Annotated in this window: 51 protein-coding genes and 1 rRNA gene (1 of these 52 only partly in view); 12 read left to right on the top strand and 40 right to left on the bottom strand. The window is 73.4% G+C overall.

The window, feature by feature from the left end:
- Together ACZ7RU_RS00260 and ACZ7RU_RS00255 are read right to left on the bottom strand one after the other, a co-directional pair.
- Positions 1 to 454, bottom strand: partial view of a ribose-5-phosphate isomerase gene (locus tag ACZ7RU_RS00260; protein ID WP_470338721.1) — the 5' portion only. It extends 32 nt beyond the left edge of the window; the window shows 454 of its 486 coding nt (coding positions 1-454); the start codon lies at positions 452 to 454; its stop codon lies off the left edge, out of view.
- A 97-nt stretch (positions 455 to 551) separates the two neighbouring features.
- Positions 552 to 1151, bottom strand: coding sequence for a biotin transporter BioY (locus ACZ7RU_RS00255; protein WP_470338720.1), 600 nt, complete (start codon positions 1149 to 1151; stop codon positions 552 to 554).
- A gap of 266 nt (positions 1152 to 1417) precedes the next feature.
- Here ACZ7RU_RS00255 and ACZ7RU_RS00250 point away from each other — a divergent pair, with 266 nt between their 5' ends.
- Positions 1418 to 2842, top strand: a complete 1425-nt coding sequence (locus tag ACZ7RU_RS00250) for an amino acid permease (RefSeq protein WP_470338719.1) — start codon at positions 1418 to 1420, stop codon at positions 2840 to 2842.
- A gap of 76 nt (positions 2843 to 2918) precedes the next feature.
- On the opposite strand, the gene ACZ7RU_RS00245 is transcribed toward ACZ7RU_RS00250, so the two are convergent.
- Entirely contained in the window at positions 2919 to 3551 is a 633-nt protein-coding gene (locus tag ACZ7RU_RS00245) for a mycothiol-dependent nitroreductase Rv2466c family protein (protein ID WP_470338718.1), read from the bottom strand.
- A 223-nt stretch (positions 3552 to 3774) separates the two neighbouring features.
- On the opposite strand from ACZ7RU_RS00245, the gene pepN reads away from it, so the two are divergent.
- Positions 3775 to 6339, top strand: a complete 2565-nt coding sequence (gene pepN / locus ACZ7RU_RS00240; protein ID WP_470338717.1) for an aminopeptidase N — start codon at positions 3775 to 3777, stop codon at positions 6337 to 6339.
- 142 nt (positions 6340 to 6481) lie between these two features.
- On the opposite strand, the gene ACZ7RU_RS00235 is transcribed toward pepN, so the two are convergent.
- The 14 genes from ACZ7RU_RS00235 to ACZ7RU_RS00170 all read right to left on the bottom strand — a co-directional run bounded on the left by ACZ7RU_RS00235 (position 6482) and on the right by ACZ7RU_RS00170 (position 19706).
- A complete protein-coding gene (locus ACZ7RU_RS00235; RefSeq protein ID WP_387748166.1) occupies positions 6482 to 6781 on the bottom strand; it encodes a putative quinol monooxygenase in 300 nt (99 codons plus the stop codon).
- On the bottom strand, positions 6781 to 7746 hold the full coding sequence (locus tag ACZ7RU_RS00230; RefSeq protein WP_470338716.1) for an NAD-dependent epimerase/dehydratase family protein: 966 nt from the start codon (positions 7744 to 7746) through the stop codon (positions 6781 to 6783). Before ACZ7RU_RS00230 ends, ACZ7RU_RS00235 begins: the two co-directional genes overlap by 1 nt.
- A gap of 67 nt (positions 7747 to 7813) precedes the next feature.
- Positions 7814 to 9067 (bottom strand): MFS transporter, encoded by a 1254-nt coding sequence (locus ACZ7RU_RS00225; protein ID WP_470338715.1) that lies wholly within the window; start codon positions 9065 to 9067, stop codon positions 7814 to 7816.
- Complete coding sequence (locus ACZ7RU_RS00220; protein WP_470338714.1) at positions 9064 to 10413, bottom strand: amidohydrolase family protein; 1350 nt, start codon at positions 10411 to 10413, stop codon at positions 9064 to 9066. Before ACZ7RU_RS00220 ends, ACZ7RU_RS00225 begins: the two co-directional genes overlap by 4 nt.
- Positions 10410 to 11663 (bottom strand): ATP-grasp domain-containing protein, encoded by a 1254-nt coding sequence (locus ACZ7RU_RS00215; RefSeq protein WP_470338713.1) that lies wholly within the window; start codon positions 11661 to 11663, stop codon positions 10410 to 10412. Before ACZ7RU_RS00215 ends, ACZ7RU_RS00220 begins: the two co-directional genes overlap by 4 nt.
- Positions 11664 to 11751: 88 nt before the next feature.
- On the bottom strand, positions 11752 to 12702 hold the full coding sequence (locus ACZ7RU_RS00210; RefSeq protein ID WP_470338712.1) for a transketolase family protein: 951 nt from the start codon (positions 12700 to 12702) through the stop codon (positions 11752 to 11754).
- Positions 12699 to 13517, bottom strand: coding sequence for a transketolase (locus ACZ7RU_RS00205; RefSeq protein WP_470338711.1), 819 nt, complete (start codon positions 13515 to 13517; stop codon positions 12699 to 12701). The genes ACZ7RU_RS00210 and ACZ7RU_RS00205 overlap by 4 nt, the downstream gene beginning before the upstream one ends.
- Positions 13514 to 15367 (bottom strand): M20/M25/M40 family metallo-hydrolase, encoded by a 1854-nt coding sequence (locus tag ACZ7RU_RS00200; protein WP_470338710.1) that lies wholly within the window; start codon positions 15365 to 15367, stop codon positions 13514 to 13516. Before ACZ7RU_RS00200 ends, ACZ7RU_RS00205 begins: the two co-directional genes overlap by 4 nt.
- Positions 15364 to 16416, bottom strand: coding sequence for an N-acetyl-gamma-glutamyl-phosphate reductase (gene argC, locus ACZ7RU_RS00195; protein WP_470338709.1), 1053 nt, complete (start codon positions 16414 to 16416; stop codon positions 15364 to 15366). The genes ACZ7RU_RS00200 and argC overlap by 4 nt, the downstream gene beginning before the upstream one ends.
- Positions 16409 to 17728 carry a DegT/DnrJ/EryC1/StrS aminotransferase family protein gene (locus ACZ7RU_RS00190; RefSeq protein ID WP_470338708.1) on the bottom strand — a complete coding sequence of 440 codons (1320 nt, stop codon included), beginning with the start codon at positions 17726 to 17728 and terminating at the stop codon, positions 16409 to 16411. The genes argC and ACZ7RU_RS00190 overlap by 8 nt, the downstream gene beginning before the upstream one ends.
- Positions 17728 to 18357, bottom strand: a complete 630-nt coding sequence (locus tag ACZ7RU_RS00185; RefSeq protein WP_470338707.1) for a degT/DnrJ/EryC1/StrS aminotransferase — start codon at positions 18355 to 18357, stop codon at positions 17728 to 17730. Before ACZ7RU_RS00185 ends, ACZ7RU_RS00190 begins: the two co-directional genes overlap by 1 nt.
- Positions 18358 to 18371: 14 nt before the next feature.
- On the bottom strand, positions 18372 to 19241 hold the full coding sequence (locus tag ACZ7RU_RS00180) for a RimK family alpha-L-glutamate ligase (protein ID WP_470338706.1): 870 nt from the start codon (positions 19239 to 19241) through the stop codon (positions 18372 to 18374).
- Entirely contained in the window at positions 19238 to 19426 is a 189-nt protein-coding gene (locus ACZ7RU_RS00175; RefSeq protein ID WP_049648974.1) for a lysine biosynthesis protein LysW, read from the bottom strand. Before ACZ7RU_RS00175 ends, ACZ7RU_RS00180 begins: the two co-directional genes overlap by 4 nt.
- A 115-nt stretch (positions 19427 to 19541) precedes the next feature.
- A complete protein-coding gene (locus tag ACZ7RU_RS00170) occupies positions 19542 to 19706 on the bottom strand; it encodes a hypothetical protein (protein WP_470338705.1) in 165 nt (54 codons plus the stop codon).
- Positions 19707 to 19842: 136 nt separating this feature from the next.
- Here ACZ7RU_RS00170 and ACZ7RU_RS00165 point away from each other — a divergent pair, with 136 nt between their 5' ends.
- Positions 19843 to 20880, top strand: a complete 1038-nt coding sequence (locus tag ACZ7RU_RS00165) for a LuxR C-terminal-related transcriptional regulator (protein ID WP_470338704.1) — start codon at positions 19843 to 19845, stop codon at positions 20878 to 20880.
- Positions 20881 to 21009: 129 nt separating this feature from the next.
- Here ACZ7RU_RS00165 and ACZ7RU_RS00160 read toward each other — a convergent pair whose 3' ends face one another.
- The 4 genes from ACZ7RU_RS00160 to ACZ7RU_RS00145 form a co-directional block, all read right to left on the bottom strand.
- The gene (locus tag ACZ7RU_RS00160) at positions 21010 to 22317 is read right to left on the bottom strand and encodes a glycoside hydrolase family 18 protein (RefSeq protein ID WP_470338703.1); all 1308 of its coding nucleotides are present in this window, start codon (positions 22315 to 22317) and stop codon (positions 21010 to 21012) included.
- A gap of 165 nt (positions 22318 to 22482) precedes the next feature.
- Positions 22483 to 25128: an aconitate hydratase AcnA gene (acnA, locus tag ACZ7RU_RS00155; protein ID WP_470338702.1), complete on the bottom strand. Its 2646-nt coding sequence runs from the start codon at positions 25126 to 25128 to the stop codon at positions 22483 to 22485.
- A gap of 183 nt (positions 25129 to 25311) precedes the next feature.
- Positions 25312 to 25467, bottom strand: coding sequence for a hypothetical protein (locus tag ACZ7RU_RS00150; RefSeq protein ID WP_387748134.1), 156 nt, complete (start codon positions 25465 to 25467; stop codon positions 25312 to 25314).
- Positions 25464 to 26543: a hypothetical protein gene (locus tag ACZ7RU_RS00145; protein WP_470338701.1), complete on the bottom strand. Its 1080-nt coding sequence runs from the start codon at positions 26541 to 26543 to the stop codon at positions 25464 to 25466. Before ACZ7RU_RS00145 ends, ACZ7RU_RS00150 begins: the two co-directional genes overlap by 4 nt.
- 30 nt (positions 26544 to 26573) lie before the next feature.
- Here ACZ7RU_RS00145 and ACZ7RU_RS00140 point away from each other — a divergent pair, with 30 nt between their 5' ends.
- The 3 genes from ACZ7RU_RS00140 (at position 26574) to ACZ7RU_RS00130 (ending at position 28082) form a co-directional block, all read left to right on the top strand.
- On the top strand, positions 26574 to 26933 hold the full coding sequence (locus ACZ7RU_RS00140) for a hypothetical protein (RefSeq protein WP_470338700.1): 360 nt from the start codon (positions 26574 to 26576) through the stop codon (positions 26931 to 26933).
- Between the two features lie 121 nt (positions 26934 to 27054).
- Entirely contained in the window at positions 27055 to 27465 is a 411-nt protein-coding gene (locus ACZ7RU_RS00135; RefSeq protein ID WP_470338699.1) for a type II toxin-antitoxin system VapC family toxin, read from the top strand.
- 83 nt (positions 27466 to 27548) lie between these two features.
- Positions 27549 to 28082 carry a superoxide dismutase family protein gene (locus ACZ7RU_RS00130; protein WP_470338698.1) on the top strand — a complete coding sequence of 178 codons (534 nt, stop codon included), beginning with the start codon at positions 27549 to 27551 and terminating at the stop codon, positions 28080 to 28082.
- Between the two features lie 73 nt (positions 28083 to 28155).
- Here the strand turns inward: ACZ7RU_RS00130 and argF are convergent, their stop codons facing one another.
- From argF to ACZ7RU_RS00115, 3 genes are all read right to left on the bottom strand, one after another.
- Positions 28156 to 29157 carry an ornithine carbamoyltransferase gene (argF, locus tag ACZ7RU_RS00125; protein WP_470338697.1) on the bottom strand — a complete coding sequence of 334 codons (1002 nt, stop codon included), beginning with the start codon at positions 29155 to 29157 and terminating at the stop codon, positions 28156 to 28158.
- A 121-nt stretch (positions 29158 to 29278) separates the two neighbouring features.
- Positions 29279 to 31981: a polynucleotide kinase-phosphatase gene (locus ACZ7RU_RS00120; protein ID WP_470338696.1), complete on the bottom strand. Its 2703-nt coding sequence runs from the start codon at positions 31979 to 31981 to the stop codon at positions 29279 to 29281.
- On the bottom strand, positions 31978 to 33579 hold the full coding sequence (locus tag ACZ7RU_RS00115) for a 3' terminal RNA ribose 2'-O-methyltransferase Hen1 (protein WP_470338695.1): 1602 nt from the start codon (positions 33577 to 33579) through the stop codon (positions 31978 to 31980). The genes ACZ7RU_RS00120 and ACZ7RU_RS00115 overlap by 4 nt, the downstream gene beginning before the upstream one ends.
- A gap of 141 nt (positions 33580 to 33720) precedes the next feature.
- On the opposite strand from ACZ7RU_RS00115, the gene dapD reads away from it, so the two are divergent.
- On the top strand, positions 33721 to 34725 hold the full coding sequence (gene dapD / locus ACZ7RU_RS00110; protein WP_387748118.1) for a 2,3,4,5-tetrahydropyridine-2,6-dicarboxylate N-succinyltransferase: 1005 nt from the start codon (positions 33721 to 33723) through the stop codon (positions 34723 to 34725).
- A 153-nt stretch (positions 34726 to 34878) separates the two neighbouring features.
- Here dapD and helR read toward each other — a convergent pair whose 3' ends face one another.
- Positions 34879 to 37032: an RNA polymerase recycling motor ATPase HelR gene (gene helR, locus ACZ7RU_RS00105; protein ID WP_470338694.1), complete on the bottom strand. Its 2154-nt coding sequence runs from the start codon at positions 37030 to 37032 to the stop codon at positions 34879 to 34881.
- Positions 37033 to 37444: 412 nt separating this feature from the next.
- On the opposite strand from helR, the gene ACZ7RU_RS00100 reads away from it, so the two are divergent.
- The gene (locus tag ACZ7RU_RS00100; RefSeq protein ID WP_470338693.1) at positions 37445 to 37681 is read left to right on the top strand and encodes a hypothetical protein; all 237 of its coding nucleotides are present in this window, start codon (positions 37445 to 37447) and stop codon (positions 37679 to 37681) included.
- Here ACZ7RU_RS00100 and ACZ7RU_RS00095 read toward each other — a convergent pair.
- The 6 genes from ACZ7RU_RS00095 to ACZ7RU_RS00070 form a co-directional block, all read right to left on the bottom strand.
- On the bottom strand, positions 37627 to 38391 hold the full coding sequence (locus ACZ7RU_RS00095; RefSeq protein ID WP_470338692.1) for a DUF6099 family protein: 765 nt from the start codon (positions 38389 to 38391) through the stop codon (positions 37627 to 37629). The genes ACZ7RU_RS00100 and ACZ7RU_RS00095 overlap by 55 nt on opposite strands.
- 166 nt (positions 38392 to 38557) lie before the next feature.
- Positions 38558 to 38977: a nucleotide pyrophosphohydrolase gene (locus ACZ7RU_RS00090; protein ID WP_470339292.1), complete on the bottom strand. Its 420-nt coding sequence runs from the start codon at positions 38975 to 38977 to the stop codon at positions 38558 to 38560.
- Positions 38978 to 38985: 8 nt separating this feature from the next.
- Positions 38986 to 40491 (bottom strand): AAA family ATPase, encoded by a 1506-nt coding sequence (locus ACZ7RU_RS00085; protein WP_470338691.1) that lies wholly within the window; start codon positions 40489 to 40491, stop codon positions 38986 to 38988.
- A gap of 70 nt (positions 40492 to 40561) precedes the next feature.
- Complete coding sequence (locus tag ACZ7RU_RS00080) at positions 40562 to 41464, bottom strand: putative RNA methyltransferase (RefSeq protein WP_470338690.1); 903 nt, start codon at positions 41462 to 41464, stop codon at positions 40562 to 40564.
- Positions 41465 to 41574: 110 nt separating this feature from the next.
- On the bottom strand, positions 41575 to 42465 hold the full coding sequence (locus ACZ7RU_RS00075; RefSeq protein WP_470338689.1) for an ATP-grasp domain-containing protein: 891 nt from the start codon (positions 42463 to 42465) through the stop codon (positions 41575 to 41577).
- Positions 42462 to 43409: an ATP-grasp domain-containing protein gene (locus tag ACZ7RU_RS00070; protein WP_470338688.1), complete on the bottom strand. Its 948-nt coding sequence runs from the start codon at positions 43407 to 43409 to the stop codon at positions 42462 to 42464. The genes ACZ7RU_RS00075 and ACZ7RU_RS00070 overlap by 4 nt, the downstream gene beginning before the upstream one ends.
- Positions 43410 to 43617: 208 nt before the next feature.
- On the opposite strand from ACZ7RU_RS00070, the gene ACZ7RU_RS00065 reads away from it, so the two are divergent.
- The gene (locus tag ACZ7RU_RS00065) at positions 43618 to 44484 is read left to right on the top strand and encodes a GNAT family N-acetyltransferase (RefSeq protein ID WP_470338687.1); all 867 of its coding nucleotides are present in this window, start codon (positions 43618 to 43620) and stop codon (positions 44482 to 44484) included.
- A 39-nt stretch (positions 44485 to 44523) separates the two neighbouring features.
- On the opposite strand, the gene ACZ7RU_RS00060 is transcribed toward ACZ7RU_RS00065, so the two are convergent.
- Both ACZ7RU_RS00060 and ACZ7RU_RS00055 read right to left on the bottom strand, forming a co-directional pair.
- A complete protein-coding gene (locus ACZ7RU_RS00060) occupies positions 44524 to 44952 on the bottom strand; it encodes a fic family toxin-antitoxin system, toxin component (protein ID WP_470338686.1) in 429 nt (142 codons plus the stop codon).
- Positions 44949 to 45185: a toxin-antitoxin system HicB family antitoxin gene (locus tag ACZ7RU_RS00055; RefSeq protein WP_049659744.1), complete on the bottom strand. Its 237-nt coding sequence runs from the start codon at positions 45183 to 45185 to the stop codon at positions 44949 to 44951. Before ACZ7RU_RS00055 ends, ACZ7RU_RS00060 begins: the two co-directional genes overlap by 4 nt.
- Before the next feature lie 239 nt (positions 45186 to 45424).
- Here ACZ7RU_RS00055 and ACZ7RU_RS00050 point away from each other — a divergent pair, with 239 nt between their 5' ends.
- A complete protein-coding gene (locus tag ACZ7RU_RS00050) occupies positions 45425 to 45619 on the top strand; it encodes a hypothetical protein (protein WP_470338685.1) in 195 nt (64 codons plus the stop codon).
- 144 nt (positions 45620 to 45763) lie between these two features.
- Here the strand turns inward: ACZ7RU_RS00050 and ACZ7RU_RS00045 are convergent, their stop codons facing one another.
- Both ACZ7RU_RS00045 and ACZ7RU_RS00040 read right to left on the bottom strand, forming a co-directional pair.
- Complete coding sequence (locus ACZ7RU_RS00045; protein ID WP_470339291.1) at positions 45764 to 47059, bottom strand: class I SAM-dependent RNA methyltransferase; 1296 nt, start codon at positions 47057 to 47059, stop codon at positions 45764 to 45766.
- Between the two features lie 404 nt (positions 47060 to 47463).
- Positions 47464 to 49539: an APC family permease gene (locus tag ACZ7RU_RS00040; protein WP_470338684.1), complete on the bottom strand. Its 2076-nt coding sequence runs from the start codon at positions 49537 to 49539 to the stop codon at positions 47464 to 47466.
- Positions 49540 to 49787: 248 nt separating this feature from the next.
- On the opposite strand from ACZ7RU_RS00040, the gene ACZ7RU_RS00035 reads away from it, so the two are divergent.
- Complete coding sequence (locus tag ACZ7RU_RS00035) at positions 49788 to 50456, top strand: potassium channel family protein (RefSeq protein WP_470338683.1); 669 nt, start codon at positions 49788 to 49790, stop codon at positions 50454 to 50456.
- On the top strand, positions 50456 to 51127 hold the full coding sequence (locus ACZ7RU_RS00030) for a potassium channel family protein (RefSeq protein WP_470338682.1): 672 nt from the start codon (positions 50456 to 50458) through the stop codon (positions 51125 to 51127). Before ACZ7RU_RS00035 ends, ACZ7RU_RS00030 begins: the two co-directional genes overlap by 1 nt.
- An 80-nt stretch (positions 51128 to 51207) precedes the next feature.
- Here the strand turns inward: ACZ7RU_RS00030 and ACZ7RU_RS00025 are convergent, their stop codons facing one another.
- The 5 genes from ACZ7RU_RS00025 to rrf all read right to left on the bottom strand — a co-directional run.
- Positions 51208 to 51936 carry a DUF3159 domain-containing protein gene (locus ACZ7RU_RS00025; RefSeq protein WP_470338681.1) on the bottom strand — a complete coding sequence of 243 codons (729 nt, stop codon included), beginning with the start codon at positions 51934 to 51936 and terminating at the stop codon, positions 51208 to 51210.
- Complete coding sequence (locus tag ACZ7RU_RS00020) at positions 51933 to 52340, bottom strand: OB-fold nucleic acid binding domain-containing protein (protein ID WP_470338680.1); 408 nt, start codon at positions 52338 to 52340, stop codon at positions 51933 to 51935. Before ACZ7RU_RS00020 ends, ACZ7RU_RS00025 begins: the two co-directional genes overlap by 4 nt.
- 65 nt (positions 52341 to 52405) lie before the next feature.
- Positions 52406 to 53086, bottom strand: coding sequence for a response regulator (locus ACZ7RU_RS00015; protein WP_049657530.1), 681 nt, complete (start codon positions 53084 to 53086; stop codon positions 52406 to 52408).
- A 113-nt stretch (positions 53087 to 53199) separates the two neighbouring features.
- The gene (locus ACZ7RU_RS00010; RefSeq protein ID WP_470338679.1) at positions 53200 to 55791 is read right to left on the bottom strand and encodes a DUF4118 domain-containing protein; all 2592 of its coding nucleotides are present in this window, start codon (positions 55789 to 55791) and stop codon (positions 53200 to 53202) included.
- A gap of 253 nt (positions 55792 to 56044) precedes the next feature.
- Positions 56045 to 56112: ribosomal RNA gene (gene rrf / locus ACZ7RU_RS00005) — 5S ribosomal RNA — on the bottom strand; the annotation flags it as partial.

The following is a 56112-nucleotide window of genomic DNA, read 5'->3' as shown; positions in this document are numbered from 1 at the left end:
GGAGTTCGCCGGTGGTCTCGTACTCGCTCAGCATCTCGATCCGGCGGGTGTGCCGGGCCTCGCCGCTGTACGGGGTGCTGAGGAAGACCTCGACGAACCGGGTGGCCTCCTCCAGCGAGTGCATGCGCCCGCCGATGGAGATCACGTTGGCGTTGTTGTGCTGACGGCCGAGTTCGGCGGTCTGCGCGCTCCAGGCCAGCGCGGCCCGGACGCCCTTGACCTTGTTGGCGGCGATCGCCTCGCCGTTGCCCGAGCCGCCGATCACGATGCCCAGGGCGTCCTCGTCGGCGGCGGTGCGCTCGGCGGCGCGCAGGCAGAACGGCGGGTAGTCGTCCTCGGCGTCGTAGATGTGCGGCCCGCAGTCGACCGGCTCGTGGCCGGCCCCCTTGAGCCACTCCACGAGGTGGTTCTTCAGTTCGTATCCGGCATGGTCGGAGCCCAGGTACACGCGCATGCCATGAGTGTGGCATGCGCGTGCGCCCGGGCCCGACAACGGGGGCGCCGCGGGGCCCGCTCGGCCCGCTCGGCCCGGCCGGTCGGCGCCGGGCGGGTCAGCGCCGGCCGAGCAGCTTCCACGCCAGCGGCAGGGCGCCGGCGGCGAAGGCGGCCTTGAGGGCGTCGCCGACCAGGTACGGGTAGAGGCCGAGCTCGGCGGCGCGGGCGAGCGACACGTGCAGCGACACGGCCAGGTACGGGACGCCGACCGCGTAGATGGCGAGGCTGCCGAGGACCATGGCGACGGCGGTGTCGACCGGGCTGCGGTCGGCGCCGCGGCGGGCCAGCGCGCCGGTCACGGCGGCGGCGAGGACGAAGCCGAGCACGTAGCCGAACGAGGCCGTCGCCCAGCCCGAGGTGCCCCCGGCGAACCAGGGCAGGCCCGCCATGCCGGCCAGCAGGTACAGCGCGAGCGAGGCGACGCCGCGGCGGGCGCCGAGCGCGGTGCCGACCAGCAGGGCGGCGAAGGTCTGGCCGGTGACCGGCACCGGCGAGCCGGGGACGTTCACCGACAGCTGGGCGGCCACGCCGGTCAGCGCGGCGCCGCCGGCCACCAGGGCCAGGTCGCGGACCTGGGTGCCGAGGCGCGTGGAGGCGGCGGGCAGCAGGTCGGCGAGGACGGCGCGGCGCGGTATCGAAGTGGTGGCAGTGGCCATCGGGGCTCCTCCGTGAGAGTCCAGGTGAGTGAACACCTGTGAACCTACGCGGTGATCCACTGGCCGAACGGCACGGTTTCGGACAAAGCCCCGCCCTCGGGTGTTGTCGGAACCGAACCGGAACGACTCCTGGTCACAGCATGATCACGGTAGGTTTCGGCATGGTCCGCATGGTGGGCCCGATTCGAACATTCTTGGCATGGACAAGGGTGCCGCCGGATATTGGACAGCTCATGTCGCATACCGCACAGTCTGGAACCACCCCTATGGCCCCCACTTCCGCCCCACCGGCGACCGGGACCCCCGACGGCACCCAGCCGGCCGCCGCCCCGGCGTCGGGTGGCCAGCAGCTCTCCCACGGGCTGAAGCAGCGCCACCTGTCCATGATCGCCCTCGGCGGCGTGATCGGCGCCGGCCTCTTCGTCGGCTCCGGCGCCGGCATCGCGGCCGCCGGCCCGGCGATCATCCTGGCGTTCGTGCTCTCCGGCCTCCTGGTCATGCTGATCATGCGGATGCTCGGTGAGATGTCCGCCGCCCGCCCCGCCTCCGGATCGTTCTCGGTGCACGCCGAGAAGGAGATCGGCCCGTGGGCCGGGATCACGGCCGGCTGGATGTACTGGGTGATGCTCTGCTGCGGCGTCGCCGCCGAGGCCACCGCCGCCGGGAAGATCGTCAACGGCTGGATACCCGGCGTCTCCGCCTGGATCTGGGTCGGCCTGTTCATGGTCTTCTTCTGCGCCAGCAACCTCACCGCGGTGAAGAACTTCGGCGAGTTCGAGTTCTGGTTCGCCGCGATCAAGGTCGCCGCGATCGTCACCTTCCTGGTCCTCGGCGGGCTCGGCATCGCCGGCGTGCTCGGCCCCGGCGCCCCCGGCACCGCGAACCTCACCGGCCAGGGCGGCTTCCTGCCCAACGGCGTCGACGGGCTGATCATCGGCCTGCTCGCCTCGGTCTTCGCGTACGGCGGTCTGGAGACCGTGACCATCGCCGCCGCCGAGTCCGACGACCCCCAGAAGAACGTCGCCAACGCCGTGCGCACCGCGGTGTGGCGGATCGCGATCTTCTACATCGGCTCGATGGCCCTGGTGGTCACCCTGGTCTCCTGGAAGGACCCGGCGGTCGTCTCCGACGGCCCGTACGTCACCGTACTGAGCCACCTCGGGGTGCCCGCCGCCGGAACGATCATGCAGGTGGTGGTGCTGGTCGCGCTGCTGTCCGCGATGAACGCCAACATCTACGGCGCCTCCCGGATGGCGTACTCGCTGGTCGGCCGCGGCCAGGGCCCCAAGGCGCTGGCCAAGGTCAGCGGCGGGGTGCCGCGCAGAGCCGTGCTGATCTCCTGTCTGTTCGGCTTCGGCGCCGTGCTGGCCGCCAAGTTCTGGCCGGAGACCGTGTTCACCTGGCTGATGAACACCACCGGCGTGGCGATCCTGGTGGTCTGGCTGTTCATCTGCGTGGTCCAGCTGCGGATGCGCCGCCGGCTGGAGCGCGAGGCTCCCGAGCTGCTCACCGTGAAGATGTGGGGCTTCCCGTACCTGACCTGGATCGCGATGGCCGCGGTGGCCGGCGTCCTCGCCCTGATGACCACCACCGAGGGCAACCGCGAGCAGCTGTACGCGGCCGGCGTGCTGGTCGCGGCACTCACCGTCGCCGGGCTGCTCAAGCAGCGCCGGGACGCCGCCCCGCGCTGACCTCCGGTCCGCACGCACGCACGGCGAGGGCCCGGTACCGATGGGGTACCGGGCCCTGCCGCGTTCCGTGCCGGGACTACTCGAAGGACGGGCCGGCCGTGCGGGTGCGCTTGATCTCGTAGAAGCCCGGGGTGGAGGCCACCAGCAGGGTGCCGTCCCACAGCCGGGCCGCGGCCTCGCCCTTCGGGGCGGGGGTGACCACCGGACCGAAGAAGGCCACCCGCTCGCCGTCCGCGCCCTCGACCGCGATCACCGGGGTGCCGACGTCCTCGCCGACCAGGGTGATGCCCTCCTTGTGCGAGGCGCGCAGGGCCTCGTCGTACGCGTCCGTGCCGGCCGCGTCGGCCAGCTCGGCGGGCAGGCCCGCGGCCACCAGGGCGGCCGTGACGGTCTCCCGGTTCTGCGGCAGGCCCTGGTTGTGGAAGCGCACGCCCAGCTCGGTGTAGAGCCGGCCGAGCACCTCCGGCCCGTGCTGCTCTGCGGCGGCGACGCAGACCCGCACCGCGCCCCAGGCCTTCTCCAGGAAGTCCCGGTAGTCCTGCGGGAGGTCCCGGTGCTCGTTGAGCACCGACAGGCTCATCACGTGCCAGCGCACGTCGACCGGGCGCAGCTGCTGGACCTCGATCAGCCAGCGGGACGTCATCCACGCCCACGGGCAGGCCGGGTCGAACCAGAAGTCGGCGGTCTTGCGCTCAGCGGCAGTCGTCACTGCGGGTGTCCTTCGTGAGGTGGTCCGAGGCAGGGAGGAGTTCCCTCCCGGGGACGCCAACACCCGCCCGGCGCCGCTGATTCCGGTACGGACGCGGCCGCCTGTGCAATGGTACTGGCGGTACGGGGCGTGAAAGGATGACCCCGCGCGGAGCACACCCCCGCGCCGAGACCGCACCACCCACAGGCGCACCACCGTGCGAGCCGGACAAAGGAGTACCGCCGTGCCTGGCAAGAACCTCAGCCGCGACGAGGCGCAGCAGCGGGCCAGCATCCTGGCCGTGGACGGCTACCAGGTCCGGCTGGACGTGACCTCGGCCCCGGACCAGGCGGCCGGCACCTTCCGCTCCACCACCACCGTCACCTTCCGCTGCTCCCAGCCCGGTGCGGACACCTTCCTGGACCTGCTCGCCCCCGCCGTCCGCTCGGTCACCCTCAACGGCCGCGCCCTCGACCCGGCCACCGCCTACGACGGCGCCCGGGTGCACGTCGACGGCCTGGCCGCCGAGAACGTGCTGACCGTGGAGGCGGACTGCGCCTACAGCCGCACCGGCGAGGGCCTGCACCGCTTCGTCGACCCGGTGGACGGCGAGACCTACCTCTACACCCACTACGAGCCGGCCGACGCCCGCCGGGTGTTCGCGAACTTCGAGCAGCCCGACCTGAAGGCCCCCTTCACCTTCACCGTGACCGCCCCGGCCGCCTGGGACGTGTGGTCCAACGCCCCGCACGAGCAGGTCGGCACCGACGGCGGGACCCGCACCTGGGAGTTCGCGCCGACCAGGCCGATCTCCACCTACCTCACCGCCGTCGTCGCCGGCCCGTACCACGTCGCCCGCGACCACTACCGCCGCGAGCTGGCCGACGGCACCGTGCTGGAGATCCCGCTCTCCGCGATGTGCCGCAGGTCGCTGGCCCCGTACTTCGACGCGGACGAGATCCTCGGCGTCACCAAGCTCGGACTCGACTTCTTCCACGAGGAGTTCGACTACCCGTACCCCTTCGGCAAGTACGACCAGGCCTTCGTCCCCGAGTACAACATCGGCGCGATGGAGAACCCCGGCTGCGTCACCTTCCGCGAGGAGTTCGTCTTCCGCTCGAAGGTCACCGACGCCGCCTACGAGGCCCGGGCCAACGTCATCCTGCACGAGATGGCGCACATGTGGTTCGGCGACCTGGTCACCATGCGCTGGTGGGACGACCTGTGGCTGAAGGAGTCCTTCGCCGACTTCATGGGCTCCTACGGCCTGATCGGCGCCCGCACCCGCTACTCCTCGGCCTGGGTCACCTTCGCCAACCAGCGCAAGGCCTGGGCCTACCGGCAGGACCAGTTCCCCACCACCCACCCGATCACCGCGGACATCCGGGACCTCGAGGACGCCAAGCTCAACTTCGACGGCATCACCTACGCCAAGGGCGCCTCCGTCCTCAAGCAGCTGGTGGCGTACGTCGGTTCGGCGGCCTTCTTCGAGGGCGCCCGCCGCTACTTCAAGCGCCACGCCTTCGGCAACACCGAGCTGGGCGACCTGCTGGAGGTGCTGGAGGAGACCAGCGGCCGCGACCTCAAGGCCTGGGCCGCCGCCTGGCTCCAGACCTCCGGGGTCAACGCGCTCACCCCGCAGGTCACCACCGACGCCGAGGGCCGGATCACCGAGCTGGCCGTGCTCCAGGACGGCGAGGTGCTGCGCCCGCACCGGATCGCGGTCGGCCTGTACGACCGGGACGCCGACGGCGCCCTGGTGCGCACCGGGCGGATCGAACTGGACGTCACCGGCGCCCGGACCGTCGTCTCCGAGGCGGCCGGCCTGCCCCGACCGGCGCTGGTGCTGCTCAACGACGACGACCTGACCTACTGCAAGATCCGCTTCGACGAGGAGTCGCTGGAGAACCTGCGCTCCGGCCTCGGCGACATCCGCGACGAGCTGGCCCGCGCGCTCACCTGGTCCGCGGTCTGGAACCTCACCCGGGACGGCCTGATGCCGGCCCGCGACTACGTCGCCCTGGTGCTGCGGTTCGCCGGCCAGGAGGGCAACATCGGCGTGCTCCAGTCGCTGCACACCCAGGCCAAGACCGCCGTCGACCTGTACGCCGACCCGGCCTGGCGCGGCGAGGGCGGCCGGCTGCTCGCCGACGGCGCCCTGCGCGAGCTGCGCGGCGCCGTCCCCGGCAGCGACCACCAGCTGGCCTGGGCCCGCTTCCTCGCCCAGACCGCGGGCGGCGCCGAGCACCTCGGCCTGGTCCGCGGCCTGCTGGCCGGCAGCGCCCGGATCGACGGCCTGGAGGTCGACCAGGACCTGCGCTGGTCGCTGTGGCTGGCGCTGGCCGCGGCCGGCCAGGCCGGCGACGAGGAGCTGGCCGCCGAGTTGTCCGCGGACAACACCGCGAGCGGCAAGCGGCACCACACCCAGTGCCTGGCCGCCCGGCCCACCGCGGAGGCCAAGGCCGCCGCCTGGTCGGCCGTGATCGACTCGGACGAGCTGCCGAGCGCCCTGGTCGAGGCCAACACCGCCGGCTTCTCGATCCCCGCCCAGCGCGACCTGACCGCCCTCTACGCGGCGCCGTACTTCAAGCTGCTGGAGCGGGTCTGGGCCGAGCGGAGCATCGAGATCGCGATGCGGATCGTCGGCGGCCTCTTCCCGATCGCCCAGACCGACGGGCCGACCCTGGCCGAGGCCGACGCCTGGCTCGAGGGGCACCCGCAGGCCGCGCCGGCGCTGCGCCGCCTGGTGCTGGAGCGCCGGGACGACCTGGCCCGCGCGCTGCGGGCGCAGGCCTGCGACCGGGCCTGACCGGCCGTACGCCGTAACGGCCCGGCGCCGCAACGGCCTTGCGCCGTACGGGTGTTGCGCTGAAAGACCGTGGGCCCCGGCCGCCCTTGGAACCCAGGGAGCGGTCGGGGCCCACGGCCGTCCGCGGCGCGGTGGAGTGCGCTCAGCCGGCGAACGCGGACACCGGGACGCTGGGGTGCACCTCGCGCTCGACCCGCGGCAGGATGTCCGGGATGTAGACCTTCTGGATCGCGTCGCCACCGTCGTGCGCCTCCCAGGCCTCCCGGGTCGCCCAGCGCTCGACCAGGACGAAGCGGCCCGGGTCGTCCTGCGAGTGGTACGCCTCCCAGCTGACGCAGCCGTCCTCGGCGAGGCACAGCGGCCGCATCCGGGCCAGGGCGTCGGCGACCGCCGGGACGCCGTCCGGCTCGGTGACCCTGACGATGACGATGAGGTCGAACATCACTGCTCCTTGGCGGTGGTGGGATCGGTCTCGGCGGCCGCGGCCCGGCCGAGTTCGGGCAGCCACTCGGCGATGGGGGTGAACCGGTAGCCGAGCGAGGCGGCCCGGTCGGCCGACATCGCGAAGTCGGCCGGGCAGGAGAACGGGGACAGGTCGGGATCGCCCGCCGGGTCCTCCTTCTCGATCACCTGGGCCTTCAGCCCGGTCGCCCCCTCCACCGAGGCAACGACATCGTAGACGTCGGCTGTGTCCGGGGAGGCCACGTTGACCGCACCGGTCACCTCGTTCACGGCCGCCCAGGCGAGGAAGCCGGCCGCGTCCTCGGCCCGCACCAGCGAGGTCCGGCCCGGCCGGGCGTGGGCCACCACGGGCCGCCCGTCCCGGATCCGGTCGACGTGGAAGCGGTAGCGGCCGGTGAAGTCGCCCTCCTCGGCCAGCACGTGGGCCACCCGGGCCAGCACCACCGGCACCCGGGCGCGGTCGGTCACCGCGGCCTCGGCCTGGCGCTTGCCCTCGCCGTAGTTGGCCTCCAGGTAGTCGTCGTCCTGCCAGGGCAGGGTCAGGTCGTACGGGTACCCGGCCGGGTCGAGCTCCTCCTCGCGGGCGAGGGCGCCGAACTCCGGTGCCGCGACCGGGCCGCGGAAGGTGTCCTTGTTGTAGACCTCTATGGTGCTGGTCAGCACCAGCTTCCCGGCCCGGTCCCCGAAGGCCTCACAGGCCTCCACCGCGGCGTTGGGGGTGTAGCACATCTGGTGCACCACGGCGTCGAACCGCTCCCCGGCCACCGCCTCGGCCAGCTCGCCGGGACGGTTGACGTCCGCGCGCAGCCGTCGGACCGAGTCCCCGAACGGGTCCGGGGTCCGGCCGCGGGTGATCAGGGTGACCCGGTGGCCCGCCGCCAGCAGCCGGCGCACCAGCAGCTTGCCGAAGTAGCGGGTCCCGCCGATGACGCAAATGTCAGCCATCTGCTCTTACCTGTCTCTTTCTCTCTCGTTCCGTCCGCGGCCGCGACGCGCGACCGCTCGGGTGCTGTCAGGCGGACGCGGCGCCCACGGCGTCCGACGAGTCGTCCTCCGCCTTCCGGGACGCCTCGGCCGCGCCGTTCTCCTTCCGGCCCACCAGGCAGGCCACCGCACAGCCGACGGCGACCACCGCGTCCACGTACCAGTTCGCGCCCGGCACCCCGGCGGAGCGCGACAGGTCGAACAGCACACCCGCGAGCACCGAGCCTGCCATGTTCCCGGCGCTGCGGAAGAAGTGCATCGCCCCCATCGCCTTGGCGAGTTGACGCTCGGGGACCTTGCGAGCGATCCACATGTCGAAGGACGGCACGAAGAGGATCTCGCCCAGGACCACCGTCAGCGCCCCGACCACCACCCAGGCCGCGCCGCGCCCCGCGCCGAGGGCGGTGAACGCCACCGTCATGCCGGTGAGGCCGATCGCCATCACCACGGCCGGGTCGAGCCGGCCGATCAGGAACTTGAACACCGGGTACTGGAGCACCAGGATGCTCAGCCCGGTGATCCAGAACGGCGCGGAGGGCGCCCACTGCGGCACGTACCGCTCCATGTGCAGCGGGATGCCGACGATGAAGCCGATCGACAGGAACCAGAACACGGACGAGAGCAGGAAGTAGCGGGTGGCGCCGCGGATGTCGATGCCCTTGAACACCGCCGTGGAGAACAGCGGCCCGCGGGCGGCCCCGGCGGCGGACTCCGTCGGCGCCGGCGCCTGGAAGCCGTCCCGGGGGATGAACGACGAGGCCGCCAGGCAGAACGCGAGGAAGATCGCGAACACCACCGAGAACAGGGTGCTCAGTTCGACGTCGGCCAGCACCGCGCCCAGCATGGCGCCGCCGAACACGCCGACCTGGCCGGCCATCTGGAAGGTCGAGAAGGCCTTGGGGCGCTCGTCGTCCGGGTAGGAGGCCAGGACGTTCTTCAGGCCGGGGAAGGAGGTGCCCGAGCCGAAGCCGATGAAGAAGGCGAGCACGGCGTAGACGAACACCCCGCTGCCGAAGCCCATCAGGCCCAGCGCCACCGCCTCCAGCGCGGTGCCGAGGAAGACCGCACCGCGGATGCCGATGCGCAGCGCGACGCCCTCGTAGAAGAAGGTGGCGAGCAGCCGCCCGACGTACGTCATGGCCATCACGACGCCGGCCCAGAAGCCGCTGTCCACCCCGCCGAGCGAGGCCACCAGCACGGGGAACCAGATGTAGCTGCCGGTGTTCGCGAGGAGGATGCCGGCGTTGACGCCGATCAGCGCCCGCCTGCGGTCGACGGTCACAGTGCGGCCCTCTCCTTCGTCTCGTCCGTGGTCGTCCCGGCCGCCGCGGCGGCGCGGAGTCCGGCGACGGCCCGGGCGATCGCCGGGCGGTCGATCGGCGTCCCCCGCACGACGGTGGCGGTGGGCAGCGCGGAGAGCGGTCGGCCGGGGGTGTGCAGGTTGTAGGTGGCCGGCGCCCCGACGCTGATCGGGTGGGCGGCCCCGGACTCGCCGCGCAGCTCGTCGAAGTAGCGCCGGCCGCCGACGGTGGCCTGGTGGCGCAGCGCCGTGGCGAGCGAGGGGTCGTCCCCGCGCAGCAGGTCGAGCTCCCCGAGCAGCGAGTAGCCGTGGTACGCGCCGGTGTTGCCCGAGTCGGTGCCGACCAGCAGGTTGCCCTCGCGCAGCGCGGCCAGGGCGTTGCGGCGCATGTCGCCCAGTGCGCCGGTGCGGGTCTCCTGGAGGCCGTAGGTGATCCCGTAGGGCTGCTCCAGGCCGCGGACGGCGTCCAGGTTGCGGACGTCCTGGGTCTCGGCGAAGCCCTCGCGGCCGTACTCGGCGAGGAAGTCGTCGGCGGTCATGATCATCGGGCGCAGGCCGGACAGGGTGGAGACGAACCGGGCGCCCGCGAGGTCCTTCCACTCGGCGTCGCCGAGGGTGCGGTCCCGGACCGTGTGGGCGAAGAGCCGGAAGCCGCAGTCGTAGGCCCAGCGGGTCTCCTCCAGGGTGTTGCAGTCGATCACCGCGGTGATGCCGCGCTCGGCGGCGATCCGCGCGGTGAACCGCAGCACCCGCTCCGAGAGGCGGGAGAAGCGCACCCGGGAGCCGGGCTGCTCGGTGCCGTCGGTGAACATGACCTTGAGGAAGGTCGCGCCGCGCTCGGCGTTGTTGCGCAGCGCCTGGTCGAGGTCGGCCTCGACCGCGAGCATGTACACCGGGGTCGGGAACTCCACGCCGTGGCCGGAGAGGCCGGCCGCGTTGGTCATCGCCGTCACCGCGTAGCCGCAGTGGACCAGTTCGGGGTACGGCAGGGCCGATTCGGCCCGGCCGGCCTCCCAGGCGTCGGCCACCATCGGGAAGCCGAACATGTCCACCACGTGGGTGACGCCGTGGTAGAGGTACTGGAGGGCGATGATCCGCGGGTCCTCGGCGGTGTCGTCGAAGTTGGCGGGCAGGGCGATGTGGGCGTGGGTCTCGGTGTAGCCGGGCCACAGCTCCGGCTCGTCGCCGCGGCGGGTGCCCGAGGGCTCGATCCGGGTGAAGACCCCGTCCTCGACCGTCACGTCGAACAGCGCCTCGGCGTCCAGGGCGGGGACGGCCACGCCCGACAGCACGGCGGGCCGCCGCTGCTCGGGGGTGGCCGCGCTCACCGGGCCACCTCGACCGACAGGCGCAGGTCGATGCGGTCCAGGCCGTCCTGGCAGCGCTTGGCGGCCTCGTCCCGGTCGCCGCCGGTGAAGATGACGTGGCCGATCCAGTCGAAGTTGCTGCGGGAGAGCCGGTTGACGGCCGCGCCGGGCTTCTTGTACCCGAGGGCGCTGTGGAAGCCGGGCAGGTCGGTGAGGGCGTCGAACCCGATGGACTCGACCGTCCCGGCGACCGGGGAGCCGAACCAGTGGCCGCTGGCGGTGGTCCCGCGCGGGAAGGCCAGCTCGGGACGCTCGCCCAGGGCCAGGCGGATCACCTCCAGGTACGGGTCCACGCCGGAGCTGATCTCCATCAGGGTCGGCACGATCCCGCCGGCCAGGCGGCCGTTGACCTCGCACAGCACCGGGCCGTCCGGGCCGAGCAGCCACTCGGTGTGGATGAAGCCGAAGTCCACGCCGAGGCCGTTCAGCACGGCGGTGGTGGCGGTGAACAGCTCGTCCTGGAGCGGGTGGCCGCTGAAGTAGGTGAGACCCATCTCGATGAAGTACGGGAACCCGCTGAGCGAGCGGTCGGTCAGGCCGAGGTGGACCACCTCGCCCCCGGCGAGCACGCAGGACTCGACGGAGATCAGCTCGCCGGTGACGAACTCCTCGATGACGATCTCCGGGATGCGCACGACGCCGCGGCCGTAGTCGGCGACCTGGGCGAGCTCGGCGAGGTAGTCCCGCAGGTCCGACTCGTCCTTGAGGTGCAGCACGTGGAGGCTGGCGGTGCCGTCGGAGGGCTTGGCCACGCAGGGGAAGCCGACCTCGCGGACGGCGGCCTCCACCTCGGCGGGGTCGGTGGCCACCGCGAAGCGCGGCTGGCGGACGCCGGTGCCGTCCAGGACGGTGCGGGTGAGGTGCTTGTGGCGGGCGTTGCGGGCGCCGTCGACGCTCATGCCCGGCAGGCCGAGCGCCTCGGCGACGGCGGCGGTGTGCACCGTGTGGTACTCGCTGTAGGTGGTGACGCCGTGGATCGGCTTGTCGGCGTGCAGCTGCTGGGCGAGGTCGATCAGCTCGTCGATGGAGAAGGCCTGCTCGCTCTTGACGACCTGGCAGTTCGGGTGGGCGTAGGCCGCCTCGGTCAGCGGCGAGACGCCGAGGTAGAAGTCGGGGTCGACCGAGACCAGGGTGACGTCGTGCCCCAGCTCCAGGGCGTTGGCGATACCGGCGATCCCGTTCGGGTTGCACTCGATCATGAGGATGTGCATGGCTGTGCTCCTTGTCAGGCTGGGCTAAGGGGGTGACGGGTGGTCCGGGGTGTCCGGACAGGCGGCGGAAGGGGTGGCGGGCGCCCGCTCAGCGGACGCAGGCTCCGACGGCGGCCGGCAGCCGGCCGGCACCGCCGGCCCGGGCCACCGCCGAGAGCACGGCGGGCAGCGAGAGTCCGACCGCGGCCATGACCTCCTCGTGGTCGCCGCCGGTGGAGGGCCAGGTCAGGTCCGCGCTCGCCGCGGTGACCTCGCAGCCGGGCATCAGCAGCGCGAGGGCCTCGGCCGCCCCGCCCTGGGCGCGGTGCTCCTCGACCACGACGAACCGCCGGTGGTGGCGCGACAGTTCGGCCGCGGCGCGGGCCAGGTTCGGGTGGTCCAGGTAGACCAGGTGGGCGTGGGCCGGGCCGGGGCGGGCCTCCCGCGCGGCCAGCGCCAGGCGGGTGCCCTCCTCCCCCACCGACACCAGGCAGACCTCGTCCGGATCGGCCCGGAACTCCCAGTTGACCAGCGGCGGCTGCGCTCCCTCCCAGTCCAGCGAGCGGTACTGGGCGTTGCGCCCGGTGCGGATGTAGTGCGGCCGGCCGGAGCGCACGGCCTCGCGGACCACCGCGCGCATCTCCGCCTCCCCGTAGGGGGCGGCGATGACCACGCCCGGGATGCTGCGCAGGACGGCGAGGTCCTCCAGGCAGTGGTGGGTGGTGCCGAACCAGGCGCCGGAGACGCCCGCGTAGGGCGCCACCACGGTGACCCCGGCGTTCAGGTAGCCCAGCGTCAGCTTGAGGCTCTCCGCCGCGCGCAGCGCCGCGAAGGGCGCGAAGGTGCTGACGAAGGGCTTGTACCCGCCCGCGGCGAGGCCGGCCGCCATGTCGACCATGGCGCCCTCGGCGATGCCGAGGTTGAAGAAGCGGTCGGGGTGGGCGGCCTGGAACGGGTGGCCCTTGCCGCCGAGGTCCGCCTCCAGGCAGACGATGGTGTCGTCCTCGGCGGCGAGCCCGGTCAGCTCGTCACGGTAGGCGTCACGGCCCGAGAGGGTCATCGGATCGCTCGCTTCCACTTGGCGGCGCGCGTGGCGTCGATGGTCACGTAGTGGGAGCCGGCCTTGCCCTCCACGGCGGGCACGCCCTTCCCCTTGACGGTGGCCGCGATCACGGCCAGCGGCCTGCGGGCCCCGGCGCGGTCGCCGGCCAGCAGTTCGGTGAGCGCCGCCAGGTCGTGCCCGTCGGTCTCGGCGACCTCGAACCCGAAGGCGGCGAACCGCTCGGCGAGCCGGGGCAGCGGCGAGATGTCGGCCACCAGGCCGTCGTTCTGGCCGCCGTTGCGGTCGACCACCAGCACGAAGTTGCCCAGTTCCTGGGCCACGGCGACCTGGCAGGTCTCCCAGACCAGGCCCTCCTGGAGCTCGCCGTCGCCCGCGACGGCGATGCCGAGACCGCTCCGGCCGCCGAGCTTGCGCGCCAGCGCCCAGCCGGCGGCGTACGGGACGCCGTGGCCGAGGCTCCCGGTGGGGAAGCGCACGCCCGGGACCTTGGGGCCCGGGTGGCCGGTGAACGGCTCGCCCGCCAGGCCGTAGCGCGGGGTCGGGTCCTCCGGGAGCACGCCGCTGACGTGCAGGGCCGCGTAGAGGCCGGCGGCGGCGTGCCCCTTGCTGAGCACGACCTCGGTGCCGTCCCCGGCCGAGGCCCGGTGCAGTGCGGCGATCAGGATGTCCAGGACGGACAGGCTGCCGCCGAGGTGGCAGCCGCGCGGCCCGGCGGCCATGTCGACCACGAGCCGGCGGGCCCGTACGGCCCGGTCGGTGAGGACGGACAGCAGGCCGTCCTCGGCCCGCGGCGGGGCGAGCACCGCGCTCATCGACGGCTCCCCTCGGGCAGGGCGAACCACCGGTTGACGGCGTCGGCGAGCAGCGAGCGGGCGGTGCGGTACTCCATGGCGCCGATCCGTTCCTCGTCGGTGTGGTCCAGCGAGGAGTCGCCGGGGCCGTACGCCACCATGGGGACGTCGTGCCAGGTGGTGGCCAGCGTGTTCATGTCCGACGTGCCCTTCTTCACGACGAAGCGGGGCCGGATGTCGGCGTCCGCGAAGGCCCGGCCGAAGACCTTGACCAGCGGGCTGGAGCGGCCGCCCACGTAGCCGGGGGTGGCCCGCAGCACCTCGACGGCCACCCCGGGACGGACCTGGTCGAGCGCGGCCGAGCGCAGCGCGGCGAGGTCCGCGGTGGGCGGCACCCGGAAGTTGAGGATCCCGGTGGCGTGGTTGTGCTCGCGTCCGGTCCCGCTGCTGATCTCGATGACCGCGCTCAGCGCGTCGGCCGCCTCGGCCAGCACCGCCGTCCGGATGCCGCCGAGCGCCTCGATCAGGAGGTCGGGGGCGGAGACCGCGTCCTGTCCGGCCGAGTGGCCGCTGGGCACCGACGCCGTCACCTCGAGCTTGAAGAGCCCGAAGTAGCCGAGCGTCAGCTTCTGCGCGCCGCTGGGCTCGCCGATGACGACCGCGTCGGCCGGGTAGTTGTCGCGGACGTGGAAGGCGCCCTTGGAGGAGGAGATCTCCTCCTCGACCGCGCCGACCACGCACAGCTGGCCGTCCTCGGGGATGTCCGCGTGGGCGAGCACCTCCAGGAAGCTGGCCAGGCTGCCCTTGGCGTCGACGCTGCCGCGGCCCCACAGCTCGCCGTCGCGCCACTCGGCCGGCCAGCGGTGCGGCACGGTGTCGAGGTGGCCGAGGAGCAGCAGCCGGCGGGGGCCGATGCCGCGGCTGGCGACGAGGTTGCCCACCTCGTCGACCGCGGCGTCCATGCCGCGCTCCCGGCACCACTCGGCCAGCAGGGTGGCGAGTTCGGCCTCGTCGCCGGAGACCGAGGGCACCGAGACCACCCGGGTCAGCAGGCTCAGGTCGGCGGAGGGCTCGCGCACCCGCCAGAACCTGGTCCAGTTCGCCGGCTCGGCCATGGTGTGCGGCCCGGTGATGGCCACGTCGGCGCTGCCCTCCAGGGCGATCTCGGCCGCGCGGACCTTCTGCCGCATGCGTCCCGCGGCGTACCGCGCTCCGTCGCCCGGGTAGGCGTCGGCCAGCGTGGAGCGCGGGTCGTCCTTGTCCGTGAGCAGTCCGGCGGTGCCGGTGACCAGCCGCAGGTGGTCGGCGTCGAGCGCGTTGGCGAGGACCGCCGCGAGCACGTCGGCGTCGACGTTGAGCGGGGCGCCGCCGTCCGGGTCGGCGACCGGCGCGGACAGGCAGACCAGGTCGTAGCTGTCGAGCAGGGCGTTCAGCCGCTCGGTGTCCACCCGGGCGGGCACGCCCGCCCGGTGGTCGCGGACCACGATCGGCCGGCCCTCGGCGGACAGCGCCTTCAGCGGGCGGTTGGCCCGCCCGGTCACCAGCCCGCCGCGCGCCGCGACGGCGGTGAAGACGCCGAGCCCGAGGGCCCGTGCCTCCCGCTCGACGGCGGGCAGGGTGACCCGCTCGTAGGCGTCGACCAGGTGGGCCATCTCCTCGGGCGGGCAGTAGCGCACCTCGTCGCCGTTGGCGAGCCGCAGCTGCGGCATCGGGCGGGCGATCGCGCGGTAGTGGGTCTCGATGCCGGTGGCACCGCCGGCGACCAGCAGGACCCGGGCGCCCCGGGCCACCAGGTCGGCCAGCTCCTTGTGGATCGTCCCGTGGTCGAGGGTGGCGCTGCCGACCTTGACCACGTACAGCGGGCGGCTCACGGCGACACCGCCGTGGTGGGCAGTCCGGCCGTCTCGTCCAGGCCGAAGATCAGGTTCATCGCCTGGATCGCCTGCCCGGCCGCGCCCTTGATCAGGTTGTCCAGGGCCGCCACCGCGACGCACTGGTCGCCGCGGACCGCGACCGCCACCTCGGCGACGTTCGAGCCGACGACCGCCTTGAGCATCGGGAAGTCCTGCGCCGCCTTGGGGGCCGGCCGGACCCGGACGAAGGGCTTGCCGAGGTACGCCTTGGCGTAGGCCCGCTTCACGTCCAACGCCGTGACACCGTCCCGCAGTTCGGTGTACGCGGTGACCATGATGCCGCGCGACACGTCGAGGCTGTGGGTGGAGAACCGCAGGTCCACGGCGGCGCCGGTGAGGTCGGCGATCGCCTGCTGGACCTCCGGGGCGTGCCGGTGCCCGTGCAGCTTGTGCACCCGGATGTTGCCGCTGCGCTCGGCGTGCGGCTCGCCGCCGCCGCGACCGCTCCCGGTGGAGCCGGTCTTGGCGTCGACCACGACCCGGTCGGTCGCGAGCGAGGCGGCGAACATCGGGTAGAGCGCGTAGATGGTGGTGACGGCCATGCAGCCGGGCAGGCTGATGAACCGCTCCTGCGGCACCTCCGGGCTCAACTCGGGTACGTAGTAGGCGAACTCCTCGCTCGGCGGGTTCGCGGCGGTCTTCGGGTAGTGGGTCCGGACGTCGTCGCCGTCGCGCAGCCGGAAGTCGCCGCCCAGGTTGAGCACCCGCTTGGCGTTGTCGGCGATCAGCGGCAGCTGCTCCGGCAGGGTGCCGGTCGGCAGGCAGCCGAAGGCGACGTCGACGGGGCCGGCCTCGGCGAGCTGCGCCAGCGGCCGGAGCGTGAGCGAGCCGGCCCTGGGGTGGTTGCGCAGCCACGGGTGGACGCTGCCGACGGTGGCGCCGGCGTTGCGCTCCGCGGAGAGGAACGCGAGTTCCACGCCGGGGTGTTCGAGCAGCAGCCGGATCACCTCCCCGCCGGTGTAGCCGCTCGCGCCGATGACGGCGACGCGGATCTTCTCGTCAGCCAAGGCGGGCCGCCTTCTCCCACGGACGGCGGTAGTCGCCGCTCTCGACGAGCTTGCGGATGGCGTCCGGGCGCCGGGCGACCTTCCGGAAGGCGTCCGCGTAGCGCAGGATCCGCTCGTACTCGACCGGGGAGCGCAGCTCGCGGCAGAGCACCAGGGTGCTGTCGAGCATGCCCAGGGTGACCGGGAAGTCCTCGGGCCGGTGGTCGCGCACGGCGTCCGGGTTGAGCGAGAACGGGTAGCCGTTGCCGAAGCCGTCGCGGTGCTGGAACGGCAGGTGGCACGGGATCGGGGTGTTCTGCCACTCGCGGGCCGGCACGCCCTCGGCGACCAGCAGCTCGTGCACCGCCTCCTTGACGGCGTGCACCGGCAGGTCCTCCAGGCCGACGGCCTCCGGGTGCAGGGTGGTCCGGTACATGTTGTACGCGTGCACGTGCCCGTCCGGGACGTGCGGCGGCGTGAACAGGCCGGTCCCCGCCAGGGCCTCGCCGAGCAGGGCCGCGTTGCGGGCCCGGATCTCGTCGTAGTACGGCAGCCGGGCCAGCTGGCTGGTGCCGAAGGCGGCGGCCACCCACGACATGCCGTAGTCGATGGCGTGGCGCTCCAGGTAGTCGACCGCCCGGCGGTACGCCTCCTCGGTGGCGTAGAAGGCGATGCCGCCCTCGCCGCCGAGCGGGAAGTTCTTGTCGGCCATCAGGCTCTGTCCGGCGGCGTCGCCGAAGGAGCCGGCCACCCGGTCGCCGATCTTGGCGGAGTGGGCGTGCGAGGCGTCCTCGACGAGCGCGATGCCGTGCTCGTCGGCCAGGGCGCGCAGGGCGGGCACGTCGGCGGGCAGGCCGTGGACGTGCACCGGCATGAGCGCCCTGGTCCGCGGGGTGATCGCGGCGGCCGCGGCCTGCGGGTCCATGCAGTACGTGCGGGGGTCGATGTCGACGAACACCGGGATCGCGTGCGCGGCGACCACGGCCTGCGCGGTGGCGATGAAGGTGAACGCCGGGACGATCACCTCGTCGCCGGGCTGCACGCCGGCGCCGACCAGGGCCATGTGCAGGCTGGAGGTGCCGCTGGCGGTGGGCAGGGCGTACTCGGCGCCGACGTAGGCGCGGTACGCCTCGGCGAAGTCGGCCACGACCTTGTCGGGCGACTGCCGCTGGGCGAGCATCAGGTTGAAGACGTCTTCCTTGGTGATGATCGGGAAGAGCGTGCGGCGCTGGGCCTTGGGGATCATCGCGCCGCCGCCGAGGGCGGCGAGCTCGTCGGCGAGGTCGGCGGCGGTGGGCAGGGGCAGTGGGGAACTCGGGAAGTCGGTGATCATCAGCGTGCTCCGGAGGTTGCGGCGGCGGGGCGCGCCGCGTGGGTGAGGGCCATCCGTACGCAACCGGCCACCAGGGGGCTCAGCCGGTAGTTGAACTGGACCCCCGGTACCAGATCGGCGTCGGCCTCCTGCTGCGTCCACATCGTGCGCAGGTCGTAGGCGCCGAAGATCTTCAGCCGCTCGGCCCGGGCCCAGAGCCGATCGTCGTCGGTGAGCACGGCGGCGGCCGGGCCGAAGCCGAGCCCGCTCAGGTCCACCACCAGAGCGGGGGCGGTGGCGTCGGCGGTCAGCTCGTCCAGGCGGCCGGCGTTCTCGGGGGTCAGGGAGACGAAGTCGAAGGCGGCCGGGGCCTGCCCCTCGACGGTGACGCCGAGCCAGCCCAGGAAGGCCACGGTGGCCTCGTCCGGCTCGGGCAGGGACACGGTGTCGCCGTGGCCGATGCCCTGACCGGCCAGGGCCGCGTGCAGGGCGCCGGTCCGGCTGTTCAGCAGGACGGCCTTGGCGCGGCCGGTCCGCTTGGTCAGCAGCCGCTCCAGGGCGGGCAGTTCACGGTCGCTCTTCTCGATGCTCATGACCACGCCCGAGGTGAGTACGCGGGCGAGCACCGTCGCGGTGTCGAACAGTTCCATGGATCCTCTCCGGGTCACACGGCCGCGGCCGCCAGCTGCCCCGCGACATAGGTGGCGAGGTGGCCGGCGACGTTCACTCCGTGCAGGGCGGAGGAGCGGGCGAATTCGGGGTTGGCGTTCACTTCCAGCACGAGCAGTTCACCGGTGGCGCGGTCCTCCACCAGGTCGACCCCGTAGAAACCGGGGCCGAGGACGTCGACGACCTGGCCGCAGAGCTTCTCCATCTCCGGGGTGACGTCGACGCGCCGGACCTCGGCGCCCAGGTGGGTGTTGGTTCGCCAGTCGTCCGAGACCCGCTGGATCGCCACGACCGGGGTGCTCCCGACGACGACCACGCGCAGGTCGTGGCCGGGCTTGTCGATGTACTGCTGCACGATGACGGGGAAGAGCTTGCCCGCGGCGTCCACGGACTCGCGCCCGGCGGCCCAGGCCTCCAGGCACGCGTCGTCCGCGAGCTTGGTGACGCCGCGCCCCCAGGACCCGCTGACCGGCTTGACCACCGCGGGCATGCCCAGTTCGGCCACGATCGCACGGACCTGGTCGTAGCTGAAGGCGTGCCGGGTGAGCGGGTGGGGGATTCCGTGCCGGGCGAAGAGCAGCGCCTGCAGGCCCTTGTCGTTGCAGGTCTCGATGGTCGACGCGCGGTTGAGCGTGGTGATTCCGGCGTGTTCCAGGCGGCACGAGACGCTGATCGCGTCACGGTGCGACAGGTTGCGGATCAGGGCCAGGCCCGGCGGGTCGGTGTGACCCGCCACGACCTCGGCCAGATCCTCCATGAGGAGTGGAGTCGCCGTCAGACCCTCCCCACGCAACGCCCCGAGGAGGAGCTTCTCCTCGGGGCGGAGCATGGTGGCCGACAGCAGGACTCGGCCGGCGGATGTCACTCGCCCCAGTCCTCTTCCACCTCGGGGGCCAGGTCGAGGCGGACGCCGGCCTCGGACTTCTCGACGACCTCGTGCTCCTGGCCGCAGGCCGCGCACTCGGTCACCTCACCCCGCTCCCAGGCCTCGTCGACCTCGAAGTCGGTGTCGCACACCAGGCATTTCGGTACGGCAATCGCAGCGGTCATTTCTCTCTCCTTGTGAATGTCGGCACGCCGGAATAGGCGAAACGTGATTCGCAGCACTCCCGCAGGTCCGCGGACCGGCGATACTGTCCAGGGGCGGCGGATTCCCGCCGGTCGATCAGGCCCAGCCGGGGTCGCCCGGCAGGAGCGCGGCGTTGCTGGCGGCAGCGGTGGGGGCGCTGCCGGAGACGCTCGGCACGGCGGAAACGACGATCACCGCGAGGGCGGCCATAACGACGGACGCGAGGATTCGACCCGGGAACCGCATGATCTTCATTTCCATCCACCCCTAGATAGATCTCTCCGTTTGCGCCGGGGGTTTCCCCGGCACACAGAGAGAATGCCTGGGAATGGGTCCTTGCCAGAAGAGATCCGATGGCTCAGGATCGTGCACTGCAAGATTCCGAAGGGGGTGGCACATGTGCGACATATCAGACGCCAGTGGCCCGGAGGCTAACCCCGGGCCATGTGACGAGGGGATCACGTTCTACCGCAAGGCCGTCCTGTTGGGGAGGGCTCCGACCGCGGCACCGCCCGCGTGCCTGACCGAGCTGGGGCTGCTGACGGCGGCGCTGGGCGATCCGTCGGTCCTGGTACCGGTCCCGCCCGAGGTCGCCACCACGGCCCTGCTGCACCCGATGGAGCAGCAGATCCTCGAACAGCAGCAACAGGTGGCCGCGATCCGGACCGCCATGTCCCAGGTCGAGAGCGTCTACCGGACGCTGCGCAGGGAGGGCGGGGACACCGTCCAGCGGCTCGGCGGCGCGGCGGTGATCGCCGCCGCGGTGGCGGAGACGACCCAGGCGACCGAGCGGGAACTGCTCACCGCGCACCCGGGCGGCAGCCGGCCGACCGACGTCCTCGCCAGATCGCTGGTCCTGGCGCTGGACGCGCAGAAACGGGGGGTCCGCCAGCGCACGCTCTACCAGCACTCCGTCCGGGCGCACTACCCGACGCTGGACTACATCAAGGCCGTCACCGATGCCGGCATCGAGGTGCGGACCGTCGACGAGGTGTTCGACCGGCTCATCATCTGCGACCGCTCGGTGGCGTTCATCCCGGACAAGGAGCTGGAGCACCACAACCACGCGCTCAAGATCACCGATTCCGGCGTGGTGCACTTCCTGGCCTCGGTCTTCGAGCACGCCTGGGAGCGGGCCGCACCGGTCGTCTACGAGAGCGACCACCAGCGCCCACCGCTGCTGACCGACGAGACCCGGCTGCGGGTGCTCCAGCTCATGGTGGACGGCTACACGGACGCGGCGATCGCCAGCCGGCTCGGCATCAGCTCGCGGACCGTGGCGAGCCACCTCAAGAAGGTGTCGGAGATCCTCGGCAGCAACAGTCGGGCCCAGCTCGCCTACCTGACGGCGCAGAGCGGCATCCTGGACGGCTCCCCGCCGCCCGCCCGGCAGCCCCGGGGCCCGCGCGCGGAGCCGGCCGGGCCGACCGCGTAGCAGGGCCCGCCGCGGGTGCGTCCGCGGCGGGCCCTGGGTACGGGGGTCGTACGGCGTGGGAGCCGTGCGGGATGGAAGTCGTACGGGGTGGGAGTCGTACGAGTGGGAGTCGTACGGGTGGGGGAGCGGTCAGTCGCGGCGCAGGCCGCGGTCCAGCGCGGCGATCGCGCTGCCCTGGGCGTCGTCGCCGTCCAGCGACCAGACCATCACCCCGGCCAGGTCGTTCCAGCGCGTGTAGCGCGCCTTCTGGGTGAGCACCTCGGCGGTGTCGTAGCTGTAGAAGGTGGTGCCGTCGTACTTCCAGGACGCGCCGTGGTCACGGTCCAGGTGGACCTTGCCCGGCAGCGCGTTGATCTCCTGGTACGAGTGGTCGGGCGCGGCCGCGGTGGCGCTCTGGAACAGGCCGCCGCGCCGGCCGGGGGCGACGCCGGTCCAGCCGTGGCCGTACAGCGGGGCGCCCAGGACGAGCTGCTCGGAGGGCAGGCCGCGCTCCTGGTAGTGCACGACGGCCTTGTCGGCGCTGCGTTGCCGCGGGTCCGGGTCGGCCGGGTCGGAGTACAGCGGGGCCTGGTGGTTGGCCGGCCCCTTCCCCTCCCACGGGCCATGCAGGTCGTAGGTCATCACGTTCAGCCAGTCCACCGACTCGCTGAGCCGCGGCAGTTCGAGCCGGTCGGCGACGGTCTCGTTGGCGGCCACGGCGGCGGTCAGCAGGTAGTGCTTGCCCTTCCTGCCGCTCAGCGCGTCCAGCTGGTCGCGGAACTCCCGCATCAGCAGGGTGAAGTTGCGGCCGTCCTCGGGGCGGACCACGTTGCCGGCGTCCCCGCCGCCGCCCGGGTACTCCCAGTCGATGTCGATGCCGTCGAAGACGCCCGCGGCCGCGGCCCTGCCGCCCTCCGGGGAGTCGGCCAGGACCGGCACGTCGCCCTTGAGGTAGAGGTCGATGCAGGAGGAGACGAACTTCTTGCGGGCCTCGTCGGTGGCCGCCGCGTCGGAGAAGTACTTGGACCAGCTCCAGCCGCCGAGCGAGATGACCGTGCGCAGCTGGGGGTTCTTCGCCTTGAGCTTGCGCAGCTGGTTGAAGTGGCCCTTCAGCCGCTGGTCGGGGGCGTCGGCCACGCCGTCCACCGACTCTGCGGCGGAGAAGGGGCGCTGGTAGTCGTTGCGGGCGTCGCTCTGGCCGGCCTCGTTGCTCTCGAAGCAGGTGCCCTCGGCGGAGACGTTGCCGAAGGCGTAGTTGATGACGGTGAGCCTGGCCGCCTGGCCGGACTCCTGGACCCGCTTGGCGGAGCTGTCGGCGCCCCACTGGGTGAAGTAGCCGACCCGCTGGCCCTTCAGCTTCGGGCCGTGCCGTCCGTCGGCGGCGTCGGCGGTGGCGGGGGCGGCGAGCAGCGCGGCGACGGTGGCGGCGGCGAGCAGGGCTGAGGCGCGAGTGGGCATACCGGACCTGTTCTCTGAAGCGGCGTCAAATGGTCTGGACCAGATGAGAGAGAGGTTTAGTCCATCCGCCGTTCACCGCACAAGGGGGCGGGCCAGGTCGGTGCAGCATGCAAAAGGGGCCGGACCGCGTGGTGCGGTCCGGCCCCTCTAGCCCTGTGCCGGGACTCAGCCGATCAGCGAGCGCAGCACGTACTGCAGGATGCCGCCGTTGCGGTAGTAGTCCGCCTCACCGGGGGTGTCGATGCGGACGACCGCGTCGAACTCCTTCTCGCCCGCCTTGACCTTGACGGTCTTCGGGGTGCGGCCCTCGTTGAGCTCGGTCACGCCGGTGATGGAGAAGGTCTCCTCGCCGGTCAGGCCGAGGGACTCGGCGTTCTCGCCCTCCGGGAACTGCAGCGGCAGGACGCCCATGCCGATCAGGTTCGAGCGGTGGATGCGCTCGTACGACTCGGCGATGACGGCCTTGACGCCCAGCAGCGCGGTGCCCTTGGCGGCCCAGTCGCGGGACGAGCCGGAGCCGTACTCCTTGCCGGCCAGGACGACCAGCGGGATGCCGGCGGCCTGGTAGTTCTGCGAGGCGTCGTAGATGAACGACACCGGCGCGTCGGCCTGGGTGAAGTCGCGGGTGTAGCCGCCCTCGGTGCCCGGCGCGATCTGGTTGCGCAGGCGGATGTTGGCGAAGGTGCCGCGGATCATCACCTCGTGGTTGCCACGACGGGAACCGTAGGAGTTGAAGTCGCGCTTCTCGACACCGTTGGCGGTCAGGTACTGCGCCGCCGGGGTGCCCGGCTTGATGTTGCCGGCCGGGGAGATGTGGTCGGTGGTGACCGAGTCGCCCAGCTTGGCCAGGACGCGGGCGCCGGCGATGTCGGTCACCGGGCTCGGGGTCTTGGCCATGCCCTCGAAGTACGGGGGCTTGCGGACGTAGGTGGACTCGGCGTCCCACTCGAAGGTGTTGCCGGTCGGGACCGGGAGCGACTGCCAGCGGTGGTCACCGGCGAAGACGTCCTGGTAGCCCTTGTCGAACATCGCCTCGTCGATGGAGCCGGCGACGGTGTCGGCGACCTCCTGCTCGGACGGCCAGATGTCGGCGAGGAAGACGTCGTTGCCGTCGGCGTCCTGGCCCAGGGCGTCCTTGGTGATGTCGATGTTCATGTTGCCCGCGAGGGCGTAGGCGACCACCAGCGGCGGGGAGGCCAGGTAGTTCATCTTGACGTCGGGGTTGATCCGGCCCTCGAAGTTGCGGTTGCCGGAGAGCACCGAGACGACCGCGAGGTCGGACTCGTTGACGGCGGCCGAGACCTCCTCGGGCAGCGGGCCCGAGTTGCCGATGCAGGTGACGCAGCCGTAGCCGACCAGGTTGAAGCCCAGCTTCTCCATGTACGGGAGCAGGCCGGCCTTCTCGTAGTAGTCCATGACGACCTTGGAGCCGGGCGCCAGGGTGGTCTTGACCCAGGGCTTGACGCGCAGGCCCTTCTCCACGGCCTTCTTCGCCAGCAGGGCGGCGCCCAGCATGACGGAGGGGTTGGAGGTGTTGGTGCAGGAGGTGATCGAGGCGATCACGACCGCGCCGTTGTCGATCTCGTAGGTCGAGCCGTCGGGGGCGGTGACGGCGGTCGGCTTCGAGGCCTCGGCGGAGTAGGTCGGCAGCGCCTCGGCGAACTTCTCGGCGGCCTCGGCCAGGATCACGCGGTCCTGGGGGCGCTTCGGGCCGGAGATCGACGGGACGACGGTCGAGACGTCCAGCTCCAGGTACTCGGAGTAGACCGGCTCGTGCGACGGGTCGTGCCAGAGACCCTGCTCCTTGGCGTACGCCTCGACCAGGGCGAGCTGCTGCTCGTCGCGGCCGGTGAGCTTCAGGTAGTTGATGGTCTCGGCGTCGATCGGGAAGATCGCGCAGGTCGAGCCGAACTCCGGCGACATGTTGCCGATGGTGGCGCGGTTGGCCAGCGGGATGGAGCCGATGCCGTCGCCGTAGAACTCGACGAACTTGCCGACCACACCGTGCTTGCGCAGCATCTCGGTGATGGTGAGCACCAGGTCGGTGGCGGTGGTGCCGGCCGGCAGCTCGCCGGTCAGCTTGAAGCCGACGACGCGCGGGATCAGCATGGAGACCGGCTGGCCGAGCATGGCGGCCTCGGCCTCGATGCCGCCGACGCCCCAGCCCAGCACGCCCAGGCCGTTGACCATGGTGGTGTGCGAGTCGGTGCCGACGCAGGTGTCCGGGTACGCCTGGCCGCCCCGGACCATGACGGTGCGGGCCAGGTGCTCGATGTTCACCTGGTGGACGATGCCGGTGCCCGGCGGGACGACCTTGAACTCGTCGAACGCGGTCTGGCCCCAGCGCAGGAACTGGTAGCGCTCCTTGTTGCGGCCGTACTCGATCTCGACGTTCTGGGTGAACGCGTCCTTGGTGCCGAACTTGTCGGCGATGACCGAGTGGTCGATGACCAGCTCGGCCGGGGCCAGCGGGTTGATCTTGGCCGGGTCGCCGCCCAGCTCCTTGACGGCCTCACGCATGGTGGCGAGGTCGACCACGCACGGCACACCGGTGAAGTCCTGCATGATCACGCGGGCCGGGGTGAACTGGATCTCCTGGCTCGGCTGGGCCTTCTCGTCCCAGTTGCCGAGGGCGCGGATGTGGTCGGCGGTGATGTTCGCGCCGTCCTCCGTGCGGAGCAGGTTCTCCAGCAGCACCTTGAGGCTGTACGGCAGCCGCTCGGAACCCTCGACGGCGGAGAGCTTGAAGATCTCGTACGACTCGTCGCCCACCTGCAGCGAGCTGCGGGCGTCGAAGCTGTTCGCGGACACGACTGACTCCTTCTGGGTGCTTCGTGCGGTATCCGGCCGTCACGCGGTGGTAAGGTCAGCCTTACTTAGGCCCACCTTGCCCGCATCGCCGGCGAGCGCCTCTCGGCAAGTATCTTGATGTCGAGATATATCGTAGGGCGCAGTTATCTCGATGTCGAGATAAACCATAGTGCATGCCGTGGCTCACCGGTCGTCCGGGCCGCGCCGCTTGCGCTCCAGCCTGATCAGCCAGACCGCACCCGCCACGACGGCGGCCGCCATCAGCAGCACCACCACAAGCTCACCACCGGAACCGCCGGTCGGCGAGGGGGCGATGTCGGCCAGCGGGATCGTCCTCACTCTTCCTCCTCCGTTCGCGCCCGGTTCGCACCCGGGCCCAGAACCAGTACCAACAACACCGGGAACTCCAGGTACGCGTGGTAGGTCGCCAGCGCCGCGTACAGCGAACGGCCCTGGGCGTAGTCCACGGCGAACAGGAGAGCCAGCAGCACCCCCGCGCCCGCCCCCAGGTACCACGCCCGTGCCCCGCGCAGACCCGGCACCCTGGCGTCGAAGCGCTCCGCGGCCTCCGGCGCGTACCGGGGCAGGAACCAGACCCAGACCACGTAGTGCATCGTCTGGAGGAACGCGAACACCGCCAGGAAGCGCAGGCCCGCCTGCGGCGTCAACAGGGCCGGCGGGGTGTAGGCGGCCGCCAGCCGGTCCGTCCAGCCGCCCGGGCGCTGGGACAGCACGCCGTCCAGCAGGCCGCTCAGCAGCAGCGCCGGCACCAGCAGCACCCAGGCCGACTGCAACGCCAGGAACGCCGCCCGGCCCCGCGCCAGCCGGCGCGACCACTCGACCAGGAACAGCAGCGGCACCACGTTGTGCAGGTGGGCCAGCACCACGAAGTGGTACCCGGGGAAGGCCAGCGACGCCGCCCCGGCCCCCGCCAGCAGCACCGCGGCCGCCGACAGCGACCGGGGGCGGCCGCGCAGCCCGTACCGGCACGCCGCCGCCAGCAGGCCGTACGCGAGCAGGATCTCCGCCGACTGGGCGGCCCGGGAGGGCGGCAGCAGCCGGCACAGCACGATGCCGGTCACCAGCGCCAGCAGCAGCCGCAGCAGCGGGCCGGTCAGGACGGTGGCGAAGCGGCCGGCCACGTAGCGCAGCTCCAGCACGTTGTGCAGCAGGCCGAAGGCGGCCAGGTCCAGCACCGCCAGGCCGGTCGGGGCGCGCAGGGCCAGCGCCAGGGCGAGGACGGCGGACAGGGCGAAGCCCGCGAACGGCACGGCGCCCAGCCGGGCCGTCGGGCCCGGCGCGGGCCAGGCGGTGGCCGCGGTCGCCACGCTCGTGCTCGTGGTCGCCGTGCCCGTGGTCGCCGTGGTCGTGCTCGTGGTCGTCGAGCCGGTGGTCGCCGTGCCCGTGGTCGCCATGTTCCCCCTCCCCGTGGCACGATCCCCGCCGTGCGCTACCCGGTGGCCCTCGCCCTCACCCTGCTGACCGAGGCACCCGTCTACACCGCCGCCCTCGGACGCGTGGCCCGGGTCCGTCCCGTCCGGGCGGCCGCGGCCGCCGTCCTGGTCAACCTGGTGACGCACCCCCTGCTCTGGTGGACCCTCCGGCACTGGACCGACGGGCCGGCGGCAGCGTACTGGACGGGCTTCGCGCTCGGCGAGGCGGCGGTCTGCGCCGTCGAGGCGCTGCTGCTCCGCCCGCTCACCGGGCTGAGCCCGCGCGACCCGCTGCCCTGGCTCGCCGCCGGCACCGCCAACGCCGCCTCCCTGCTGGCCGGACTGCTCGCCGGGCCGCTGACCGGGAGCTGAGCCTGCGGAGGGCCGGGCCCGGGGCCGCGTTACGGGCCCCCGGGCCCGGCGCCGTCGGACGAGCGCCGCCCCGGTACCGTGACCGGTGAGTTGACGTGCGGAAACGGGCAGGGGCCGACTGATGATCGTGGTGGACGCATCCGCGCTGGTGCTGGCGCTCGCCGACCAGGGCCCGCGCGGGATCCGGGCCCGCGAGGAACTCGCCGCCGGCGGCGAGTGGCTGGCACCCGAGCACATCGTGGTCGAGGTGATGCAGTCGCTGCGCGGCCTCCACCTGGCGAAGGAGCTGACCGCCGAGCGGGTCGCCGAACTCGCCGTCGAACTCGCCGAGGTGGCCGTGCACCGGATCCGCAAGGTCGAGGTGGCGCCGCTGCTCGGCCGGATCTGGGAGCTCAAGGACAACCTCACCCCGGACGACGCCGCGTACGTCGCGGTCGCCGAACGGTACGGGGTGCCGCTGGTCACCGCCGACCTGCGGCTGATGCGGGCCAGCGGGCCGCGCTGCGAGATCCGGGGGCTCCGGCGGGACTGAGCGGCTCACGGCCCGGGTGTCCTCGGAGCTCCGGCCGCGTTAGCAGGGCGACCGTCGCCCCGCCCGTGGAAGGCCCCGCCCCGATGACCGCTCCGCTCGCCGCCGCCCTGCTGCCGCTGGCCCTGCTCACCCCCGCCGCCTCACCGGTCTCGGTCGTCGAGGCCGCCTTCGACCCCGCCACCGCCTTCGTCCCGCCGGCCGCGATCAGCTACGCGAGCGACCTGGTGCCGTACGGCTCGCACGCCCGGATCGTCACCGACCGCTCGGTGCCCGGGCGGACGGTGCTCACCCTGACGGCCTCCGACCTGGCCCCCGACCACGAGTTCCCGGTGCACCTGCACACCGGCCGCTGCGGGGCCGACCCGGCCTCCTCCGGGCCGCACTACCAGCACGAGGTCGACCCGGTGCAGCCGTCCACCGACCCGGTGTACGCCAACGAGCGCAACGAGCTGCGGCTGGTGCTGCGCACCGACGGGCGGGGGCGGGGCAGCGCCACCACCGCGGTGGACTGGCAGCCGCGGCCGGGCGAGGCGCGCTCGCTGGTGCTGCACGCGGGCACCCCGGCCGGGCCGCACGCGGCGGGCGACCGGGTGGCCTGCGTCAAGCTGGACGACTGAGGCCCGGGGGCGTCCGCGGCCCGGGGGCGTCCGTGTCCCGGGGGCGTCCGCGTCCCGGGCTGCCCGGGCCCGGTCAGGAGCCGAGGGTGGCGACCAGCACGGCCTTGATGGTGTGCAGCCGGTTCTCCGCCTGGTCGAACACGATGGAGTGCGCCGACTCGAACAGCTCGTCGGTGCACTCCAGCTCGGTCATGCCGGTCGCCTCGTACATCTGCCGCCCGACCACCGTGCCGAGGTCGTGGAAGGCGGGCAGGCAGTGCAGGAACTTCACGGCCGGGTTGCCGGTGGCCCGGACGGTGTCCATGGACACCTGGTACGGCCTGAGCAGCTCGATCCGCTCGGTCCAGGCCTCCTTGGGCTCGCCCATCGAGACCCAGACGTCGGTGTAGAGGAAGTCGGCTCCGGCCACGCCCTCGGCCACGTCCTCGGTCAGGGTGATCCGGGCGCCGGTCGTCTCCGCCAGGGCCTGCGCCGACTTCTGCACCTCCTCGGTCGGCCAGAGCGCGCGCGGGGCGACGATCCGGATGTCCATGCCGAGCAGGGCGCCGGTGACCAGCAGCGAGTTGCCCATGTTGGAGCGGGCGTCGCCGAGGTAGGCGAGGGCGACCTCGGGGAGCGGCTTGACGGTGTGCTCGGTGACGGTGAGCACGTCGGCCAGCATCTGGGTCGGGTGCCACTCGTCGGTCAGGCCGTTCCAGACCGGGACGCCGGCGTACTCGGCCAGCTCCTCGACGACCTCCTGGCCGTGGCCGCGGTACTCGATGCCGTCGAACATCCGGCCGAGCACCCGGGCGGTGTCCCTGACGGACTCCTTGTGGCCGATCTGCGAGCCCGCCGGGTCCAGGTAGGTGGTGGCGGCGCCCTGGTCGTGGGCGGCGACCTCGAAGGCGCAGCGGGTGCGGGTGGAGGTCTTCTCGAAGATCAGCGCGATGTTCTTCCCGCGCAGCCGGGGCCGCTCGGTGCCCGCGTACTTCGCCGCCTTGAGACCGGCGGCGAGGTCCACCAGGAAGCGGAACTCCTGGGGCGTGAAGTCGAGCTCCTTGAGGAAGTGCCTGTTCCGGAGGTTGAAGGCCATGCCGGGCTCCTGGGGTGACGGGACTGCGGGAAAGCGGCAAGTGTATACGATGCTCGGAATTTCTATACAGAAGCCTGGCGGCGGGGCGCGGCTGACCCGGCCGTCACCGCCGTCCCAGTCGTCACAGCCGGGGGTCGACCGGCTCCGACTCCAGCGCGAGCACAGCGAAGACCGGCTCGTGCACCCGCCACAGCGGCTCCCCCGCCGCCAGCCGGTCCAGCGCCTCCAGGCCCAGCGCGTACTCGCGCAGCGCCAGCGAGCGCTTGTGTCCCAGCGCGCGCAGGCGCAGCCGGTCGAGGTGCTCGGTGTAGTCCGGACCGTAGATGATCCGCAGGTACTCCCGGCCGCGCACCTTCACCCCGGGCTGCACCAGGCCGCCGGGGCGGCCCTTGCCGCGCACGGTGCGCGCCGGCGAGGCCAGCGGCTTGACCACCATGCCCTCGCCGCCCGCCCCGGTCAGCTCCTCCCACCAGGCGGTGGCGGCGGCCGTCGAGGCCTCGTCCTCGGTGTCCACCAGGATCCGGCGGGTGCGGTGCAGCACCGGCTCCTTCCGCCCGGCGTTGCCGGCGGCGTCCGTGCCGTCAGTGCCACCGGTGCCGCCAGTGCCACCGGCGGCCGTGCCGGCGGCCGTGTCGGCGTCCACCAGGCGGTCGATCCAGGCCAGGTGCTCGTCGTGCGGGCGCACCGCGAGGTTCGTCCCCTCGGCCGCGAGCAGCTGGAACGGCGCCAGCCGGATGCCCGACAGCCCCTCGGTCGGCCAGCAGTAGCGCCGGTACGCCTCGGTGAACGCCCGGGCGTCGGCCGCGCGCTGCCGCTGGCGGGCGGTCAGGTGGGCCAGGTCCAGGCCGCGCCCGGCCGCCCGCTCCAGCGCGGACAGCACCTCCGGCAGGGCGGCGCCCGCCGCCGCGCCGACCGCCGCGTACTGCCGGCGCAGCAGCTCCACCGCCTTCAGCGACCAGGGCATCAGCTCGGCGTCCAGCAGCAGCCAGTCGGTGGCCAGCTCCTCGAACAGCCCGGCGCGCTCGGCGGCCGACCGGACCCGGTCGAGCACGGCGCCGGTCAGCTCCTCGTCGGCGAGGAAGGCGCGGCCGGTCCGGGTCCAGATCGCTCCCGGGCCCGCCACCCCGAAGCGGCGCTCCAGCGCGGCCCCGTCCCGGGCGACCAGCAGCACGGCGCGCGAGCCCATGTGCTTCTCCTCGCAGACCAGGTGCCGCACGCCGTCCGCCCGGTAGCCGAGGAAGGCCTCCTCCGGGTGCTCCAGGTAGCCGTCCCGGCGGGAGGTGGCGCTCGGTGCCATGGTCGGCGGCAGGTAGGCGAGCAGCCGCGGGTCCAGCGCGAAGCGGCTCATCACCTCCAGCGCGGCGGCCGCGTTCTCCTCCCGGACGGCCACCCGCCCGTGCAGCCCGGTCTCGACGATCCGGCGCCCGGCCACGTCGGCGAGGTCCAGCGGACGGCCCTCGCGGGCGCCCGGCGCGTCGGTGATCAGCGGACGCACCGGGGCGTACCACTCGCGCTCGGCCTCGACGCTCACCAACTCGCGCTCCGGGTAGCGCAGCGCGGTCAGGCTGCCGCCGAAGACGCAGCCGGTGTCCAGGCAGACGGTGTTGTTGACGAAGCTCGCGGTCGGCACCGGGGTGTGGCCGTAGACCACCAGCGCCCGGCCCCGGTACTCCTCCGCCCACGGGTAGCGCACCGGCAGGCCGTACTCGTCGGTCTCGCCGGTGGTGTCCCCGTACAGCGCGTGCGAACGGACCCGGCCGGAGTTGCGGCCGTGGTACCTCTCCGGCAGGCCCGCGTGGCAGACCACCAGGGCGCCGCCGTCCAGCAGGTAGTGGCTGACCAGGCCGCGCATGAACGCGCGGACCTCGGCCCGGAACTCCTCGCTCTCCCCCGCCAGCTGGTCCAGCGACTCCTCCAGGCCGTAGGCGACGGTGACCTTCCTGCCGTCCATCGCCCGGCCGAGCTTGTTCTCGTGGTTGCCCGGCACGCAGAGCGCGTGGCCGGCCGCCACCATGCCCATCACCAGGCGCAGCACGCCCGGGGTGTCGGGGCCGCGGTCGACCAGGTCGCCGACGAACACGGCGGTGCGGCCCGCCGGGTGCGCCGCGTCCACCGGGCGGCCCTCGGCGTCCCTGGTCAGGGTGTAGCCGAGCCGGGTCAGCAGCGTCTCCAGCTCGGAGCGGCAGCCGTGGATGTCGCCGACGATGTCGAACGGGCCGGTGAGGTGGCGCAGGTCGTTGTAGCGCTTCTCCAGCTCGATCCCGGCCGCCGCCACCTCCGCCTCGCCGCGCAGGACGTGCACCTTGCGGAAGCCCTCGCGCTCCAGGCCCCGGAGGGAACGGCGCAGCTCCCGGTGCTGGCGGGGGATCACATGGGCGGGCAGCTGACGGTCCGGGCGGGAGCGGTTGCGCTCGGCGCACACCCCCGGCGGGACGTCCAGGACGATCGCGATCGGCAGCACGTCGTGCTCGCGGGCGATCGCGACCAGCTGACGGCGGGCCTCGGGCTGGACGTTGGTGGCGTCCACCACGGTCAGCCGGCCGGCCGCCAGGCGCTTGCCGACGATGTAGTGCAGGACCTCGAAGGCCTCGGCGGAGGCGGACTGGTCGTTCTCGTCGTCGGCGACCAGGCCGCGGCAGAAGTCGGAGGAGACCACCTGGGTGGGCAGGAAGTGGCGGCGGGCGAAGGTGGACTTGCCCGCACCGCTGGTGCCGATCAGGACGACGAGGGAGACGTCGGTGACGGGGAGGCGGCGGGGGGTGGCGCTCTCGGCGTCGTCCTGGTGCCGGCTCTCGCCGGGAGTGCCGGTCGGATCGTCGGTCATCGGGGCTCGCCTCCTTCGGGCGTCGAGGTCGTGGCGGGTGCGGCGGGCGTCGAGCTTGTGGCGGGCGTCGTGGTCGTGGGCGTCGAGCTCGTGGCGGGCATGGCGGGCGTAGTAGTCGTGGTGAACAGGGCCAGCTGGGTCGGGGCGCCGACCTCCTCGTCCTCCGGGCCGACCGGGCGCAGCTCCACGGTGTAGCCGTACGCGGCGGCGACCTTCCCGGCCCAGGCGCGGAACTCGGCCCGGGACCACTCGAAGCGGTGGTCGGCGTGCCGGACGGTGCCCGCCGGCAGGTTCTCCCAGCGGACGTTGTACTCGGCGTTCGGTGTGGTGACCACGACCGTCCTCGGCCGGGCGGCGCCGAACACCGCGTACTCCAGCGCGGGCAGCCGCGGCAGGTCCAGGTGCTCGATCACCTCGCACAGCACCGCCGCGTCGAAGCCCTTGAGCCGGGCGTCGGTGTAGGTGAGCGCTCCCTGCACCAGCGCCACCCGGGCCGCCTGACGCTCCGACAACCGCTCCAGGCCCAGCTTACGGCTCGCCGCCCGCAACGCCCGGGCGGAGACGTCCACGCCGAGGATGCCGGTGAACCGGGCGTCCTTGAGCAGGTCGCCGATCAACTCGCCCTGGCCGCAGCCGAGATCGGCGACGCGGGCGGCTCCGGTCTCGCGCAGCGCGGCGAGGATCGCGGTGCGGCGCTGCTCGGCGAGCGAGGGCTGCCCGGGCTCCGGCTGGTCCCGGTGGTCCCGGACCTCCTCCTCGGGCCGGTCGTCGACCGCGTTGTCGATCTCCTCGACCTCACGGTCGTCGGCCTCCGCCAGCCGGGCCAGTTCCAGGCGCTCCAGCGCGGCCCGGGTCAGCGACCAGCGCCGGGCCAGGTAGCGGCGGGTGATCAGGGCGCGCTCCGGGTGGGCCGCCAGCCAGCCCTGGCCGGCGGCGAGCAGCTTGTCCACCTCGTCCGGGGCGACCCAGTAGTGCTTGGCGCCGTCCAGCACCGGCAGCAGCACGTACAGCTGCTGGAGCGCGTCGGCGAGCCGGACCGTCCCGGAGGAGAGCGCGATCCGCACGTAACGGGACTCGCCCCACTCGGGGAACGACTCGTCCAGCGGGATCGCCGTCGCCTCGACCTGCCAGCCAAGCGGCTCGAACAGCCGGACCACCAGGGCCGGGCCGCCGCCCCCGCCCGCGCCGTTCGCGGGCACGGCGGGCAGCTCGATCCGCAGCGGGCGGGCCCGCCCGGGCAGTTCGGGGCGGGCCGGGCAGGCGCCCTTCATCGCGGACCGGAACACCGTCCGCAGCGCCACCGCGAGCAGCGAGGACGCGGCGTACGGGCGGTCGTTGACGTACTGGGCGAGCGCGAAGTCGGGCGAGCCGCCGCGCCCCCTGCCGTCGCCCCGGCCCTTGCGGACCAGCGTGATCGGGTCGATGTCGAGCAGCAGCGCCGCCGTGCAGGCCTCGTCCCGCGCCTCCGGGTAGAAGACGTGGGCCTCGCCGTGCGACGTGGTGAACCGCTGGACCTTGCCGGGGTGCTTGTGCAGCAGGAACCCGAGGTCCGTGGCCGGGTCCTCGGCGCTGCCGGTGGTGGAGATCGACATGAACACCCGCTGAAGTATCGCCCAGCGCCTCGGCGCCGAGCACCGGGTTTTCCCGTCCCGTGAGCCGCCGACCAGCGCCTCCGACGGACGTGTCCGTCCGGTGGGCGTGTTCGGCACCGGGGCCCCGCATTGGTTAACGTGCAGGGTGTGACTGCTGAATCCACCTCGCTCGAATCCACCTCCGCGGCGAACGGCGCCGTCGCCGCCGGCCTGGCCACCATCGCCGCCGACGGCACCGTCCTCGACACCTGGTTCCCCGCCCCCGCGCTGGCCGCCGAGCCCGGCCCGGCCGGCACCGTCCGCCTGACCGCCGAGCAGGCCGAAGCCGAGATCGGCGCCGGCGCGGCCGAGGCGCTGCGCGCCGACGCCCGCCGCGGCGTCGAGGTGGTCGCCGTGCGCACCACCATCGCCTCGCTGGACGAGAAGCCGCTCGACACCCACGACGTGTACCTGCGCCTGCACCTGCTCAGCCACCGCCTGGTCAAGCCGCACGGCCAGAACCTGGACGGCATCTTCGGCCTGCTGGCCAACGTCGCGTGGACCAGCATCGGGCCCGTCCCGGTGGACAAGGTCGAGCAGGCCCGGCTGGCCGTGCGCGCCCAGGGCGGCCAGCTGGCCGTCTACGGGATCGACAAGTTCCCGCGGATGACCGACTACGTCGCCCCGACCGGTGTGCGCATCGCCCACGCCGACCGCGTCCGGCTCGGCGCGCACCTGGCCGCCGGCACCACCGTGATGCACGAGGGCTTCGTCAACTTCAACGCCGGCACCCTGGGCACCTCCATGGTCGAGGGCCGGATCAGCGCGGGTGTCGTCGTCGGCGACCACAGCGACATCGGCGGCGGCGCCTCGATCATGGGCACCCTGTCCGGCGGCGGCAAGCAGGTCGTCTCGGTCGGCGAGCGCTGCCTGCTCGGCGCCAACGCGGGCATCGGCATCTCGCTCGGCAGCGACTGCGTGGTCGAGGCCGGCCTGTACGTGACCGCCGGCACCCGGGTCACCACCCCGGACGGCACGGTGGCCAAGGCCGTCGAGCTGTCCGGCCAGGACAACCTGCTGTTCCGCCGCAACTCGCAGAGCGGCGCGGTCGAGGTCATCGCCCGCTCCGGTTCCTGGGGCGGCCTGAACGCCGACCTGCACGCCCACAACTGACCTGCGGGCACAGGCTGTTGGGGTCCGGCGCCGGGTGGCGCCGGGCCCCGCCCGCTTTCCGGGACCCGCCCGTTTCCCCGGCCACCGTCCGCTTCCCGGCGGCCGGTCGTGGCGCCCGCGCCCTCTTCCACTCCCTTCGTCGCCCCCTCCTCATCAGCTCCTGAGGACGACCAGCCGCTGGGTCGCCCTGGTCATCGCGACGTAGCGGTCGACCGCTCCCTCGACGCCCCCGCCGAACGCCTCCGGGTCGACCAGCACGACCAGGTCGAACTCGAGGCCCTTGGACAGCTCCGGGGTCAGCGACCGGACCCTCGGCCGCGCCTCGAAGCCGGGAGCGCCGATCACACAGGCGGTCCCCTCGGCGTGCCCGGCGAGCCAGCCGTCCAGGACGGCGTCCAGCTCCGCCACCGACCCGTGCACGACGGGGATGCCGCTGCTGCGGACGGAGGTCGGCACGTTGGCGTCCGGCAGCGCGGCCCGGATCGCGGGCTCGGCCTCGGCCATCACCTCCTCCGGCGTCCGGTAGTTGATGCTCAGTGAGGCCACCGTGTTCCGGTCGAGCCCGATCCGCTCCAACCGCTCCTGCCAGGACTCGGTGAACCCGTGCCTGGCCTGCGCCCGGTCCCCGACGATGGTGAAGCTCCGGGACGGGCAGCGCAGCAGCAGCATCTGCCACTCCGCGTCGGTCAGCTCCTGGGCCTCGTCCACCACGATGTGCGCGAACGGCCCGGCGAGCGGCTCCGGGTCGGCGACGGGCAGGGCCGTCTCGTCGACCAGGGTGTCCTGGAGGTCGCGCCCGCGCAGCATCGCCACCGCGCCCTCGCCGTCGTCGTCGGCCTGCAACAGGTCGCCGATGACGTCGGCCATCCGCGCGCGTTCGGCGGCGGCCGCGGCCTCCCGCCGGAGCCGGCGCCGGTCCGCCTCCGGATCACCCAGCCGCTGCCGGGCCGCGTCCAGGAGCGGCAGGTCGGACACCGTCCAGGCCTGCGGCGCGTCCTTGCGCTGGAGCCTGCGGACCTCCTCGGGGGCCAGCCAGGGCGCGCACATCCGCAGGTAGGCGGGCACCGACCAGAGATCGCCGACCAGGTCGGCCGCGTCGAGCAGCGGCCAGGCCCGGTTGAGCGTCTCGACCAGCTCCCGGTCCTGCCGCAGCGACCGGCGGAACAGCTCCGGCGAGACCCCCTCGTCCTCGTCCAGCTTGTCCATCAGGATCGTGGCCAGCTCCTCCCAGATCTGCTCGCGGGCCTCGTTGTGCGGGGTGCCCGGGTCCGGGGCGTCGAACGCGTCGGACCAGTCCTCGGCGCTCAGCCAGAGGTCGGCCCAGTGGGTGGAGACCTCCATCCCCTCGGTGGGCGGCTCCTCGTAGAACCGGACGGCCTTCTCGATCGCCCTCACCATGTCGACCGAGGACTTCAGCCGGGCCACCTCCTGGTCGCTCTCGGCCCCGGCCTTCGCCCCCTCGGCGACGAGGTCCCGCACGGTGCAGGTGCGCACCCCGTCCTCGCCGAGGCTGGGCAGGACGTCGGCGACGTAGGCCAGGTAGGGCTGGTGCGGGCCGACGAACAGCACCCCGCCGCGCCGGTGGCCGAGCCGGGGGTCGGAGTAGAGCAGGTACGCGGAGCGGTGCAGCGCGACGACCGTCTTCCCGGTGCCCGGGCCGCCGTCTACCACCAGGGCGCCCCGGGATCCCGCCCGGATGACGGCGTCCTGGTCGGCCTGGATGGTCGCCAGCACGTCCCGCATCCGGGCCGACCGGTTGCCGCCCAGGCTGGCGATGAACGCGGACTGGTCGTCCAGCGCGGCGTGCCCCTCCAGGGCCTCGGCGGTGAACACCTCGTCCCAGTAGTCGCCGATCCGGCCGCCGCTCCAGCGGTACCGGCGCCGGCTCACCAGGCCCATCGGGTCGGCGTGGGTGGCCGCGAAGAACGGCTCGGCCGCGGGCGAGCGCCAGTCGACCAGCAGCCGGCGCCCCTCGCTGTCGGTGAGCCCGAGCCGCCCGATGTACACCGGCTCCGCCTCGCCCGCGAGGACGACCCGCCCGAGGCAGACGTCCAGGCCGAACCGGCGCAGGGCGCGCAGCCGACCGGTCAGCTTGTGCACCTCGATGTCCCGGTCCATCGCCTCCCGACCGAGGCCGCCCGGCGCGCGGCGCAGCGCGTCGAGGCGGTCGGACAGCTCGGCGATCGACTGCTCCAGGCTCTCCGCCACGGCCGCGAAGTGCCGCTCGTCCGCGCCGATGAGCGCCGGGGCGGCCTTGGCGGCGAGGCGGGCGGGGAGGTCGAACGCACTGGTGGTCCGGGTGTTCATGGCATCAGCTCCGATCTGAGGCCTGCGATTGTGCGCCACCACGGGGGCCTTGCCGCAAGACCCCCCATGCGCTATACGTTGAGAGTGGCAAGGGGTGGGTTCTCCCCCTTCCGCGTCTCCTCCTCTCCGGGCGTGCCCGACCGCGCCCTGCCTCCGCCTCACCGATCGCGCCCCGCTCCGCGCCTAGCCGAGCCGGCGCCGCGAGGGCAACCCCGGCTCACCCGGGAGGCTGACCGCGCAGCGGAGTTGGACCGCATCGAGTGGTGTCCGGGTGACGGCATCCGGGGCAGTTCGTTGGGAGCTACGGCGGGGGTGGGTGCCCCGGTGGGCGGGCAACCGCCGTCTCCCGCCGTGCGGTCCGAGCCACCGTCGGCCGCTCCACACCGCGCCACCGAGCCGAAGAGGTCCCGTCATGTCCGAACCATCTGCCACGCCGCAGTTCCCGAGCAGCCCGACGGGCTCGGCCGACGGCACCTCGGCCGGATCCACCACTCCCAAGAGCCTGTTGGAGCAGATGCAGGAACTGCTCGCCTCCGTCACCGCGGACCTCGCCGAACTCCAGGGCTCCGGCCCCGGGAGCAGCGGCTCCACCGCCTATCCGACCGGGACGGACACCTCCGAGGCCTCGGACGCGCCGGGCACCCGGTAGCCCGCCACCTGGCCCTCCTCGGCCGGCCCGCCCTCACCGGGCGGGCCGCCGCCGTCCGACGGGCGAATGGCCGGAGGCGGCGGGCCACTACCGGAAGGCGAGCCACTGCCGCTCGCCGCACCTCCACCGCCACTGCCACCGCCACCGCCCGGCGGACCGGTTTCACCCGGCGGCCCGAGCCGGACCACCAGCAACGGTGCCCCGGCACCCGCCGGCTCCCGTTCGCGCTCCGCCCCGCCGAGCGCCGCGGGTTGCGCCCCCTCCGCCCGGACCGCCGCCCGGCACAGCCGTACGGTCAGGTCCTTGCACTCCGACACCGCGTCCACGCCGTCGATGCACGTCCAGTAGAGGCTTTCGGTGTCCGCCCCGCAGGCCAGCACCACCAGCGTCTCGCCGACCTCCTGGAGCAGCCCGTCCAGCGCCCCCAGGGCCGGCGCCAAGTCCCCCAGGTCGGTGAGCCGCGCGGCCCGGCCGCCGCTCACCAGGGCGGCCCGGACGACGGAGCGGTCCAGGCAGACCGCCGCGTGCGCCCCGGCCTCGGACAGCTGCTGCCCCAGCCCGGTGAGCTCCTCGTCCTCCGACTCCGCCAGCCTGGCGCCCACCGCCTCGGTGAGCAGCGCGGCCTGCCGCGCCTCGGCCAGCACGTCCGGTACGTGCCTGGCCTCGGCCAGGGCGTGCCGGGCCGTCTTGATCAGTCGCAGCGCCTCCATGGCCACCGCTCCTCCCGCTCGCTGTCGCCGTCGGCCCGAGCCGCCGGGAAGGGCGGCCGAGCGGTGACGGCTGGTCACGGCGAAAGCGTGCGAGGAAGAGCGCGAGCGCGCATCCAGGTCGTCAGAACCTGTGGACAACTGAGGGGTTGTGGATAACTTTCGTCCCTCACAAGGGTTGGTCGCCCACGTCCGAGTTGACGGAGGCCGTCGTCTCGGCGCCCCCGGCCGCGTCCCCAGAGGCACCGGCCGCGTCCACCGGCACCGGGAAGCGGAGCTCGTTCCGCTCGATCTTGGCCGCCAGGGCCTCCAGCGGCTCCACCCCGACCGCCGTGCAGAACTGCAGCAGGTACGCCAGCACGTCCGCGACCTCGTCGCGCACCCGGTGCGCGCGCTCCGGATCGGACATCACCGCGTCCGCCTGTTCCGGCGTGAGCCACTGGAAGATCTCCAGCAGCTCCCCCGCCTCCACGCTCAGCGCCGCCGCCAGGTTCTTCGGGGTGTGGAAGGGTTCCCACCGCCGGGCCGCCGCGAAGTCCACCAGCCGCTGCCGCAAGGCCTCCACGGTGGGCTCCGCCGGCCCCGTCACTCGTTCGCTCACCCCTCCAGGTCTACCGCATCGCGACCCGCCGCCCCACCACCCGCCGGGGACTCCGCACCGCCCTCCGGGGATCCGGCCGAGCCCCCCTCTCCCGCCGACCGCCCCGCGGCCCGCTCCGCCGCCAGGCCCTCGCCCGCGACCGCACCCCCGTCCTCCCCGCCGTCGGGCCCGAGGCCCGCCCTCCCGGCCGCCTCCCCGCGCCCGCCCTGGGCCGGCACCCGCGCCGCCTCCGTCCGCAGCACCGTGAACCCCGAGTCCGGATCCCGCCGGCACTCGACCAGCACCACCCCGCCACCGGGAGTGGCACCCAGCACCTCCCGTGCCGCCGCCGGCTCCTGCAGGGCCGCGACCACCCGCAGCTGGCTGCGCTCCGCCATGTCCCGCGCCAGCCGCAGCAGCGTGGCGGTCTGCTCGGCGGAGAGCCCCGCGCCCAGGTCCTCGGCGAGCACGGTGAGCTGCCGGTGCGCCCAGGGCACCTCGGCGGCCACGTCGAGGTCGAGCACCCCGGCCCCGGTCAGCAGCACCGCCGCGAAGGCGAGGTGGCGCAGCATGCCGTCGGAGGCCTGGTCGGCCCCGGTGCGCCCGAGGACGCCCTCGTCGAAGACGGCGAGGACCCGCCGTACGCCCGCGCTCTCGCGCTCGGCCAGGGTGAGCCCGAGCAGCGGGTGGGGCGCGGCGGACTGCACGGCGCGCAGCAGCTGCCCGTACCGGCGCGGGCACTCGTTGCTCAGCCGGGCGACGACGGCGGAGATGTTGGCGGCGTTGCTGCGCAGCCGGGCCTGCGGGTCGGCCCGGGCCCAGCCGCGCATCAGCGCGGGGACGGGGTGCAGCGGGAAGACCTCGCGCAGCGCGGTGAGCAGGTCCTCGGTGGCGGCGAGGACGAGGCACTCCCCGGCCGAGGAGCCGGCGACCCGCAGCGGCAGCTGCGCGGTGATCATCGTGCCGCTGGGGAACGGCGCCCGGATGTCGCCCTGTCGGCTGTCGTTGTGCCAGCAGACGTTGACCCGCCGGTTGCGGACGTCCTGCTCGCCGGTGTCCATCAGGGTCCGGCCGTCGAGGGTGAGCGACTCCCGGGCGATCCGGACCGGGCCGTCGGTGCGGACCACCACGTCGAGCCGGATCAGGCCGTGCGGCGAGCGGACGGTGCAGCCGAGGATGATCGCGTCCCGCCCGTGCGGGACGCACCCGTCCAGGCCGCCGCGGACGGGCCCGGCGAGCGGGCCGGTGCGCTCGGGCAGCCCGTCCAGCGAGTCCGCGATCTCCTCGCCGAGGGCGAGCCGGGACAGCACGGCCAGCGCGTCGAGGGCGTTGGACTTGCCGACCCCGGCGGGCCCGTGCAGCACGGTGAGGGGCGCGAGCGGCAGCACCGCGCGCCGGTAGGACTTGAACGAGGTGAGCCGGAGCTCCTCGACGGTGGGGCGCGGCACGGGTGGCCGGTCGGGCCCCGGGGCGTCCGGCCGGAGGTGGGGCGGCCCTGCGGGCCTGGTGGCGTCGCGGTTCACCCGTCGGACGTTAGCCGCAGGCCGACCGGCAGAAACGTGCCTGCGCGGCAGATTCATCCCAACGTGGCGCTCAGCGCCGGTACGCGGCCACCGTCACCGAGGCCGTCACCTCCACCGGCTCCGGCAGCTCCGCGAGCGCGGCGCCGAGCCGCTCCGGGTCGGTGTGCCAGGCGCTCGGCCCCATGCCGACGACGGTGCGCACGTCCTGCGGGCCGAGCCGCAGGGTGAACTCGACCTCCCGCCGCCCCACGGGCTCCAGGTACGGCCCGAGCTTCTCGTCGATCCGCCGCTGCTTCTCCTCGTCCACCGACAGCAACCCCAGCGCGTCGACGAGTTCGCGCAGGTGGCGGGCGGTCGGCGAGACCAGCAGCAGGGTGCCGCCCGGGCGCAGCACCCGGCGGATCTCCGGCCCGTTGCGCGGGGCGAAGACGTTGAGCATCAGCCCGGTCGAGGCGTCCCGCAGCGGCAGCGGGCGCCAGGCGTCGCACACCACGGCGCCGATCCGGGGGTGCGCCCTGGCGGCGCGGCGCAGCGCGAACTTGGAGATGTCGAGGGCCGCGCCCACGGTGCCGGGCAGGGCGTCCAGCACGTGCGCCAGGTAGTGGCCGGTGCCGGCGCCGAGGTCGGCGACCAGGCCACCGGACTCGCCGGCGTCGGCGGACCCCGAGGTGGCGGCGGAGGCGGACCCCGAAGCCGAGGCGTCGGCGTCGGCGACGACGGCGACGGAGGCGGCCTCCGCCAGTGCCTCGGCGATCGGCCGGTAGTGCCCGGCGGCGAGGAAGTCCGCGCGGGCCGCGACCATCTCGGCGGTGTCCCCCGTGCCGGTGTGGGCGTCGCCGGCGAGGAGGCTGACGTAGCCCTGCTTGGCGAGGTCGAAGCTGTGCCCGGCCGGGCAGCGCAGGCTGCGGTCGTGCCGGGTGAGGGCCTGCGCACAGTGCGGGCAGGCCAGGTAGCGCTCGATGTCCTGGAGCAAGGTTCCGTCTTCTCTCGCCGTACGCCCCGGCCGGTCGGGGCGCCAGCCAGCCTAACGACCTCCGCGGACCGACTCCCCGCACCGATGCCCAGGCCGCCGCGCCGACCGGCCTACCGCGTGCCCCTCCCCGGCCCCGTCCCCGCGAGCGCCCGTCCGGCGGCCTCCCGCCCGACGGCGTCGGGCTCGACTGACTCCCGACCCGCCGGGCCCCGTCCCGCGAGCACCCGCCCGCGCTCCGCCCCGACCCGCAGCGCCAGCGCCACGAGCGCCTCCGGCGCGCCGGGCCGGCCACGGACCCCCGGGAAGGCGTTGACGTCCACGATGACCGGCTCGGCGGGCCCGTCGAGCAGGTCGACCCCGTACACGTCGAGCCCGAACACCTCGCCGACCCGCAGCGCGAGCGCGGCCCGCCCGGCGGACGGCTCCCAGTCCTCCGCCCGCCCCGACTTCCCCGTACCGGTGGCGAGTTCGGACTGCCGCCGGGCCGCGAACACCTGCCCGTCGACCACCCACAGCTTCTGGTCCCAGCCGGTCCCCGGGACGAACGGCTGGGTGACGACCGGCTCCTCCGGCCAGCGCTCGGCGAGTTCGCGCAGCCGGGCCGGGCCGTCCACCCGGGCGACCAGGTCGTGCCGCCTGCTGTGCCGACTCTTCACCACGAACGGGTAGGCCGGACCGGCGAGTTCGCCCAGTCGCCCGGCCGCGTGCGTGGCCGCGAAGGGCAGTCCGGCCGCACGGGCGAGGTCGGCCATCCGCACCCGGTCCTGGCACAGCTCGGTGGCCGCCGCCGAGTTGACCACCGGCGCGCCCCGCCGCTCCAACTCCCGTGCCAGCGCCAGCGCCTGGGGCGTACGGGCCTTGAGCAGGTAGACGTCCGCCAGCCCGGTCACCGGCCCCGCCGGCGGGACGGCCGCCACCTCGTGCCCCTGGCGCACCAGCAGTTCGGCGGCCGCCGCCAGCACCGGATGGCCGGGGTCCCCGGCGATCAGCCCGACCTTCACAGCAACTCCCCCTCGCCGAAGCCCCGTCGTCCGTACGGCCCGCCGCCCGCGGGCACCAGCGCGGCGGCCGACCCGCCGGGCACCGACCCGCCCGACACCGGAACGGCCGACCCGCCGGGCACCGACACGGCCGTCCCGCTGCGCGCGAGCCGCAGCACCGCCCGGGCGACCTTGGCCACCGCGTCCGGCACCTGCCGGAAGCTCGGGAAGTCGTTGACGTCCACCACCACCGGCCCGTCCGGCCCCAGCAGCACGTCCACCCCGTACAGGTCCAGCCCGAACACCTCGCCGACCTGCGCCACGATCCGGGCGACGCTGCCCGGCAGCGGCACCTGGCGCTCACGCACGCCCTGCCCGGGGTGCAGCGGGGAGGAACGCTCCGTCGCGAAGAGCTCGCCGTCGACGCAGTACACCTTGAGGTCGGTCCCGGAGTTGGGCACGTACGGCTGCGCGATCAGCAGCCCCTCCCCCGCCAGCTCCGGCCCGACCTCCAGCAGCTGCTCGGGGCCGCGCACCAGCCGGACGGCGCGCCCGGAGCTGCCGTCGGCGGGCTTGACCACCAGCGGGTACTCGGTGGCCGGGATCTCCGCCAGCCGTTCCCAGCGCGCGGCCGCGTACGTCACCGGGACGGGCAGGCCCCGGGTGCGGCCGATGACCGCGGCGAGCGCCTTGTCCCGGACCCCGCGGATCGAGCGCACGTCGTTCACCGTGGTGAGGCCGACGGCGGCGGCCGACTCCAGCAGGGTCAGCCCGGGCCCGCCGGACACGGTCTTGAGCACCCAGGCGTCGTGGCTGCCGGCCCGAACCTCCTCGGAGATCGCCAGCAGCGAGTCCCCGGGGCGCAGCACGTCCACCCGGTGCCCCCACGCCGTGAGTTGGCGCGCCACGTCGAGCGGCATGCCGTCGCGCCGGTAGTGTTCCTCCACCAGAAAGCAGAGCCTCATGGGCCTGTCTTCCCCCTTGCCTCGCCGAGTGCAGACGTCCGCCGTCCCCCTCGGCAGAGCTGTAAAGCCTTCAGCATGCACGCCGTGTCCGCACAAGATCGCAGCGAGCGGGTAAGCGTTCGGCAACAATCGGCCCCGGCCGACTGGCGGCTACGGGCCCCGACCCCGTCGACAAACCGGTGGCGCCCCGCCCTCCGCCCCTGCTTGGATGCACGCCGTGACCCCAGCTGATCATGCTTCCGACCGTCCCCTGCTCGACGAGATCGAGCGCTACTACGACGCCGTGCCGCGCAGCGCCGCCCGCACCGAGGACTTCGGCCCGCTGACCCTCTTCGTCCGCAAGGGCGCTACCGGCTGGCACTACTACGCCCGCCCGACGTTCGGCCACGACGGCCCGGCCGTCACCGCCGAGGACGTCCGCCGGGTGCTGGCGCGCCAGCGCGAGCTGGGCGTGCCGGAGGCCTTCGAATGGGTGGCCGAACGGAACCCGGAGCTGCGCGCGGCGGTCGAGGCGGCCGGTCTGACGGTGCACGAGCACCCGCTGCTGGTGCTCGACGCGCAGCAGGAGCCGGCCCCGGCGCCGGTGCTGCCGGAGCGGGTGGAGGTGCGGGTGCTGGGCCCGGACGCGCCCGAGCTGGCGGAGGCGGTGGCCGTCCCGCACGTGGCCTTCGGCAGCCCGGGCACCGCCACCGGCACGGCCGGCGCGGCCGAACTGGCGCGGAGCGCGGCCGCGTTGACGGCCGAGGGCGGGGTGGCGCGGATCGCGCAGCGGATCGGCGACGGCACCACCGTGCTGGCCGCGGCCCTGGAGGGCGGCGCGCCGCTGTGCGCGGGCCAGCACAACCCGGTGGGCCCGGTCACCGAGGTGGTCGGGGTGGGCACGCTGCCCTCCGCCCGCCGGCGCGGCCTGGGCCTCGCGGTCACCGCGGCCCTGGTCGCGCACGCCCGGGCCGACGGCGTACGGACGGTGTTCCTGTCCGCCACCGACGAGGACGTCGCCCGGATCTACCGCAGGGCCGGCTTCCGCCGGTTCGCGACCGCCCTGATCGCGGAGCCCGCCGCCCCCCGGGGCTGAGGCGGCGCAGCCGGTGCGCCACGACGGGGACGGCGCCGGTCAGTCGTCGTCCTCGTCCTCCTCGTCCGCCCCGGTGACGCCCTCGCCCTCCGCCTCGTCCACCACCCAGGCCGCCAGCCGCTCGGCGACGCCCGACACCCCGAGCCGCCCCTCGCGGATGGCCCGGGAGAGGCTGCGCACCTCGCGGGCGGTGGTGGCGACGGTGCAGCCGCTGGCGACCAGGTAGGCGTAGGCGACGGCGGTCGCGAAGAGTTCGTTGGTCTTCTCCAGCGCGGGCACCCGGATCAGCTGGTGCATCAGCGCGGCGGCGCGGTCCTGCGGTTCGGGGTAGACCGAGATGTCGAAGATCTCGGCCTGGTGCCGGGTGACGGCCGCGAGCAGCGAGCCGTAGTCGGTGACCTGCGGGTCACCGGGGGTGTACTGCTCGGCGGTCATCAGCAGCCACGAGAGGTCGACCTCCAGCTTCAACGGCGCACGTCCTGGAGGTCGCCCGGCTCCCCGAACTCGGCGAGGAAGGCCGACTCGTACTCCTTCATGAACTGCGCGGCCGCGTCCACGAAGGCCCGCCCGGACTCGCCCATGTCCTGTTGGACCAGGCGCTCGATGTACTGGTTCATGGAGATCCCCTGCTGCTCCGCCCGTTCCCGGGCCATCTCGGCGGTCGTGGCGTCGACCCGCACGTTCAGCTGCTTCTTACCCATGCCGTTCAAGCTAGCGCTCAAGTGCTAGCACAACAAGGGCGCGTGCACACCGCCCGCACACCTGCCGCACGCCCCCACGCAACCTTGCCGTCACCTCCGGCCTGATCCGGGCCCCGTTCCCCGCCCGCGGGGTCCCCCCACCAGGACGAGCGGGACTTGAAGAGTGCCGCACCGTCCGGGACTCTGAGAACTCCCCTGCGCTCCCCCGAGCGGGCGCCGACCGGTGCGGAGGCCGACCGATGACAGCCATGTTCGACCAGGAGCTGCGCGAGCAGCTCGCCCAGGCCCGCCGGGACCTCGCGGCGGCACGGGCCGAAGGGGACGCCGACGGCGTCCAGGCGTACGAGGGCCGGGTCGCCTCGCTCCTGCGGCTCGCCGCCCAGCACGGCATCGACCTCCCGCACAGCACCGACGAGGAGGAGCACAACGAGTAGCCGGCCATGGACGCGAACGCGTAGCCGCGGAGGAACGGCCGCGAACGCGTGGCCGGCCCCGGACGCGGCGGAGGCGGTCACCCCGAACGGGTGACCGCCTCCATCGCTTGCCGGTGCCCGGGGGACGGCCCCCGGTACCCGGGATCACTCCCCGGTCGGCTCCAGGATCGCCACGCACTCGAAGTGGTGGGTCATCGGGAACAGGTCGAAGGCCCGCAGCGACACCGGCCGGTAGCCGCCCTCGCGGAAGAACTTCAGGTCCCGGGCGAGCGCCGCCGGGTCGCAGGCCACGTACGCGATCCGGCGCGCCTCCAGGCCGGCCAGGTGGGCGACGGTCTCGCGGCCGGCGCCCGAGCGCGGCGGGTCCAGCACGATCAGGTCGGTGGCGGTGATGCCGGTGCGCGGCAGCAGCGTCTCGACCCGGTCGCACTCGATCCGCACGTTGTCCAGCGCGGCCAGGTTGTGCCGGGCGTCGACCACGGCCTGCTTGGCGGACTCGATGCCGAGCACCGCGCCGTCCTCGCCGACCCGGTCGGCCAGCGCGCCCGCGAACAGGCCGACTCCGCAGTACAGGTCGAGCGCGTTCTCGCCCCACTGCGGGTCCAGCCCGTCCAGCACGGCGTCGACCAGGGTGTCCGGCGCCTCCGGGTGGATCTGCCAGAAGCCGCCGTTGCTGACCCGCCAGGTCCGCCCGGCGGCCCGCTCGCGGACGAAGCCGCGCCCGTGCACCTTGTGCACGTCGCCCTGGTCGTCCACCCGGGCGATCGACACCGGCTTGTCCAGCTCGACCAGCGGCAGCTGGGCGCCGTCGCGCGGGGTGAGCACCACCTGGCGGTCCGAGGAGCCGGCCGCGGCGATCACCTCGACGCTCGCCACCCCCGGCCAGTCCCGGGCCTCGATGCCCAGCTCGGTGACGCCCTCGGCGGCGATCAGGCAGCGGTCCACCGGCTGCACGTCGTGCGAGCGGTGCTTGCGCAGGCCGACCTTCCCGGTCGCGGCGTCCACCGCGTACTGCACCCGGGTGCGCCAGGCCGGCACCTGCCCGGCCGGCAGCTTGCCGCCGACCGGCTCGACGCTGCCGTCCCAGCCGGCCTCGGCCGGGGTGAGCCCGGCCAGCTTGGCCAGCTGCTCGGTCAGCACCGCCGCCTTGAGCTTGCGCTGCCCGCCCGGGGTGACGTGCTGCCAGTCGCAGCCGCCGCACTTTCCCGGCCCGGAGAACGGGCAGGGCGCCTCGATCCGGTCCTTGGCGGGCTCCAGCACCTCCACCGCGTCGGCCCGCAGGAACCGCGAGGTGGTGGTCCCGTCGGTCACCAGCGCGACGACCTTCTCACCGGGCAGCGCGTGCCGCACGAACAGCACCCGCCCCTCGTGCCGGGCCACGCAGTGCCCGCCGCCGTGCGCGACCGGGCCGACCTCGACCTCGTAGCGCTGCCCGGCCAACGGCTCCCCGGAGGGCGCCTCGGGCCGCGACGGACGCGCGGCGGCGGTGCGCAGCGCCTTGGGCGGCCGCACCGCCTGCTTGCGCGGCGCCTTCCGGCCGGCCCCGGCGGCGCCCTTCGGCGCGCCCTGACCGGCGTCCTTGCCGGCACCCTTCGCCGCGCCCTTGGCGGAGCCGCCCCTGCCCGCGGCGCCCTTGCCCTTCGCGGCCTCCGGGCCGGCGGGCTCCCGGTCCTCCCGCTCGCCCGGGACGATCGGCGCGGTGCGCGCGGTGAGGCCGTCGCGGTCGGTGGCCTCCGGACGAGCCGGACGGCCCCAGCGCGGCCGGGAGACCTGCCCGGGCTGGGAGCCGCCCCGGCGGGCGCCCTTGCCGGAGGAGCCCGAGGAGCGGGGCGGAGTGTTGCGGGTCACTGGGAGGAGTCCTTGCTGCGGTCGGAGGTGTCACCGGCGTTCGTACCGGTGGAGACGGAATCCTTCGACTGTACGGCCTTCGGCGCGCGCGGCTCGCCACGCCGGACGGCGCCCGGCGCCGACCAGGCCTTCTGCGGCTTGCGCCGCTCCGAGGACTCCAGCTGCCACGGTACCGAGGTGACCATCACCCCGGGCTTGAACAGCAGCCGCCCCTTGAGCCGCAGCGCGCTCTGGTTGTGCAGCAGGTGCTCGTACCAGTGGCCCACCACGTACTCCGGGATGTAGACCGAGACCACGTCCCGCGGGCTGCTGCGCCGCAGGTTCTTCACGTAGTCCAGGACCGGCCCGGTGATCTCGCGGTACGGCGAGTCCAGCACCTTGAGCGGCACCTCGATGCCGCGCTCGTCCCACTCCCGCCGCAGCGCCGCGGTGTCCGCCGGATCGACGTTGACCGTGACGGCCTCCAGCGTGTGGGCCCGGGCCAGCCTGGCGTACGCCAGGGCGCGCAGCGCCGGCTTGTGCAGCTTGGAGACCAGCACGATGGCGTGCACCCGGGTGGGCAGCACCACGTCGTCCGGCTCCTCGGCGGCGGTGAGCTCGTCGGAGATCCGGTCGTAGTGGCGCCGGATGCCCTTCATCATCACGAACAGCACGGCCATCGCGGCGATCGCGATCCAGGCGTGGCCGATCTTGGTGACCAGCACGACGATCAGCACGGCCATGGTCATCACCAGGCCGAAGGCGTTGATCGCCCGGCTGCGCTGCATGTGACGGCGCTTGGCCGGGTCGGTCTCGGTGCGCAGCAGCCGGGTCCAGTGCCGGATCATGCCCGACTGGCTCATGTTGAAGGCGACGAAGACGCCGACGATGTAGAGCTGGATCAGCCGGTTCGGATCGGCGTCGAAGGCGAGGATCAGCAGGATCGCGGCGATCGCCAGCAGGATGATGCCGTTGGAGAAGGCCAGCCGGTCGCCGCGGGTGTGCAGCTGGCGCGGCAGGTAGCGGTCCTGGGCGAGGATCGCGCCGAGCACCGGGAAGCCGTTGAAGGCGGTGTTGGCGGCGAGCACCAGGATCAGACCGGTGACCGCCGCGACGAAGTAGAAGCCGGGCGTGAAGTTGTTGAACACGGCCTCGCTGATCTGCGCCAGCGCGGTCTTCTGGTGGTAGCCCGGCGAGGCGCCGACGAGCTGCTCGCTCGGGTTCTCGGCCATCTGGACACCGGTCAGCCGGGCCAGCCAGATGATGCCCATGAACATCACTACGGCGATGCTCGCCATCATCAGCAGTGTGGTGGCGGCGTTCTTGCTCTTCGGCTTGCGGAAGGCCGGCACGCCGTTGGAGATCGCCTCCACACCGGTGAGCGCGGCACAGCCCGAGGAGAACGACTTCAGCAGCAGGAACACCATCGCGAAGCCGGCCAGCGAGTCGTTGCCGGGGGTGGCGGCGAGGTGGAAACCGGAGCTCTCGGCGGGCATGTCCTGGTCGAGCGCGAAATGCCGGAAGACGCCGTAGCCGACCATTCCGATCACGCCGACCATGAAGGCGTAGGTGGGAACGGCGAAGGCGCTTCCGGACTCCCGCACACCGCGCAGGTTCATGCCCATCAGCAGTACGACCACGACCACGGACACGATCGCCTCGTGGCCGCGCAGCGCGGGCACGGCGGAGACGACGTTGGCGACGCCCGAGGTGGTCGACACGGCCACGGTGAGCACGTAGTCGACCATCAGCGCGCTGGCGACCACCAGACCGGCGGCCGGACCGTGGTTGACGGTCGCGACCTCGTAGTCACCGCCACCGCTGGGGTAGGCGTGCACGTTCTGCCGGTACGAGGCGACCACGGCGAGCATCACGATCGCCACGACGACGCCGATCTGCCAGGAGAAATGGATCGCCGAAGCGCCCGCGATGGACAGGGTGAGCAGGATTTCCTCGGGGGCGTACGCGACCGAGGAGAGCGCGTCCGAGGCGAACACGGGCAGCGCGAGACGCTTGGGGAGAAGCGTCTCGCCCAGCTTGTCACTGCGTAGGGCGCGCCCGATCAGGATGCGTTTCGGAAGGTCAGTCGGCATAGGCACGTTAAGGAATCGTAGGGGCTCCCCGGTCGAGGCCGCGCCGTTTGTCCCCCCCTTCGTCGCGACTGTGTTCGGTGGACCGGCTAGCGTGTCGGATACGAGTCGGCGGGCAACACTCTGGTTGTCGAGCGTTGCCGGGTCGGCGCCCCCACGAGGAACCTCGTCCCGGACGACCGGGCGGGAAACGGAGCTGAACGGTGTTTGCGCAGGTCAAGGCCCCTTCGGGACGGGTGAGGTAGGCGCCGGTGCACATCGTGATCATGGGCTGCGGCCGCGTGGGCTCCGCCCTCGCCAGAGCACTCGAGAAACAGGGCCACTCGGTGGCCGTGGTCGACCAGGACCCGACCGCGTTCCGTCGGCTGGGCGCCGGGTTCAACGGGCGCCGGGTGACCGGCGTCGGCTTCGACCAGGACACCCTGCGCGAGGCGGGCATCGAGGAGGCCGGCGCCTTCGCCGCGGTCTCCAGCGGTGACAACTCCAACATCATCGCCGCGCGCGTCGCGCGGGAGAACTTCGGCGTCGAGAACGTCGCCGCCCGGATCTACGACCCCCGCCGCGCCGAGGTCTACCAGCGCCTGGGCATCCCCACCGTGGCGACGGTCCGCTGGACCGCCGACCAGATGCTGCGCCGACTGCTGCCGAGCGGCGCCGAGCCGCTGTGGCAGGACCCGAGCGGCGGCGTGCAGCTCGCCGAGGTCGCCTACCACCCGGGCTGGATCGGCCAGCGGATCAGCCGGCTGGAGGAGGCCTCCGGCACCCGGGTGGCGTTCGTCACCCGGCTCGGCGAGGGCGTGCTCCCCTCGCCGCAGATGGTGGTGCAGGAGGGCGACCTGGTGCACGTGATGCTGCGCCGGGCCGACCTGACGGCCGTCGAGGCCGCGTTCGCACAGGGGCCGAAGGAGGAGGGTCACTGATGCGGGTCGCCATTGCCGGGGCCGGTGCCGTGGGCCGCTCGATCGCGGGCGAGCTGCTGGAGAACGGCCACGAGGTCCTGCTGATTGACAAGAACCCCAACTCCATCTCGGTGGAGCGGGTGCCGATGGCGGAGTGGCTGCTGGCCGACGCCTGCGAGATCACCTCGCTGGACGAGGCCGCGCTCCAGCGCTGCCACGTGGTGATCGCCGCGACCGGTGACGACAAGGTCAACCTGGTCGTCTCGCTGCTCGCCAAGACCGAGTACGCGGTGCCGCGGGTGGTCGCCCGGGTGAACAACCCCAAGAACGAGTGGCTCTTCAACGAGTCCTGGGGCGTGGACGTGGCCGTCTCCACCCCGCGTCTGATGTCCGCGCTGGTCGAGGAGGCGGTCAGCGTCGGCGACCTGGTCCGCCTGATGCGCTTCAGCCAGGGCAATGCCAACCTGGTCGAGCTGACCCTGGCCTCCGACGCCGTGCTGGTCGGCACCCGGGTCGGCGACGTGACCTGGCCGCAGGACACCGCGCTGGTGACCATCATCCGCGAGGGCCGGGTGCTGGTGCCGGGCAAGGACGACACCCTGGAGGGCGGCGACGAGCTGCTCTTCGTCGCCGCGCAGGAGCGCGAGGAGGAGCTGGAGCAGCTGCTCTCGGGCACCTCGGGCGCCCAGTAGCCCCGGCGGCACAGCGGAAGGGCCCGCACCCCTCGTCGGGGTGCGGGCCCTTCGCCGTTGCTCGGCCGGCCGGGAGGCGGCTACTTCGCCGGCTCCTCCTCGTCCAGCTGCGCCTTGATCGGCGGCGGCGCCTTCAGCAGGATCTGCCAGGTCACGTACATCGCCAGCAGCAGCGGCGGGATGCCGAGGGCGACCTTCAGCCAGCCCAGCAGGTTGACGTTGTGGGTGAAGTACAGCGGGAAGAGGACCAGCGGCTTGGCGCCCATGATCAGCACCCACGCCCAGGTCGCCTTGGTGTAGGCGGCCAGGCGGCCCGGGTTCTCCTTGCGCCAGGTGAACATCTCGCCGGTGATCGGACCGAGCATCACCCCGATCATCGGCCAGCGCACCAGGGCGGAGGTCGCCAGCGCGACGCAGTAGCCGACGTTCCAGAGCAGGCCTGGCAGGTAGAAGTCCTCGGCCTTGCCGCTCTTCATCGCGATCCAGGCGCCGAGGGCGACGCCGAACACCCCGCTGAAGGCGTGCTGGATGGTCTCCCGGCGCGCCAGCCGGGCCACCACGAACAGGGCGCTCAGGCCCAGCGCGGCCCAGGCGGCGCTGCTGACCTGGTGGGTCAGGTTGTACGTGACGATGAAGACCAGGCCGGGCAGCGTCATGTCGATCATGCCGCGGACGCCGCCGAAGGCCTGCAGCACGGTGTCGGCGGCCTCCTTGGAGGCGGCCCTGCGGGCGGCCTCCGCGGCCGCGTGGTCGACGGCCGGGTCGAGCTGGGCGGCGGTCTCGCCGCCGGGCTGGTTGCTCACGCTCATTCGCTCCCGTGTCCGACCGGACGCAGCTCGTAGCGGGGGTTGAACAGCACGCGGCGCCCGCGTGCGTGACCGATCCGACCGCTGGCGACCAGCCGGCGGCCGGGCTCTATCCCGACGATCGAGCGGCGGCCGAGCCAGACCACGTCCAGCGCCTCGGTGCCGTCGAAGAGTTCGGCCTCCAGGGCGGGCACACCCGCCCTCGGCCGCAGCGTCACCGTGCGCAGCGTGCCCGCGACGGTGACCAGCTCGCGGTCCCCGCAGCCGGCGATCGGTGTGCAGCCGGACTCCGCGGCGATCTCCTGGCGCAGCTCCTCGGCGTCCAGTTCCTCGGCCGAGGAGGTCAGCCGGCTGAGCATGCGGCGGAACCGCCCCTGCGGCTGGCCGCTGCTGTTGTCACCACTCATGTCGGAAGGGTACCGGGTTCCGGCCCCCCGGCGGCAGGTCGTTCGGCCGCCGGGGGCGGTCGCGGTCAGCTCTCGAACCGGTATCCCATGCCCGGTTCGGTGATGAAGTGGCGCGGGTGCGAGGGGTCGCGCTCCAGCTTGCGGCGCAGCTGGGCGAGGTAGACCCGCAGGTAGTTGGTCTCGGTGCGGTAGGCCGGGCCCCACACCTCCTGGAGCAGCTGGGTCTGGCTGACCAACCGCCCGGCGTTGCGGACCAGCACCTCCAGCAGGTGCCACTCCGTCGGGGTGAGGCGGACGTCGGCACCGTCCCGGTTGACCTTCTTGGCCGCGAGGTCGACGGTGAAGGACTCGGTGACGACCAGCGAGTCGGCCTCCCCCGCCACCGGCTCGGCCCGCCGCACCGCGGCCCGCATCCGGGCGAGCAGCTCGTCCATGCCGAACGGCTTGGTGACGTAGTCGTCGGCGCCGGCGTCCAGTGCCTCGACCTTCTCGTCCGAGGCGTGCCGGGCGGACAGCACGATGATCGGCACCCGGGTCCAGCCGCGCAGACCGCGGATCACCTCGACCCCGTCCATGTCGGGCAGGCCCAGGTCGAGGACGACCACGTCCGGATGGCGGGCCGCGGCCAGCTCCAGGGCGCTCGCGCCGTCATGGGCCGCGTCCACCTCGTACTTGCGGGCCTTGAGGTTGATCACCAGCGCGCGGACGATCTGCGGTTCGTCGTCCACGACGAGGACCCGGGTCATTTACGGGCTCCGCCTTTCAGGGCTGTCTGACTTACGGACTGGGGGACTGCTCGATGGCTCTCGTTGACGCGGCGCCGGGAGCGTGACGGGCCCGGCCGGTGCGCCGCCCGTGCTCAGGTGATCAGCTCCGCGAGCGGATCGCCGCCGTCGCCGCCCGGCACCCCCGTCTCGGGCGGCCGTTCGACCACGGGCAGGCTGACGACCATGGTGAGGCCGCCGCCCGGGGTGTCCTCGGCGGTGACGGTACCGTCCATCGCCTCGACGAAGCCCCGCGCCACCGCGAGTCCGAGGCCCACCCCGGCGCCGCGCGGCGCGTCGCCGTAGCGCTGGAACGGCGCGAAGATCTTCTCCTTGGCGTCCTCGGGCACGCCCGGGCCGCGGTCCACGATCCGCAGCTCGACCCGGGCCGGAACCCCCGGCTGCCGCAGCTCGTCGGCCTTGACCAGCACCTTGACGCCGTCCGGGCTGTACTTGACGGCGTTCTCCACCAGGTTGGCCAGCGAGCGCTCCAGCAGCCCGCCGTCGGCCCGGACCATCGGCAGCGTCTCCGGTACCTCCAGCCGGACGGACTCCGGCGGCACCCCGCCGAGCGCGAACGGCACCACCTCGTCCAGATCGGTCTCCTGGATCAGCGGGGTGACCGTCCCGGTCTGCAGGCGGCTCATGTCGAGCAGGTTGTTGATCAGGTGGTCCAGCCGGTCGGCCCCGGCCTCGATGCCGGCCAGCAGCTCGGCCTCGTCCTCCGGGGCCCAGTCGACGTCGGCCGAACGCAGCGAGGTCACCGAGGCCTTGATGCCCGCCAGCGGGGTGCGCAGGTCGTGCGAGACGGCGGCCAGCAGAGCCGTCCGGATCCGGTTGCCCTCGGCCTCCCGGCGGGCCTCGACGGCCTCCCGGGCCAGCCGGCGGCGCTCCAGCACCACGGCGGCCTGGGCCGCGAACGCACCGAGCAGGCGGCGGTCCGCGCCGGGCAGCACCCGGCCGCGCAGCACCAGCGCCAGGCTGTCGCCGACCGGGACGTCCACGTCGGCCTCCTCCGGCCGCTCCGGCGGGCGCGGCCCGGCGGCGGCCACCGGCACCCAGGCGGTGAGCGGATCGGGCCGCTCCAGCAGCGCGGCGCTCTCCTGCCCGAAGGTCTCCCGGACCTGCTCCATCAGCGCGGTCAGCACCCCGTCGCCGTTGGGCGCGCCGCGCAGCACCGTGCCGGCCAGCGCGCTGAGCGTCTGCGCCTCGGTCTGGCTGCGGGCCGCCTGATGGGTGCGCCGGGCCGCGAGGTCCACCACCGACGACACCGATATGCCGACGACGGTGAATATCGCCACCGCCATGATGTTCTGCGGCTCGTTGATGGTGAAGGTGTGCAGCGGCGGGGTGAAGTAGTAGTTCAGCACCGAGGAGCCGACCAGCGCCGAGCCGACCGCCGGCAGCAGCCCGCCGACCAGCGCCGCGCACACCGTCAGCGACAGGAACAGCAGCATGTCGGTGGAGAGCCCCAGCCCGCCGATCGCGGCCAGCACGATCGCCGTCAGCGGCGGGCCGACCAGCCCGATCAGCCAGCCGGCCACCGTCCGGGTACGGCCCAGGTCGGTGATCCCGCGGATCGGCATCCTGCCGCGCCGGCCGTGCCCGGCGTGCTCGTGGGTGACCATGTGGACGTCGATGTCCCCGGCCTCCCGGGTCACCGTGGTGCCGACGCCCGGCCCGTACAGGTACTGCCAGGCGGGCCGCCGACTGGTGCCCAGCACGATCTGGGTGGCGTTCACCCCCCGGGCGAAGTCCAGCAGGCCGGTGGCCGGGTCGTCGCCCAGCACGGCGTGGAAGGAGCCGCCGAGGCTCTCCACCAGCGCGCGCTGCTCGATCAGCGTCTGCGGCGAACCCGAGCCCACCAGCCCGTCCGAGCGGGAGATGTGCACGGCGAGCAGCTCGCCACCGGAGACCCTGGCGGCGATCCGGGCCGCCCGGCGGATCAGCGTCGCCCCCTCGGGCCCGCCGGTCAGGCCCACCACGATCCGCTCCCGGGCCTGCCAGGTGCCCTCGATGCCCTGCTCGGCCCGGTACTTCTGGAGGTACTCGTCCACCCGGTCCGCGGTCCACAGCAGCGCCAGCTCGCGCAGCGCGGTCAGGTTGCCCGGGCGGAAGTAGTTGGCGAGGGCCGCGTCGATCTTCTCCGGCGCGTACACGTTGCCGTGCGCCAGCCGTCGTCGCAGCGCCTGCGGGGACATGTCCACCAGCTCGATCTGGTCCGCCCGGCGGACCACCTCGTCCGGGACGGTCTCGCGCTGGCGCACCCCGGTGATGCCCTCGACGGCGTCCCCGAGCGACTCCAGGTGCTGCACGTTGACGGTGGAGATCACGTCGATCCCGGCCGCGAGCAGCTCCTCGACGTCCTGCCAGCGCTTGTCGTTGCGGCAGCCGGGGACGTTGGTGTGGGCCAGCTCGTCCACCAGGGCCACCTGCGGCCGGCGGGCGAGGACGGCGTCCAGGTCCATCTCGGAGAACCGGGCGCCGCGGTGCACCACCTGCTGGCGCAGCACGACCTCCAGCCCGGCGACCATGTCCGACGTCCGCCGACGGCCGTGGTCCTCCACGAACGCGACCACGACGTCCGTGCCACGCTCCTGCCGCCGGTGCGCCTCGGCGAGCATGGCGTACGTCTTGCCGACCCCGGGGGCCGCCCCGAGGTAGATGCGCAGCCTGCCTCGTCCCATGAGCACCATTCTTGATCCGGACCCGGCCCGGGAGACACCCCGGACACCTGTTCCCCTCGCCTTCGAGACTACGGCGTGCGACGCGATTTTCCGCTGATCAGTGCGCTGATCAGGCGGTTTTAGCGGCATATTGACGGCGGACCAGCCACTCGGCGGGGGTCGTTCGGGAGGGCTCGGGGAGCCCGTCGGGACCGGCCCGGAAACGCGAAGAACCCCCATCCGGAAACCGGATGGGGGTTCTTCAGCAATGATTGTTCGGCGGCGTCCTACTCTCCCACAGGGTCCCCCCTGCAGTACCATCGGCGCTGTAAGGCTTAGCTT

The sequence above is a fragment of the Kitasatospora sp. NPDC114501 genome (genome assembly GCF_055633695.1).
The sequence above is the reverse complement of the archived record's forward strand: the minus strand, read 5'-3'. Positions and strand labels throughout refer to the sequence as shown.

Excerpts from the sequence above, each read along its gene's own strand:
- ACZ7RU_RS00255 (WP_470338720.1), bottom strand. The coding sequence starts at position 1,151 with ATGGCCACTGCCACCACTTCGATACCGCGCCGCGCCGTCCTCGCCGAC.
- ACZ7RU_RS00250 (WP_470338719.1), top strand. The coding sequence starts at position 1,418 with ATGGCCCCCACTTCCGCCCCACCGGCGACCGGGACCCCCGACGGCACC.
- ACZ7RU_RS00235 (WP_387748166.1), bottom strand. The coding sequence starts at position 6,781 with ATGTTCGACCTCATCGTCATCGTCAGGGTCACCGAGCCGGACGGCGTC.
- ACZ7RU_RS00230 (WP_470338716.1), bottom strand. The coding sequence starts at position 7,746 with ATGGCTGACATTTGCGTCATCGGCGGGACCCGCTACTTCGGCAAGCTG.
- ACZ7RU_RS00215 (WP_470338713.1), bottom strand. The coding sequence starts at position 11,663 with ATGCACATCCTCATGATCGAGTGCAACCCGAACGGGATCGCCGGTATC.
- ACZ7RU_RS00210 (WP_470338712.1), bottom strand. The coding sequence starts at position 12,702 with ATGACCCTCTCGGGCCGTGACGCCTACCGTGACGAGCTGACCGGGCTC.
- ACZ7RU_RS00205 (WP_470338711.1), bottom strand. The coding sequence starts at position 13,517 with ATGAGCGCGGTGCTCGCCCCGCCGCGGGCCGAGGACGGCCTGCTGTCC.
- ACZ7RU_RS00190 (WP_470338708.1), bottom strand. The coding sequence starts at position 17,728 with ATGATCACCGACTTCCCGAGTTCCCCACTGCCCCTGCCCACCGCCGCC.
- ACZ7RU_RS00185 (WP_470338707.1), bottom strand. The coding sequence starts at position 18,357 with ATGGAACTGTTCGACACCGCGACGGTGCTCGCCCGCGTACTCACCTCG.
- ACZ7RU_RS00175 (WP_049648974.1), bottom strand. The coding sequence starts at position 19,426 with ATGACCGCTGCGATTGCCGTACCGAAATGCCTGGTGTGCGACACCGAC.
- ACZ7RU_RS00170 (WP_470338705.1), bottom strand. The coding sequence starts at position 19,706 with ATGGAAATGAAGATCATGCGGTTCCCGGGTCGAATCCTCGCGTCCGTC.
- ACZ7RU_RS00165 (WP_470338704.1), top strand. The coding sequence starts at position 19,843 with ATGTGCGACATATCAGACGCCAGTGGCCCGGAGGCTAACCCCGGGCCA.
- ACZ7RU_RS00160 (WP_470338703.1), bottom strand. The coding sequence starts at position 22,317 with ATGCCCACTCGCGCCTCAGCCCTGCTCGCCGCCGCCACCGTCGCCGCG.
- ACZ7RU_RS00145 (WP_470338701.1), bottom strand. The coding sequence starts at position 26,543 with ATGGCGACCACGGGCACGGCGACCACCGGCTCGACGACCACGAGCACG.
- ACZ7RU_RS00135 (WP_470338699.1), top strand. The coding sequence starts at position 27,055 with ATGATCGTGGTGGACGCATCCGCGCTGGTGCTGGCGCTCGCCGACCAG.
- ACZ7RU_RS00130 (WP_470338698.1), top strand. The coding sequence starts at position 27,549 with ATGACCGCTCCGCTCGCCGCCGCCCTGCTGCCGCTGGCCCTGCTCACC.
- argF (WP_470338697.1), bottom strand. The coding sequence starts at position 29,157 with ATGGCCTTCAACCTCCGGAACAGGCACTTCCTCAAGGAGCTCGACTTC.
- ACZ7RU_RS00120 (WP_470338696.1), bottom strand. The coding sequence starts at position 31,981 with ATGACCGACGATCCGACCGGCACTCCCGGCGAGAGCCGGCACCAGGAC.
- helR (WP_470338694.1), bottom strand. The coding sequence starts at position 37,032 with ATGAACACCCGGACCACCAGTGCGTTCGACCTCCCCGCCCGCCTCGCC.
- ACZ7RU_RS00100 (WP_470338693.1), top strand. The coding sequence starts at position 37,445 with ATGTCCGAACCATCTGCCACGCCGCAGTTCCCGAGCAGCCCGACGGGC.
- ACZ7RU_RS00095 (WP_470338692.1), bottom strand. The coding sequence starts at position 38,391 with ATGGAGGCGCTGCGACTGATCAAGACGGCCCGGCACGCCCTGGCCGAG.
- ACZ7RU_RS00070 (WP_470338688.1), bottom strand. The coding sequence starts at position 43,409 with ATGAGGCTCTGCTTTCTGGTGGAGGAACACTACCGGCGCGACGGCATG.
- ACZ7RU_RS00065 (WP_470338687.1), top strand. The coding sequence starts at position 43,618 with ATGCACGCCGTGACCCCAGCTGATCATGCTTCCGACCGTCCCCTGCTC.
- ACZ7RU_RS00055 (WP_049659744.1), bottom strand. The coding sequence starts at position 45,185 with ATGGGTAAGAAGCAGCTGAACGTGCGGGTCGACGCCACGACCGCCGAG.
- ACZ7RU_RS00050 (WP_470338685.1), top strand. The coding sequence starts at position 45,425 with ATGACAGCCATGTTCGACCAGGAGCTGCGCGAGCAGCTCGCCCAGGCC.
- ACZ7RU_RS00040 (WP_470338684.1), bottom strand. The coding sequence starts at position 49,539 with ATGCCGACTGACCTTCCGAAACGCATCCTGATCGGGCGCGCCCTACGC.
- ACZ7RU_RS00030 (WP_470338682.1), top strand. The coding sequence starts at position 50,456 with ATGCGGGTCGCCATTGCCGGGGCCGGTGCCGTGGGCCGCTCGATCGCG.
- ACZ7RU_RS00025 (WP_470338681.1), bottom strand. The coding sequence starts at position 51,936 with ATGAGCGTGAGCAACCAGCCCGGCGGCGAGACCGCCGCCCAGCTCGAC.
- ACZ7RU_RS00020 (WP_470338680.1), bottom strand. The coding sequence starts at position 52,340 with ATGAGTGGTGACAACAGCAGCGGCCAGCCGCAGGGGCGGTTCCGCCGC.
- ACZ7RU_RS00015 (WP_049657530.1), bottom strand. The coding sequence starts at position 53,086 with ATGACCCGGGTCCTCGTCGTGGACGACGAACCGCAGATCGTCCGCGCG.
- ACZ7RU_RS00010 (WP_470338679.1), bottom strand. The coding sequence starts at position 55,791 with ATGGGACGAGGCAGGCTGCGCATCTACCTCGGGGCGGCCCCCGGGGTC.